Origin of the sequence: Nocardia sp. NPDC046473 (genome assembly GCF_040645995.1) — a bacterium.
Lineage (GTDB): Bacteria > Actinomycetota > Actinomycetes > Mycobacteriales > Mycobacteriaceae > Nocardia.
The window spans coordinates 456,582-514,252 of record NZ_JBEYZJ010000010.1 but is presented as its reverse complement, the minus strand read 5'-3'; the positions used below and the strand labels follow the sequence as shown (position 1 = coordinate 514,252).

The following is a 57,671-nucleotide window of genomic DNA, read 5'->3' as shown; positions in this document are numbered from 1 at the left end:
AGGATTCAGGTCCATCCCGAGCGTTTGTTCGTCGCCGACGGCGCGCTCTTCACCTCCGGTGGTGGCACAGCGGCAATCGACCTGCTCCTGCATCTGATCGAGCGCGATCACGGCTCGGCCCTCGCGACCGAGGTCGCCCGGTTCCTGGTCGCGCCGATCCGACGCGACGGTGACCAAGCCCAACGCGCGGGCTTGGACGTTCCCGAACAGACCCGATCCCTGGTCGACACGTTGTATTGGGCCGAAGACCATCTCGCCGAGGCACTCACCGTGACCAAGCTCGCCCAGCACGCCGGGATGAGCGTGCGCACCTTCGCCCGGCACTGCCGCGACGCGCTGGGTATCCCCCCGATCGAATGGCTACAACGAGCCCGCCTACGGCGTGCCCAAGAGCTGCTGCAACGCACCACCTGGACCGTGCAACGCATCGCCGAAGCCAGCGGGTTCGGCTCCGAATCAGCGTTGCGCTACCACTTCACCAGACTCGTCGAACTGACCCCGGGTGAGTACCGCAGCCAGTTCGGCGCAGCGCGGGGCAAACGGCTTGCGACAGAACGCGTGGCTTGAACATCTGTGGCCGATAACTAATCACGGTGTGCCGCAGGTTTCGCGGAAATAGCCCTGATCGCCGCGGGGCACGAGGTTCCGATCCCGACGGACGATACTTACTTTGTCGGCCCAGCCCTGGCAGGCCCTTTCCATCCCCTGGGCGGTGTACTCGATCACGATCATGTGGCTGCCGAAGGCGGCGGCATAGTCTCCACATTCGTTGTACTGGCCGCATTCCTCGACGACAGCAAAGTCGACGCCGACCTCTGTGCGCGCAGCAGCCAGCTGCGGGGCGTTCTTCTGGCCGATGGCCAAGCCCCTCTCATGCGCGCGGGCGGCGAGCAGAGCGAGGAACGCCTTCGCGTCATCCGCGGTCAGCAGGCCCTCGGGCACGCGGGTGTAGCTGTCGTAGTTGTCCGGATCGATGGCCTTGTAGCCCTTGGCCGCGCAGTCGTCGATCCAGGTGGTGACCTTTTGCGCAATCCGCCGACGCTTGGCGTCGGTGTGGACGTCCAGCATCGCCTCCCCCCATTCCTTGTCCATGACCACCGCTCCCGTCCGGTCGCGCAGCAGCAGATCGGCGTCCCATTCGTGCTCCGCGCCAGGCTGGGCTTGGAAGACGTTGATGTAGCAGATGTTGTAGCTTCCCGAGGCGGGTGGCGCGGTGTGGTCACGGACAACGACGGACACCCCGGCCGGCGGCGGGTACGGGGTGTTGAGCTGGTAGTCGAAGCCCGCCCGCACGGGAGGCGCCGCCACCGTGGGCGCCCCCTCGCCGGGCGTCGCCGACGCCCCGTCGGACACCCCGACCGAGGTCGACGAGGGTGGTGCATCCTCAGGTTCGCCGCCCGAACAAGCGGTGGTGAGCAGCGAGGTCACGGCGGCCGAAGCGGCGAGCGCCGCAACGCACCGACGGCGGAATTCAGGGGTGATCATGGTCGATAAGCTCCCCCGTGGTCAATCGCCGAAGCAGTCGCGGTACGCGGTGATAATCGCGCGCAGTTCGACCGAGATGCGGCATCAGTCGATCATGGCGATTGTCGAGATTGCAACCCGGTGATCTCTTCGACCGCAGCTAGTGGGGTTCGGCAGGTCGCGGCTGCACCACGTACACAGCGACGCCTATGTCCACGAAGCGGCAACAATTTGCTCCTACAACTGCGGAATCGTCAGAGTTCAGGGCACCAATGTGCCGCGCAACGAGGGTTGCAGCAGACGGGAGTGAGCCTGGACCATGTCATCGCACAGGGCCCAGATCTGCTCCACCGTCAACGTCGCCGCGGTGGCTGGATCCATCATCGCCGCGTGCCGGATGTGGCGAGGTTCGTTGTCAACCGCGGCGGAAACGACCAGTCCCGTCACGCTCAGGTAGGCCCGGTTCAAGGCAGCCAATTGCGGCGGAAGTGCGCCTATCGGTTGGGGGTGAACGCCTGACCCGTCGACGACGCAGGGAACTTCGACGATGCCGTCGGGCAGGTTGGTGATCAGGCCGCTGTTCGGGACATTGCCGTACACGGTTCGAGGTGTGTCGCTGACGATACTGTGGATGATCTGAGGTGCGTATTCCATCGTGTTCTGCACCTCCAGCGGTTTTCCTTCGGCCAGCAAACGCCGGGTGAGTTCGTATACCGCGACGTTCTCGGCCACGATGCCGAGGTACTCACCGACAGGTATCCGCAGCCGCTGCACTTCACTGTCATGGTGCAGGTACCAGGGCACATATTCAGCCGAGTGCTCGCTGGTCTCGGTCGGGTAGTAACCCAGCCGCCGGTACATGTCGACGCGCACGCGGCGACGCAGTTCTGGATCATTCGCGATCAATGCGTCGAGGCGGTCGTACAGGTCCTCGCCCGCATGAGTGAATTCCAGCACCCAAGCCTGAAGATGTAGGCGATGTCCGGGAAGGATCCGGAAGCCAAGGCCGCCAGCACCTTTTGCAGCATTTCGTCGGCGACCACGCCGCCGCCGCCCAGGTCGATCCGGATGTTCGGATATGCCCGTTCGAAATCGGCGACCAGTTCTTCGACCACCACACGGTTTCGTTCGTTCTGCCCGTGCCAGAGCTGGATTGTCACCCGACCGTCCGGCCCGACACCGCCTTTGGATCCGCCACTACACGCCACCGAAACCATGCCCAGCGCCACCGCGGCGCCGCCGCGAAGTGCAGTGCGACGAGTCAGCGTGGTCACCGAATTCACTTACGGCAGGTTTCGCGGACATATTCGCCACTATTGGGCGCGGTCACCTTCTTGTCGCGCCGCACAATACTCAGCCGGTCCTTGAAATCCGCGCACGCATTCGCTAGACCTTGGGCAGTATATTCGATGACGACCACATGATCATTGAAAGCCGCCGCATATTTGTCGCATTCACCGTGCTGCCCACATTCTTCGGCGACGGCGAAGTCGAGGCCGTTCCTTCGGGCGGCGCCGAGGAGATCGGAGGTGTTCTTCTGTGCGATCGCCAGACCCTTATCGTGTGCGTGCGCCGACAGCAGCTGAATGAACAGCTGCGCCTCGTTCGCGGAGAACAGGCCTTGCGACCGTTCATAGCTGTCGTAATTATCGGGTTCGACACCCTGGAAACCCTTCGCGGCGCAGATGTCGATCCAGCCGTTGACCTTCGCGGCGATGCGCTTACGCTTGCCGTCCTCGCGCAAATCCAGGATCGCCTCACCCGGCCATCCCTCATCCTCGACAACCTCACCGTCCTCGTTGCGCAGCAGGAGATCTGGATCCCACTGCCCCTGGGCGCCTTCTTGGGTTTGGAATGCGTTCACATAGCAGATGTTGTAAACGCCGGGCACCGCGTCCTTGGTGTAGTCACGCGAAATCACGCCGACTCCGGCAGGCGGGGTGTACGGCGCGCCGATTTGGTAATCGAATTCCGCATGCGGCGTCGGAAGCAGCACGGGCGGCGCAGCGGATGCCGGCCCGGCCGAAGCGAGGAGGACGATCGATACGCAAGCGATAGCCAAGGCAGTTGTGGCAGCCACCCGAACACGATTGATGCTCATCTTGATTCCCATTGACTACTGCGGGTGGCGACCCCGCCTCGGACGGAATCAGAATCCGTCCTGGCGACTGGGGCCGGGCTCAGGTTGTTCACCAATTACCGGCTGGGCGCACCTCGGGCGTCGAATACGGCTCGACGCCCCTGGAGTCAAACAAAGATTTCCGCGTGCGTCAAGAAGCTGCAGAATCACATTCGAAAATTGATCGAATCCAATCAACCAACCACCGTGCACGATCAGGACAGCACACCGTCCTCGGTGTCGATCAGGCCAGCCGCGCGGCAGAGACCAGCGCACGCAGCAGTCGCAGATGGTCGGCGTCGGCCACAGCGCGCTCTACCGGTGGGTCAAGAACCGCGAAGAGCTCGTCGATCTCCTCAGCGAGGTCGTCGTCGAGCGAATCCTGCTGCGAGCCAACGCCGGAGACCTCGAATGGCGAGCCTGGCTCACCCGGCTCGCGTGGGCGATGCACGTACGACCGTGAACCGTTGGGTCCGCACGGTTATCACCGGGCGTCCATGTCGTCCATTTTGGCCGCGGCGTCACTCATGCCCTTGCTGAACCTGCCCGCCGAATCGACCATGTTGTCGCCGCCGGCGAGCAGGTTCTCTTCGGACTTCGCATAACCCTTGTCGCCCTTGACGAACTTGTCGCCATAGTCGTCATGGCCCCACGGATTGCCCTGCGCCTGGATCGCGTTCTTCAGCGTGGTGACGATGTCCTTCGCCTTGTCACCGAGCTCGTCCATCCCGCCCGCGGCCTGCCGCAATCGAGTGGTATCTACGCGGACCCTGTTGTTTCCCACCATGACGGTCTCCTAGTTCTGCTCTGAATTCAATACCGGTCTTCGGGACGCCCTGGTTCCCAATGGGTTTCCAGACGCTGCATCAAAATGTCGATATCCTGCTGAATCCGCTCGACCAGCATCCGGCGATTCGTGCCCACCGCGAACGGCGGCTCGTCCAGCGACATCACATACCGGCCGTCATCAATCACATCACGCCACATCATCGTCGTCTTCCGAATCCCGCGCGGCCCGTACTTCGACCGCCCCTGCGCAACCACGATCGAGCCCGTGCAATCGGCTGGACGCTGAAAGAACTGCTGTGTCCGATAGACCAACTTGTCTTCCCGATCGTCACGGATATAGCTGCCGCCCCAACTCGGTGCGACATCCTCGGCGGAGTCCGTGACGATCGGAATACCCGGCAGACGACCGGCCTCGACCCGTGGCAGCAACTCCTCCACGGCGACGGCCAGCCTGCGTGGATCACACTCGGTCACCGTGAACGCGACGGTGTCGTAGGTGAGCGGCCCGGGCGCCTGCTCGAAGACGAACGCGATAGCGCCTGCGCGAGCGGCATATACGCGCAGCGCCCGCGCCGAGTTGCGCATATTTCGTTCGTCCCAACTCGACACCTCCACATACAGCTCGGGGGCGCGCAGCACCTCGATCGCGCCGTCGAACCAGCCGTCCAGCCGCCGGCACAGATCCTCCCACGCCGCACGTTTGCGGCGCTCCAACTCGTCTGCGAAGACCACCTCGTCGCTCTCGAGCCAAAACGGTTTGGGCAGCAGGCCTTGACGATGCCGCTCACATAGCACGACAAATTCGAGCACCGTGAATTTCCACTGGTGCGTCACGGCTCGATCACCGGTTTCGACTGCTCGAGGCCCTCACCGAGCAGACCATCCAGATAGACTGCCGCATCCAGATACTTGGGGCGCTTGTACTCATTGCCGGCACCACCCTGTGCTCCGGGGCCGGGCCCAGGGCCCATCGGCATTCCCGAACCGGCGGGACCGGTACCTCCCGCCTGCATGGCCTGAATCTGTGCATTGTCGAACCCGCCCGGCGCCGACGCCCGCGGGAACAACTTCGACCCCACGTTGGCATGGGCGCTGAGCGGCGTATGCGGTGCACCACCGCCATCCCCAGGAATTCCGGCATGCCCAGGGCCAGGGCCACCGAGGGCAGCCGCGATATCTTTCGGAATCGCACTGCTGTCGAAACCGGGGATATCGAGACTCTGCAGATCCCCCAGTCCCGGAATACCGACCATGCCATTGGGCGCCAGACCGGCGAGTACCTGGGTGCCGGTCTTCACCACATCGGTGAGCGCCGAGGTCACCCCCTTGAAACCGTCGACCAACGTCTTCACAAGGTCGGTGCCGCCCGGAGTCTGGGCCAGCGTTTGCCCCAGATTGCTCAACGTCTCCGGGCTCAGCTTGCGCAGCATCTCCGGATCCAGCTTGCTCAGCGTGTCCGGATCCAGCCCCTTCAGTCCATCCGGGCCGAGACCGCCGAGGAGGTCGTTACCGAACTTCTTCAGATCCTCGGGACTCATGTGCTGCAACAGATCCGAGCCCAGCTTCTGCAACGCCTCCGGGCTCATGTTCTTCAACAGATCTGGGTTCAGGCCACCGAGCAGATCCTTACCGATCTTCTGCAGTGCGTCCGGACTCAGATCCTTGAACGGATTCTCGCCGTGCATCAGCTTGTTGATCAAATCCTGGGGCGATTTCGGCGGCGTCTGCTGCCCCGGTTTGTTGCCGGGCAGCGGCGTGGGTTTGAGCGGCTGATAGCTCGCCGGATTGGTCTGCGGATAGTTGGAGTTGTTGGAGCCGTCGCCGCCATTGTTGCCGCCACCGCTGTTGTCCCCACCGCCCTGGTCTCCGCCACCCGGGGAATTGACTTTGGGGGAGTTGGGCGGATTCGAGCCGCCGGTACCCTTCGAACCGTCGCCCCCCTGGGAACCGCCATTGTTCGAGCCGTCGCCGGAGGCCCCGGACTTACCCTGGTTGTAGCCGTCCTGAAATCCTCCCTTGTAATTGGGGCTGTTCTTGTCGATGTTGCCATTACCGCTGTTACTGCCACCGCCGTTGTTACCGCCAGCGTTGTTGCCGCCACCAGCGTCCTTCTTGCGCTGGTTTAAGCCGTCCTGATATCCGACCTTGTATTCAGGACTGTTCTTGTCGACGTTGTTGTTCCCCCCGTTGTTGCTGCCGTCGTTCCCCCCGTTGTTGCTGCCGCTGTTGTTGTTCCCGCTGTTGTTGTTCCCGCTGTTGTTGTTCCCGCTGTTGTTGTTCCCGCCGTTGTTGTTCCCGCCGTTGTTGTTCCCGCCGTTGTTGTTCCCACCGTTGTTGTTGCCACCCGGCGGCGGGGTCGGCGCGGCACCGGTGACGGCCACCATGGGCATGGCCTTGACTGCGTTCTCGATACCGGGCATATACGCGCTCTTGTACCGCTCACGCCAATCGCCTAGTTTCTTCATCTTGTAGCAATATTCGGACCGGTCGTTGTCCCAAGGAAGCGACGGTATGTCCTGACGCATGTAGTTCAACCACTGGGCGCAGTAGAGGAGATCGCTACCCAGGTTCTGCAGCGCTTTGGCGAAGGAGTCCGAATTGTCGGTGAATCGCCCGATAGCCTTGACGGCCTGGTCCGCGCCTTCACCGGTCCACATCTCGGAGTTCACCCGCTTCAGTGCCGCGTTCAGGTCCGCGAGATCACGCGAGAGGTTTCCGCTCATCCACGTGTACCGGGTGCCGACATCGTATGCCAGCTGATCATGTTTTTTCAGGGATTCACCGAAATAATAGTATTTGTCGTACGTCCACAGGTCGGCATTCTCGACGTCAATCCCCTTTTCGTTGCCCGCCCCGGCCGCGGGCTTCAACGGGTTGGGCTTGTCGGAGAGTGACGACATCGTCGTAATCTTCGCCGGATCGCCCTTCGGCGGCGTCTTGTTCGTCAGCGCGGCCTGCAGATCGCCGACCTGGTTGAGCTTGGCGAGATCGTCGGAATTCTTCTTATCGGTCCGGAGATAGCCGCCGCCGGCGCTACGGAACGTATCGCCCATGTCCTCGAGGATCCGCTTCATCGTATCCATAGTCGCGATGATGTCATTGCCCTTGGTATTGAACCGGCGAGTCAGCGCCATGCCGCCGTTCTCATTGGACCATACTTCCATGTCGTTCATATGATTTTCTTTGATGAAGTCCTGGTACCACGTCAGGTTTTCGATCATGTCGTGGCACCGCGATACGCATTCGACCGTCGCCTTGATATCGAACTTCAGCCCGTTGATCCCCAACCTGCCGTTGTTCGCGTTGTCGCGGTTCTTTTCCCAGTCGTCGTACGTCGCCTTGGTCGTGTCGTCGATCTTCGGGGGATCGTCAGCCATCTGCGTTACTCCTCATGGTCTTCGTGGTGGGCCGCTTCTCAACGACCGGTTCGGTTGCGGATATCGAAGCCCCCAGAAGGAATCCGACATCGGTCGAGTCGCTCGTTCCGGCGCGCTGCTCGGACTCCTCGTCCGGCGGGGGCATCAGCACCGATCGGGGCTTCTTTCGCGGCTTGTCGTCCCTCTTGCGATTCCGAGGCGGCTGTTTTTTCGGCGGCCCGGCAGTATTGCCGGGCGCTGCTCCCGGTTGCGCTGCTCCCGGCGGCGCGGCTGCGGGGGCAGTGGGCGGCGCGGCGGGCGCGTGCCCGTCCGGCATAGTGGGTGCTCTTCCCGGCGTGGACGGAGACGCGTGCGCATTTGGTCCGGAATTCTCTTGCTGCCCAGGGGTTCCCGCATGCAGCGGGTCCGCCGGATGGCTTCCGGATCCCGGTGCGCTCCGCTGGTCGCCGGAACCCGCGACACCTGAATCGCTCCCAGCGCCGGTCCCGTCGGGGGCGTGCTCGGAGCCCGGCGCATCCGAATCGCCCCCGACACCAGTACCGTCCGACGCGTCTGCGGAACCGTGCACGCCCGAATCGCTCCCGACACCAGTACCGTCCGGCGTGCGCTCGGAACCCGGCGCACCCGAGTGGTTCTTGGCGCCCGACGGATCCGTGAGCGAGCTCGAATCGTTCTCGTCACCAGCGGTATTCGAGACCCCAGGCCGGACTGGCGGCCGATGGCCGTCCAAGTCCCGCGATGCGCCTGAAGCAGCCGAGTCCTCCGCTGCCCCCGGCCGATCCGGCGAACCAAGGTCACTCGGCGCAAGCGGAGATCTCGGCGGTTTCAGCAGATCTCGAGTATTGAGAGCGGTGGGTTGATCGAGGCTGTTCCGCCCCGCCCGTCCCAATCGATCCCCGCGCCGGGCGTCCGGGTCCGATCCTCCGGTGTCGTTCGGGCCGCCCGGCGGGTTCGCCCCAACCGATCCCGGTCCGCCGAGCGGTGTCAGCAGGCCGCCGCCCAGGTTCCAGAAGTCCGGCGACGGCTCGCCCTCGTGTCGCTCGCCCCCACCGCCCTCACCCGGTGACCGGAACGAATCATCCGCGTCCGGCGGAGGTGCCAGATTCTCCGCGGCATGCAGATTCTGGAGCATCCGCGCCAGCATCGCTGGATCCGGTCGAGGTGGTGGCGGCCGGTGTGCGGGCGGCGGCTGCTGCCGATCATTGCCCGGGGAGTCGTGCCCGCCGGCATGGCCGCCGCTCTCACCGGAGCCACCCGATCCATTGAGGTTGCTACCGAGGCCGCGATCGCCGAACCGTTGGTCACGGCCCGGACCGCCGGAGTTGTCCCCCTCACCGGAATCGCCAGGGCGGCCGCCAGCGCCGGAACTGTTGGAGTTGCCACCGTGACCAGGACCGCCGGCGTGCCAGCCGCCGGAACTCCGATCATCGTCGTCCGGACCGGGATTCGGTGGTCCCTCGTCGTAGAAATCATGATGATCCGGCGGCGGCCAGTAATCCGCATGCGGAGACCCCGAGCCGTACCTGGGATCCCAATACCCCTCCGGCACAATTCGTTTCGACGCATTCTGGACGTCATACCCTGGCGGAATCCAGTCGTCAGCAATCGGCGCGATCGGCGCCTGATATCCACCAAGGGGTCCATCGTCTCGCTTCGGCAGATGCGGCTTGATCTTGGCGGTCAGCTGGTCGCCGGCGACGTAGCGACTTCTCGGGTCGACCGGCGGCGCTACCGTCCCATCCGGCGCGGAGATGTGTACCTTGTTGTCCTCGTCGACCTTCCACGTGGTGCCGTCTCCCCTGCTGCCCCAGGCCGTCTCGTCCTCCGCGGTAACCCGAACGGCTCCGTCACCGCGAACCTCTCGCACCGGCTCGCCCTCGAGGTTCTCGACGAAAGCCGTTCCGTCCGTGCGGGTCCCACGCACCACCCCATCGCCGTCGGTGAAACGCGCACCGTGCGGACCGATCTCCGACACCGACTCGTCGCCGTGCACGACCCGGAACCCCTTCGGCGTCGTCTCCAGTTGCGCACCGTTGGACAACGCGATCGGCTCGTTGATCGGCCGCGATTCGGTGTGCCCGTTGGGCGTGGTCACCCGTACCGACTGGCCCGAGCCCCGCTCGTAGGTGGTGCCGTCCTCGTCGAACACCTTGATGCCTTTGGGCGAGGACTCGAAGCCGATCCCGTCCGGCCGATCCATCTGGACGACACCGGGTTTGCGCGGACCGTCGCTCAGGTCATGGTGGATCACCGTATGGTCGGGGTGCTCGGTCCGCCCGCCACCCCGCGGATCCGCGGCATCGAACACCACGTGCTTGGTGCCGTCGGGATGCTCGACGGTGACCGCGCGGTTGGGCTCGACGGTCTGCCTGGTCTGGTCGGGCCCGGTGATCACGGTGGGTTTACCCGGCCCGGACTCGATTACGGTGCCGTCGGCCTTGTGCACGGTCGTGTCGCGGGTAGGTGAGGTGAATTCCGTTGCCCCGTCCGGTCTTACGGTTAGGGTCCAATCGTCCCGCGACTTCGTCCGCACTGAACCGTCGCCCAATACCGCGTGGGAGACGCCGTCGGGCCGGGTGAACGTCGGCGACTGCACCCCGGTGCCCTTGCCGGGGGTCGCCGCCGGGCCGCTGCCGTCCGGTCCGACGAACACGATCGCGTGATCGGCATCGATCTTCATCAACTGCGGATCATCGGGACGCCCCACCAGGATGGTCCGGTCGTCGCCGACGACGTGTCTGGTGCCGTCCGGAGAGGTGACGACCAGGTTGCCGTCCGCATCCCGTTCACGCCCGATCGTAACGATGTGCTCGGTGTCGTCGTGTGTGGTGATCGTGGCCGAGTCCTCGAACCGGGTGTGGGTGGCCGTTCCATCCGGCTCGAATACCGTGCGGTCGTTCCACGGCGAACGGAGTTCCGCTGCGCCGCTGCCCTTGACGATCGTCGTCGACCCGTCCGGGGACTTCGTCCGTACCGATCCATCGTCGAGCACCGCGTGCTCGGTGCCGTCATTACGGCCGAAGCCGAACTCGCCATCCCTGCCCGGTCTACTCGGCGCGTCGGCCCGCGAATTCGGTGCTGCACCAGGTTCATTGCCACTCTTGGGCACGAATTCGACCGAGCGATCCGGACCGACCTTGACCCATGCCGAATCCTCGGGGCGCCCGAAGAAAATGTTCCCGTGCTCGTCCACCCGGTGCTGGGTGCCGTCGGGCGAGGTGACCACCACATCGCCGAATTCACTGCGCGACCAGTTGGGATGCTCCTGATCACCCCCGAACGTCTGGACGCCGGGTTCGGCGCCGTCGTGCCCACGCTTCCCGTCCGGACCCGAAGGCCGGTCCGGCGCAACCGATCCCCGTGGCGGTACCGCATCGGACTCCGGTGGCCGCTGCCGCGCCGGCGAGCTACCACCCGAATCCGGTACCGGCGTGTGCCGTGGCGGCGGCTGGTCCCCGGAACCAGAACCCGACCCGGAGGGCCGCGAAACCTGCGGCGGCCCATCGGGGTCCAGCCGCACCGGGCGACGCTGCGGCGACTCCAGTTCGCTCGAACTCGACGACGACCCCGGCCCCGAACGACTCGGCGGCGGCTGCGAGTCGTTCGAACCCAACGGCGACACCGGGCGACTCGGCAGTGGCTGCGAGTCATTCGAACCCAACGACGACACCGACCCTGAACGACTCGGCGGCGGCGATTCGCTCGAACTCAGCGACGACACCGAACCCGAACGACCCGGCGGCAGCTGCGAACCAGCAGACCCCGTGGCCGACACTGGCGTCGATGGACGCTGCGATTGTCCCGCAACGATATTCGAGTCGGGTACCTGACGCGACGGCGACTCGAGGCCGCTCTTGGGCGGTTGCGAGACTGAACCGTCGCTCCCGGGGAACGGGCGTGTGCCGGGCGGACCGCCCGCAGGCCGATCGCTCCCCCCACCGGTCACCGACGAGCCGCGTCCGTTCTCGGACAGGTTCGAGGACGGCGCTTTCGGCGAGGACGATGGGTTCGCGCCGGACGAACTTCCGTTGTTGCCGGAATGACTCGCGGCCGCCGAGGACTCGGTTCGGCCACCCGTCGAACCATTCGACGACCCCGAGCTGCCGTTCGACGAGTGTGAGCCACCTGTCGAACCATTCGACGAACCCGAGCTGCCGTTCGACGGGTGTGAGCCACCGTTCGAGACCGGTTCGTACCGACCGGAATTGGACGAGACGTCCGCCCCATTACTGGTGCGGCCGTGCTCCGTGGCTGGAGACACCTGCGGTCTGGTATTCGAGCTATCCGAATGCGAGCCGCCCGCGCTGTCGTGGCCGAACCGCGAGTTACCCTGCGTCACCGGCCCTTCCGAAGTACGGCCCCCAGTAGACGAGGCCGGGTGCGTGGCCCGCGGACTCTGCCCGCCCTCGGACGATCCGGACCTGTCACCGGACGAATGGGAACCATCGAAGACGCCCCGATCACCGCCCCGCGAACCGTTCGATCCGTTCGATCCGTTCGATCCGTTCGATCCGACCGGCCGATCCTGACTTGTGGCATGCTCGCCACCGAATCCTTTGCCGTCGAATCCGTTCCGGGAACCGTGGGATTCGGCCCCGCCCGGATCGAAGGAGAACCCGTCCCGCCCCGGATTGCGCACCGACGCATCCCCGGACAGCTTCCACTCGACCTCGAAGCTCTTGTTACCGAACGTGTTGTGGCCGAAGTAGCCCTTGGCCCCGCCCACGAGCCCACCTTGTGCCAGACCGCCGACCCAGGCGTGCGGGTTGCCGAGGGTCTCGGACCAGTCACCGCTGACAACGCCTGCGCCGATCCCACCGAAGAGGCCGAACACCGGGCTGGAACCCATACCGACGATCGCGCCGTTGCCGAGCCGGACCCACGGATTCGCCAGCTTGTCGCCGAGGAATTTCGTCGTGTACTTGTTGATCCAGTTGCCGGCCGCCCCGCCGAACGGTGCGCCGAGGCCGCCCGCGGCCACCGAGGTACCGAATTCCTTCCAGTTGAAATTCTTCCGATGCCCTCCGGGTCCCATCTGGCTGACCTGGACCACCGCGTCCAGCCCACCGGAGATGAGCGCTCCCTCCAGGATCTTCATCACCCACCCCTTGCTGAGGTTGGCGAACTTCTCCCCGAAAACCGACAGCACCTTGGCCACGATTCGTTCCTGGATCTGCAATTCCAGGCGGCGCACCACGATTTGGGTGGCCGCTTCCTCGGCCGCCTGCTGGGCCGGCGCGGTCGGCGGGAATGCCCACGCCCAGGCGATTTCGATGGCCAGCGCCGCCAGCGAAACAATGGTCATCAGTTTCGCGGCCTGAACCGAAGTGCCGAAATCCTCGGTCGCGTCGAACATCTGGTCCATGAAATGCGCCAGCGAATCCATCGACTGGCCACCGGTCAGCAGCTGATCGAACATCGTGCCGATCTTGTCCCCGCCGGCGCCCTCGGGATATGCGGAGACCGAGGCGCGTTTCACGTCCGCGATTTCCGGAGTCAGTTTCCGCAGCGCCGCACCGGCGTGCTTGTAAGCATCCGAAACCGCCCAGACCTTGTCCTCGTCACCCTCGGGCCACGCACCGCCCGCGATCCATCCCAGCCAGCTCAGTTCCGGCGGCAGATACAGACTCATCCCGCAGCGACCTCACTCGTCGTGGTCTCTGACCATCGACCGGCGTCCGTAGGGCTCGGCATCGCCGAAACCCGCGTCCTCGTCGTCGTATCGGCGCTCCGGCGAGTTCGGGGGCGCGATCGACACCGGCGGCGGCACCGGAATCACGGACCGGAAATCCGGCATGTCCTCGATGAGTTCCGGCAGGGGCGGCAATCGGTCCTTGCGGGCCCGCAGCGGCGCCATCAACCGACGGCCCCGCTCGCCGACCTGCGCGGCCGCTGCCTGGACGGCCTCGGTGATAGCCGCGGCGATCTCGTCGTAGGACAGGTCGCTCACATCGTCGGCGAACCGGGTCTCGATGAGGATGCCGTCGGCATTGACGGTCACACTGATTCGCTTGTCGCATGCGGTGACCGTCGCGGTGAGCCGCGCCCGATCACGCTGGATCTTCGCGATACCCAGCATTTGTTCGGACAGCGCTTCCATCATCATCGCCGCGTCGGCCTGCAGCCGCTCATTCACCACCGGAGGTCTCCGCATCGTCGGTCGAGTCGCATTTCGTACATCACCGCGACTGCGCCCTCTCGTTCTCCTCGAAAACCGTCGCGCCGTCTCGCAGATTCTTCGCATTCTGCGCCAACACATCGACGAGCTTGGACAGGGAACCGAAGTTATTGTCTCTATTGGCTTTGTAACCCTCGGCCCCGTCGGCGAACTTGTCCCCGGCTTTGTCGTGCCCCCAGGGTTCGCCCAGGTGACCAGTGGAATTCATGAGACTTTCCCTGATCTTCCCGACCCGGTCGGCAACCTCCTCGAACCCCGCGGCCGCATCCCGCAGTCCGCCAGGATTCAATTCGATGCGTCGATCCATTACTCTTCCTATTCACAGAATAGAGATCAGGCCGTAAGCGACGGGCTCCGGACATCATTACCGGGACGTTATGAGAGGTTCGCTTTCCTGCTGATATGCTGATCGTCAATGGGAACAATTCCGGCAGGCATCCGCCGGGGCCGGCAGGAGAGGACATCGCACGAGGCCGACATCAGCTACGCCCGCCGAGGGCACCGCACCCAGGCGCCGACCCGACCGGCAGGGGCCGAGGCAACCGGCCTCACAACTTGGGTTGATCGCTAATCAAATGACATGACTGAGAGTAAACCAGAGCATATGGCAGACGTCAATCGAGCGCAGCGTGTCTACCGTTCCCCCGTGCGCGAGGAGGCCGCGCGCCGCACTCGCGACATCGTGGTGCGGGCCGCGGCGGAGGTGTTCGCGGAGCGCGGATACGCAGGCGCCACCATCGATCAGATCGCAACCTGCGCCAGTGTCTCCCGCCCCACCGTCTTCGCCGCAGGCAACAAGGCCCAACTGTTCGCCCTCGCCCATCAGTTCGTTGCCGACGACAGCGGCGCGACGGAGGCCGGGTCCACGATCGCGGAGATCCTCACGATCGCCGACCCTCGACTCCTCCTCGAACAGTTCGCGGCCAACACGGCGGCCGTCATGCGGCGTGTGCGCCCACTGCAGGTCGTGCTCGAGCAGGCCGCGGGCACAGATCCCGATCTGGCGGACCTGTTGCAATCCACGCAGCGGAACCTGCTGGAGACGGCCGGCTGCGTCGTCGCCGCCATCGAGGCGACGGGCTCGTTGCGGCAAAGCATCCAAGCCGAAGCCGCAACCGATGTGCTGTGGTTACAACTGCAGCACACGAACTATCAGCGCCTGGTCGACGAACGCGGCTGGCGCCACCAGGATTTCGAACACTGGCACGCCACCGCGATGATCACCACCCTGCTCGAACCGAAACATGAATGACCGCAGCACCTTACGCGGGCGAGGAAGACCATCGGCAACACGCGGCCGCGAGTTCGCCTTCATTCATGGTCAATACAGCGCCCTGGATGGAGGCCGCTCGCGGTGAGGCCAGGAATCGGATGGCCTCGGCCACCGCGACGGGCCCACTGAGTTGCGCGGCGAGCGCGCCGCCGGGATCCACGGAATTGACCCGTACGCCCCTCGGTCCGTACTCGGCTGTCCACAACCTGGTCAACATGACCAACGCCGAGGTCGCCGCCTGCACCACGCTCCGCCCCGCGGCCCCGGTCACCGGGCCTGAACTACCCACGTTGACGATCGCGCCCCGGCCGTGCTCGGCCATGCCCGGGGCAAACGCACCGGTCAACAGCAGCGGCACCTTCACATTCAGCGCGAAGACCGTATCGAACACATCCTCGACCGGCCCGCAGCCCGCCTCACCGGCGTTGTTGACCAGTACCTCGACCGGAGCACCCTCGAGTAGTGCGACGGTTTCGGTGATCAACCGGCGCACGGCCGCGGAGTCACCGAGATCGGCCACCACCTCCACCGCCCGCCCGCCGGCCCACTCGATCAGCTTGCGCGTCTCCTCCGCACCGGCGCCATCGCGACCGCACACCACCACCGAATAGCCGTCCTCGGCCAGCCGCAACGCGGCCTCGCGCCCGACCGCACCCGCCGAACCGGCGACCACCGCCCACGCTCTGCGCCCTCGGACATCCTCATCATGGATACCGATCATTGCTGCTACCTCGGCCCCCAGGTTGGGATTTACTAATAATCAACTGATTTGCCTTGGAGTAAATCAGAATGTGACGCAGCCGTCAAAGCGTGCTTGTCATCGGTACTCCGATCACCGACTCGTATGGGGTCCGGTATGCACTGCGGCGCGTACGACGTAGCCGTACAGGACAACGACATTGGGGTCGGACCGGTCGTAGCCGTATCCGGTGATGACATAGCGGGTGTCGCGCGCCAGAAGCAGTTCATTCTGGTGTGCGAACTCTTCGCCGCCGTCTTGGCCGATGTAGACCCCGCGCGTCCCCGGATACAGCACAAGCTCCAGACGATAGTTGGTGGCGTGGTGGAGATCTACGGTCCTGGCGCTCACCGAGGTGGACATGAAACCCGGTTCCTGCTGGGTGACGTTGAGCAGCACGGACAGATCGGACTGTCCGCTCATGGTGTTGCCGTGCCAGTCGACCAGGAAGTTGATGTCCTGGAGGGAGCGAACAACGCGGATCGGCTCAGTCAGTGGCAGCTCTCGGTCGGTTGCCCGATCGAGCAGCTCGATCTGCCGACGGATGATATTCGAGCTGAACGGGACACCGAAATACCGTTGACAATAATCGTCCATCGAACGAAGAATCTCCGGAGCGGCAAGCAATTGATCCCTGTACATGTGCGGGTAGGGATGTGCCAGAATCTCATCCAGCGCTTCCAGCTCCAGCGCTTCGCTTCTGCTGCGACGAGCCGCAGCATTCAGATCATAGCAGCGATTCTGCACTGCCGTGAGGTCCGGAATAGTCCCATGCACTCGAATTATTCGATTCGCAATATCAGCGTCCCGCCGGAACCCGTTGCAGAATCTGTCGAAACCCCGATCGTCGTTCTGGTAGAGCCGCAATCTGCTGTTCACCAGCTGCCGCTCCTGATATGCGCGCAGCGCGACCTTTTGCTCGCGCGGCAGGTCGCGCCATATGCGCAGTCGGCGGCGACCGTAGGCGGCTCCGGCATTATCGCTGTCGAATACACGTACGCCGTCGAACAGATCGCGATGCGGCCGGTGAAGCACCGTGCGGGTGACCGCATGAGTATTGTATCGCCCGCGTATCAATTCCAATGTACTGGCACTGTCGAGAACAGGACCGGGCAGCACACCACCGGGGCCACCCACTTGGTGGTACTGCACCGTGAACCCGCCCTCGACCGCGGTCAATCGCAGCATCCCACCGGCATCGAACAGATCGATGAAAGAGGCAATCGGCAGATCATAAAACCCGGCACCATTACCCGACCAGAAGAACTCCGGTGACAACTCCAACGTTTCGAAATCCACCTGATAATCGGTCGGTGGTGCGCCGATGAGAGCATCGCCGAGAACGGCGGCGCCGTCATAGGGATAACCCGCGATGGTCTGCGGGCTCCCATCTGGGCCATAGATGATCACGAGCCATGCTCGAACCTCCGGGAATGAATGGTGTTCCAAAGGATGATCGACGCCGGTTTCAGGATCGTAAATCCGTAGCATCCCGTCCCAGCTGTACATCACGCCGGAATGGGCGCCGAAACCCCGGGCATCGACGCTGGCGTGCTTGCCGACCACGAGACTCAACGAGCGATGACCGAACGTACGAAGCAGCCCGATGACCGGACCGAGGGTATCGACGTGTTGCAGTCGCGCCCTGGCATCGAACTCGAACTGCGGACCGGTCATACCGGACAACCCACCGGACGCCCCCGACAACCGAATCCGAGCACCCGGATTCAGACGAGCGGCAAATTCGAGAGCCAGCGGTCCACAGTCCCCCCGCGACATTCTGACCGGACTACCGTCACGCGGACCCGAACCGGAAATCACCGGACCGACCGGCCCCGAGCCCGGAATACCTCCCGGGTGAACGCTACTGCCGTCGCCTGGCCCTTCGTCCACCACGCGCATGCGGGACGGCAGAGGCGACGCCCTCCACTGCCGGGCGCCACCGGAGCTCCGGAACTCGGCGAGAGCCTCGGGATCGATCCGCCCCTCGAGACTGCTTGCGAGCGCTATGAAGGTCTGCCCCAAGTTCTTCCGCCGACGCTCGTCGCGTATCCACTTGTCACTGGAAATCCCGACCCGCGCCAATATCGACATCATGGAACGCCGCACTGTTTTACTCGATACCGCGAGAGCGGTGCCAACCTCTTGGTAGAAGTCAACATTGCTTACACGGCGACCCGGGTTACGGAAAACATATTCGAAAACGTCTGTATCCAGCTTGCTCAACCGCAATGGGAGCCCATCGAGTGTTTCTTGGTTGATCGACTCCCGGTAGCTCTCGATAAACGCCTCGCGTAGCCGCATCTCCCCGTCTCGGGCCTGGCTTGTGATTCCTGCCGAAGCGTAGAGAGACTTGACACGGGAGGAGACTCCCGCAGCAGACAGATGAGGGAACCCATTGTGGCCGAGGAGTTCCTGAATTTCCCCATTCGTGTAGCCTTTGGCGATACCGTGAATTACCCAATACTCCTCGTCGAGAACGCCGTCGGGCCGGCCGACGGCACCGGTCGACGGCAGCGCGCTGAAGCCCCGTGCGCCGACCGGATTCGTGACCGCAGTGTCGCGGCTGGCGCGCTGTGAATGTTGTTGTGCCGTGCTGGCGTCGGACGCTCGCGGTTCGGGACGGCGGAGTTCGCGGTCGAATTCCTCGAGTGCGTCCGGGGTCAGGATCTCGGAGGTCTCGATGGTCACCGTCGTCGGCGTGCCGGACTGCCCGCGCGGCGGAGCCCTCGACGCGTTCAAGGCGATGCGAACCTCCTGCTCGCGCAACGGGGTTCGGCCCAGCGCCGGATCGAATACCTGCCAGCCGGGGGTACCTCCTTGGACGGTGTAGACGAGGTTGGCGACATACCGTTGCACGGGCACCTCATGACGCGAGCCGTCCGGCAGGGTGCGGGTTATCCGCATGCCCTCGCCGCTGACGGTGATCCGGCGCGGGTGAGCGCCCCACCGAACCAGTGCCAACGCCATCAGGTGCGCTCGCTCGGCGGACCCGGCGTCGAGATGAGCTTGGGAGCCCGTCCGATTCTCGAATGGCATGTCGCCGAGGGCCCGGATCCAGTCCAGCGCCGTGTCCTCCTGGACCGGGGTCGGTACCGCATCCGGCTCCCCCGCCGCGAGCTTCGCCGACGGTTCGGCAAAGACGTGGTCGATGTATTCGCGCTCGCCGGGAAACGCGCGGCGCAGGTCCGCGATCAGCTCACGCCGCCCTGGTTGCTGCCGGTAGGCGTCCCGCACGGCCCACAGCGTCGGCAGGTCCCGATCCAGCCGCGCCGTCAGCGCGAGCGCAGCCTCGGCCCGGGTCTCGTTCCACACCGCCCGCGCGTACTGCTCCACCTGCGGCAATTGCTCCGGCGTCGCACCCGGTAGAACGGCGACGGAGGGTGGAGCCGGTACGTCGGCAGGCAATTCCTCCGCCGGTTCCCAGCCAAGCAGGCGCGCCATCCGCAACGCTTGCGTTTCGGGAAAACGCTTCTGCGCCAAGGCTTCTCGGACGATGTCCCGCAGGGTCCCACCGAACGCCGCTTCCAGTGGGCGCGCATCCTGTGCGGCGTTGGTGTGCCGCAGGATGGTCAGCACCTGGGCGAAGTCGACCGGACCGGGCCCACCCAGCACGGCGCTCAGGGCGCGCGCGTACGGACTGATGATGTCGGCGACCGACCGGGCCGCCGCCGCAGGACCGCTGAGCGATCGACGTTCGGGGCCGTACGGGCCGTGGGTTCCGCGCGGGGTCGCGGTCGGCCCGGTCTTCGTTCGGACGACGTCGTCCGGGCCGTAGAGTCCGTGCGCGCCCGGGCCGCTCACCGCGAGGGTGGCGAATTTCGGGATGTGCTGGAGATCGATGGCGACGATGCCGCCGCGGCGCGGGATGGTGATGTCGGGTGGGTCGATGCGGCCGGGGTCGCGAGACCAGTCCGGGTCGCCGGGACGCAGGATCAGGGCGGTGCCGTCCGCGGTGGTCAGGTATTGGGTCTGGTCGGCCGAAACACGGTAGTGGCTGCCGTCGGCCAGTACGGCGGCTCGTGAGTTGTCCGGGTTGATGACGTATCGGGTCATGTCCGGGTTGATGCCGTACTCGGTGCCGTCGGGATCGATCCGGTATTGGATGTCCTTGCGGATCTGAGGTGCGAAATCTGCCAGTTTGTCCGGTGCGACGGGGGTGAGGCCGTATTCGGTGCCGTCGGGATCGATGCGGTATCGAGTGCCGTCGGATTTGATCCCGTGCTCGGTCCGGTCGGGATCGATGCGGTATCGGGTGTAATCCGGTTTGACGCTGTACTCAGGTCCGCTCGTATCGGTCGTGTAGTCCAATCCCTTGGGGTCGAGGCGGTATTCGACACCCTCAATCGGAAGTGGATATCGACCGTTATCGTCCCATGGATTGTCCGCCAGAACCCACGGCCTGCCATTCTTGTCGACATAGATTCCCAGAAGGTCGTATTCGTGGCCGCCGATCAGGCCCGGCACCATGGTCCGGTTTTCGGAGCCCTGCCCGAATGGGTGCGTGCCGAGTGTCACGGTGGTGCCCGGTTTTCCGAGCGCGTAACGGATTCGGTCGACGAATGCCGGAGCGGTGATCGTGTAGTGGTGATCGGTGAGGGTTCGGTCTGCGGCCTCGCCGCCATACATTTCGACGAAGTAGTCGGTGAACGCTGCCTTCTCGTTCTTCCAGCGGCCGGGGAACCGTTTATCGAGGTCCTCGAGGAAACTGCGGTGTATGTTGAACTGCACGGTGAGGTGGAATTGTGCCCATGCGGCGTTCGCGGCGGCCGCGTCGTTCTTGTGAACGGCATTGATGCGGTTCCGCTCGGTCTGGAGGATGGGCCGGCGTCCCTGCTCCCAGCGATCGTAGGTGTCGGCGACCTCTCGAGAGAATTCGAGGTCGCCGCCGAACAGTTCGTGCAGTTCATCGATGTCGAGTCGCATCGGGCTGAGGAAACCGCCGTCGGTAACGCTGCTGACCGGCTGCTGTCGCCAGCCTTTCTCGTCGCGATAGAAGCCCTTACCCAACCGTTCGGCGATCTCGCTGCCGTAACCGCCGCTGGCGTAACTGTGGTATCCGTCGTCACCGCCGAATGCGCGTGTATGTGCCTTTTCGATCAGCGCGGCCCACAATGGTTCGCCGGGGCGATGAGCGGCGAAGCAGGCGAGGTCGCTGCCCTCGGGGACATACAGTCTGGTATCGACGGTTACCCAGCGGCGTTTGCCCATGGTGTAGAACCGGACGCTGACGAAGTTCTTGTCCTCCTTGTGGATATGGACCATATCGACGATTGCCGACGGATTGCGTTCGGCGATGTGTCTCAGGGAGGCAAGGAACGCGCAATCGGCGGCCTGACCCTGGCGTGCGTCCTGTGCTCGTAGCCCCCGCGGCCCATACATCGGGGAGTCCTTGCGGTCAACAAGTCTGGGAATCGCGATCACGGTGCGCAGGCCGTTGACGCGATACCACCCCGGGACCCGTGGCTTCTTGATCAGGTGCTGCGAGGAGTTCTCGGGTTTCACCACCACGGTCTCCCCGTCGCGCACGGCCAGATATTCGACGGCGTTGTTCTCGTCGCGTCCGAGCACCCGGACGGCGTCGTCTTGTCGCGTCCAGCGCAACGTGCCGGTAGGGCGCACCCAACTCTGTGTGGCGCCGGGGACGGGTTCATCGCGCGCGAAGTCGAAGCCCTTCGTCAGTGCGAGGTCGACGTCGGTGTGTGTGCCGTCGGGTTCCTCGACCCGGAAGTACGGCCGCGCGCCGGGATCGTTGAACAGTGTCGCTCGTCGCGAGCCCGCCGCCGGCAGGCGGGTGACCGTGCCTCGGTGGTCGATGAGGACGAAGGCGTCGCTACCGTCGGCAAATGTGCTGCGACGCACTGTGACCGGGGCGCCGATGGCGGCCCTGGCCTGTCTTTTGACCTCCGGGGTGAGGACGGGGGGTTCGTCCTCGGTATCGTCGACATGGGTTCGTAGCGGATCGGTCGGACCCTCGAGATGGTGTTCGAGATCCTTCAGCAGGGCGGCACCGAAGTAGGTGTCCTCGCCCTCGGGTTCGAACGGCTGAGTGGGACGGCGGTCCATGCCACGAACCGGCTCGGCTGGGCTCTCGCCTTCGAGTTGTGTCCGCAGACGGTCGTCGACGGAGGTCGCGGCGTCGGCGGGTTCCGGCACATCGGTGTATCTCGGGCTGGATACGGCGGTGTAAGGGAGGCCGCTCCGGACGTGGGTGGTGAGCGATCCCGAGCCGGATGCGCGCGGAGCCGGACCGCTGCTGCCGGTGTGCTCACCCGGGGCGGAGTTCATGATGCTGTCGGGTCGATCGGCGAAGGCGTCGTTCCGGTTGTTCGCGCCGATCCGCACGTTGCCGAGAACCGCCGATCGAGCGGACGCACCGGGCGGATTCTGGTGCGCGGACGAGAATCCTCGCTGCTGTGTGAAACCGCTGTCGTCAGGTGCGCCGATGCGGATGTCGCGGGGGAAGTCGGAGATCGTGCCGTTGAGCAGGCGAAGTGGGCGGGTTGGTTTGCCGGTTGGGGTGTAGAGGACGGCATGGAAACCCTTCGCTCGAGTGTCCCCGGGATATCTGTGGGCCGGGTTGGTGGCGTCTCGGATGAAGATGACGCCGCGGTCGTTGACCATCCGATACGCGTGCGCGCCGATGCGGTTCGCGGTGCGGGTAGCGTGCTCGCTGACGACCAGGGCCTGTGCTCCGGGACCAAGGATTTGCAGCTCCTTGGCGATTTGGTGTTCGTCGGCGTAGCCGCGAAGTTTGGCGCCGGCGGCCTTCTCGGCTTCTCGGCGTGAGCGGCCGGGCAGTCCTCGGCCGAAGCGGCCGAACAGCCCCTTCGACCGGTAGTGCGGGCGGATCGCGGTGCTGTTGGTGTCGTGCTGGATGTCGGCGAGTGTGTCGGGGAGGCATTCGTCGCTGGGCTCGAGGCTGTGCGTGGTGACAGGTGTGTGGGTGGTGGTGCCGTCGCCGTGGGCAGGGACTGCGGTCCGGCGTGCTGCGGGAAGTGTTGTGCTGCCGACTGTTTCGGGCATGATCCGCTGGAGGGCAGCACGGATACCGCGCCGTGGAGTGGGTGTGGTTGACGAAGTGTGCGGTGGCGCGGGTGTTGTCGTCGCGTTGTCGGTGGCGTGGCTGATGCGAGATATGAAGCCCCGCAGGCGTTCCCGCGTGCGCTGTCGCCGTGCGGGTTGCTCGTGCGGAGTATCGCTGGTACGGACAGGCGCGCTGCTGTCGATGCCTGAAGTGCTGAGGTCCCGGTGCTCGGTCGTGGATGTTGTGCCGTCGCGAGGTTGGGGAAGTGGTGCGAGGTCGTCGCCGGTGTGCGGCGTGCTGCCGATCTGGTCGTCGGATGCGGCGGGTACGGGGTCGCGCCGGTTCAGCTCATCGGTTCCGGAAGTCCGCTCGTCTCTGGGCGCTGCGGAATCATCCGGGGTTGTTTTGATGTGCTGCAGTGGTTCCTGGTCGTCGCTGCCGTCCTCCGAGTCGTCGTCGAGCCGCAGTTGGGACCGCGTGTCCGCCAGCCGGAACGGGATCGCCGGGGCGGTCTGGTCGGTGCCGAGCAGTGGTGTGTCGTGGGTCCGGTCCGGATCGCTGTACACCGACCCGTCGTCGGAGCGTGGTGGTGACGAGAATCGGTCCGACAACGAGGCAGGGCCGCGGGTCTCCCGGCGATCGAGCGGGCCGACGAGGTCGGTGAGCTGCTCGACCTCGCGCTGACGCCGGACGAGGTCCGCGTCCTCGATCGGTGTCCGTGGCGACGCGGGCGGTTCGCGATGCTCGGTGTCGGTCGATTCGTGTTCAGGCAGCGGTGCGTGCTGAACGGTGCCGCTCGACTCGACAGTGCCTGTGGGAGAGGAAGATCGGACGACATCGGTGGGCGGGGCACGAGGTTGGTCAAGATCGGGCTCGTGGACCGCGTCGTCGCGCGATGTCTCGCCAAGCCGCTCCCCCGCCGACAGTACATCGAGCATGCCTCGTTGCCATTCCTCCACCCGCGCGAGGTTTTCGGACTCGTCGACCTGGTCGACAGCGCCCGGTTCCGCCGAGTTGTCCAGCGCACCATCATGTTGGGTTCCGGAGTGGGTGTCGACCTCGGTGATCTGTGTCAGCTGATGTTCGGATTCCGGGGCGGGGACGACAGTTTCGGTTCCGGCCGGATCGGTACCGAGGTCCGGCGAATCGGTAGTGCCTGTCGGTTCGGATTCAGGTACGGGCTCCGAATGTTGTTGTTGCGCCTCGGCATCGGGCTGATTGTCGAGTGCGCCGACCCCTTGCGCCGGAATCGTGGTGTCGCCCGAGGGCGGCAAGGCTTGAACCGGCACTGCCGCAGCAGGTTTCGCGCTCGAACCGTCCGCGCTGACCGATGGTCTCGAATGCGGGAGTGCCACAACGGAGCCCATCCGACCCATTCCATAGGTGGACGGCCGCCGTGTCCCGGCCAGCACCGCCGGCGCGGGCAGCGCGGGCGGCCGCGGCGGGCCGATCTGCTCGCCCAGAGCGTGCGCCTCCAGCAGGGCGGTGGTGTACCCGCGGACAATGCCGGGAACCCAGAGTCTGCCTCTCCTGCCGACGATTTCGGCGACTCCGACGCCGACGAACAAGTTGCTGTCCCGTCCTTCGCCGGTGGCCGTCTCGGCGGTCGTGCCCTGGCGGAGCAGATCGTCGTCCTGTCGGACCGTATCGCTGACCTGTTCCACAATCTCGAGGTAGCCGCCGATCGGCACATTGGACGGGTTGCCCTGGTTGGTGGAGTCCGCCGTGAAGGCGTTGGTGAGGCCGATGGTCGGGCGGAAGCCGAATCCGTGTCCGGCCGTGCTCTTTTCGCCGGTCTTCCTGGTTCTCTTGTGGTGGACGGCGATATCTCGGCTGGTCGAGTCGATCTGCGGCGCATAAATAGTGAACTTCACGAAGGTGCCGGTGACCGACTCGCCCTCGGCGTGCGGCTGGGGGCGCGGCACCTGATCGCTCCGGCCCGAGGTGCCGAGAAAAGCCGCGGTGGCCGCGGGTCCGAGCCGGGTGAGCTGATTCGTGGCGGCCAACTGTTTCAGCAGGTTGAATACGCCTACCGAGGAATAGGTTTGCTGGCCGGTGCTGCGAGTGGGATCCGTGCGGCGCAGGGACGGGTCGACTTGCCGGAGTGCATCGGCGATTTGCCGTGCGCCCGAGAAGTAATTGAGCGAAATCTCGTTGGTCGGCACCCAGGGCGCGGTGGAGACCAGGGCACGCAGCTCGGCCGGGATCTCCATATCGAGGGCGATGGTGCCCGGTGGGGCGGCCTGGCGGGGCACGGTGGGATCGGAACCATAGATGCTGGGCGGGATGCGGGGCGTGAGTGCACCGTTTCCGGTTTCGGAGGTGTGGAACCAGAGCAGCGTGTCGAGCCCCACGGAGCCGCGGACGGTATTGGCCGGCGGCGGGAGTTCGGCCTCGTTCAGCGCGAAAATCCCGTTCTCCCGCCCGAAGAATGCTTCGATATCGGCACCCGTGGACAGCAGGGTCTTCTTCAGGTTCGCAGTCAGCAGACGCCGGCTGACCTCGACCTCGAGCTGATACCGGACGGGGAATTGCCTAAGGCGCCCGCTACTCTGCGTCCACGACGCGACACCGGTGTCCGAGGTTCGCTCGTTGCTCTGGATGGCTTGTTGCTCGCCGGTGAAGCTGAATGAGGTCTTCACCTCGTTGTTCAGGCTGGGATTGAAAGTTGCCTGGTGGCTCTTGACCCGCTTCTTGCCGATTCCGGTGGCACCCGCGATGGGCAGGGCGCTGCTGTCGGCGCCGGTGGTGCCGAGCATGGTGTCCAGGGCGGAGGGGTGGGTGACCTCTCTGCCGAGCACGGCGCCGAGGTCGACATCAGGATCGAGGCGAGCGCTGAGCGTGAACGTCACCAAGGATGGGAGGGCCGAATAAGGCCAATCGCGGCTGATGAAGCCGAAGGTGATGCGGCTGTCGGGCCCGTCGTAGACGAGGGTGCGCAGGCCGAAGGTGGTGCCGAGCATGTTCATCACGGACTCGAGGAATGGGAGGTAGTTGCTCGAATTGATCTGGCCGGCGCCCGCGGCTAGTTGCGTAACATGTTCCATCACAAGGTTTTTGAGGACATCGCGGCTGCTGGCGGTGTCATCATCGGGTCTGATGGTGGCCTTGACGACGGCGCCGTAACCGAGATGGCCGCCGGTCTCGAGGAAGCTGAGGGGCAGGGTTCGGTCGGGTTCCGGGGCAGGGGGGATTCGGTAGTCGCTGCTCGCATGAACAATCGCGGCCAGTTCGGGGATGTCCTGCAAGTCGTGGTTGTCGAGGAAGAACTCCACCCCGTCGGGTACATCGAAGACGCGAGTAACGGTGCGAGGCCCGCCCGGAAGCATATTGACGAGGGGATTGCGCGTACCCGACTCGAACTCGAGGACCACCGTCAGGTCGCCACCCCACAGGTGCACAAGTTCGTTGGAGTTGCGGACCCGGCTGGAGTACATGCTGTCAGAGGCCGTGATGTGGTCTTCGTCGGTCCAGCCGTACTGATAGCTGCCGGCCGGCACGACACTGCCGTCGGCGGATCCGTCCGGCCGGCCGGACGGGGTGACGCCGAAGCGGTGGCCACGTTGGCGGGCTTGCGAGCGCTGGAATTTACTCTCGCGCTTGGCCCAGGACTCCAGGTTCTTCTTACGCCGCCCCAGATACCTGGGTTCGGTCAGAATAGCCCGCACTCTCCACCGGTAACTGGTTCCGGCCAGGACACCGTCAGAAAAGAGGCCCTCGCCGGTGAGGCTGTCCTGCAAGATCGGCAGCGCATTGGCCATCATCTGCTCCGTCGAGAAGGCGGCATGGGTGGCCTCGGCGACCTTCGACCAGGGATCCGTGGCGGGCTCGCCGAGGGCGTGTCGCCAGACCCACTGTCCGACACCGGTGACTCGATCCACCACCCACTCCGCCTTGCCGAGCAGAGCCTGTCCCACCGCCGGCCAGTTCACCTGTGGAGCAGGTTCCGCTTCGATCTCGAGGTGATCGGCCGGAAACGCGCCCGGCATCGAAGGTTCGGTCCGGGTGTCCCGGGCAATATCGTGCTGCTCCTGCTGCGTGGGGGTATCGCCCGGCTCCGGCTGCGGCTCGTGTTCCTGGGGTTGTGCAGGCCGAGGCTGCTGCTCCAGGACGTCCTCCGGCGCAGAGCTGAGAACCTCGATCTCCGCTCCCACAAACGGCTCCGGCGGTGGTTGCTCATCCATCGGATCGGCAAGGTAGGCGCCCGGCATCGTCTGGTCAGGCCCTTCGGCCTGCTGGAAGTGGTCGCGGAGATCGCTGAGGGCGGCAGCGGAGGCCGTCCGCACGTAGTTCAGGTAGTAGTTGCGGAGATCGCTGATGGCGCCGGTGGCGGCCTTCCGGAGTTCCTTACTGACGATGAAATGCTGCACAACGGCGCCGTCGGGAACTCGCAGGACCCCGTCTTCAAGGGTGCGGCCGCCGGTTGGCATCGCGAGCCGCCGAGTGTCGGCTGCGGCGAGCTCGCGGATCGTGGCCGGCGGGCGCGGCGCGGCGGCAGGCCGTTCGGTCAGCATGTCGTCGGAGGGGATGGCCACGCGGACGTTACCGATCGCGGTGATCGTCTCGTCGGGGACGGCTCTCTCGATGAACCGCACCTTGTGGACAGCGGACAGGGTGACGACTTCGAGACCAGGCGAGCTGAGCGTGAATTTCTGCTCGCCGAAACCCGAGCCGGAACCCCGGATCCGCTTGTTCTTGCGGGAATGGTCATAAACGCCGGTGACGCCCACGATCGGAGTGTTCACCGCGACGTTGAAGCCGCCATGGTAATTCTCCCACGGCGACGCCGCCGAGAATTCCTCGCCGCCCGACATCGCGGAACCGGTGACGTTATATGTCTGGGCCTCGTCGTAGGTCCAGTCGTGGGAGGCGCCATCGTACGGGTCATCCGAGGGATAGTGCCGTTCGGTGACGAACTCGATCCCGAAGCGCCGGACCCCGGTCGGAGTCTTCAGCGTGAACCATTCGATGACCCCGCCTTCGATCGCCCCCGGCTGAGCTGATTTCAGGCCTGTCGGGCCGAACATGTCGTCGAACTTGCGACGATTATCGAGCTGCTGTTCGACGGTGGCATTGTGGGTGAGCCAACTCAGCGGGCCCGCGGTGTTGTTAGCGGACGGGATGAAGCCGCGGTCGGCGAGACGCTGCCTGGCCTGCGCGATCAACCCCGCAGCGCCGTCGACGCCCAGCGGTGTCGTGTTCATGCCGTACTGCCGCAAATGCACGACATTCGATGTCGGGTACAAAGTCTTGGTGGGAGCGTGACCGAGGTCTTGCAGTGACGGCACCAGCATTCGGACCGAATAGTCGTTCCCCCCGTGCAACGGAGTTCCGATAGCGGGCGCCACCGGAGGACCGAACGGACGAACCAGTGTGACGTGGAAGGTGAACATGGTCATCACGTTGTGGAAATCATTTCCCGCAAGACGCAGCGAATGCTGCTTCTGGGCGTCGTTCTGGTGGCTCAGGCCGTGACTGAACTCGCGGGATGCCCCGCCTCGGAAGGTGATTCGACCGCTCGGAGGCGCGTGGCCGGTGTCCTCGGCGATCGCGTCAGCGCCGAATTCGAGCGTCCACGCCAGGGAGGCACCGAGCATCTCGGTGATCGTCGAACTACCGTGCAGACCCACCTGCCGCACCAAATAGGATTCGAGTCGGCTCTGCTTCGCGGTCGGGCCGGCGATCTCCGTACCACCGTTCGCCTCGACGACGATATGCAGATACCCCGGTTCACCGGAGTTTGTCCGTAGGATCGGTGAGGAAAACCCGAAACCAGGGTCCTGGGCGTCGGTATGCGGGGCCGAATCACCCCACATCTTCGGGAAATTGTCACAGAATTGTTCCTCTTCGAAGAACTTCAACAGTACTTCACGGGAATCGGTGTCCAGATCGCTGAAATAGGACCCGAACGAGGCGAACGTATCGGCGCGGAGCTGATCGATGTGTGGAATGCCGAGGACACCGTGTAGCGGGAATTCGCGCTGCAGCCGTTCGATCGGCGCGGGAATCGTGGCGGCATCGGCCGGATTTATCGCAGGCAGCTCTCCACTCCTGGTCATGTACAGCGGGAATTGGGCTTGCAGGGGCGCGGTGAGGACCGTCGCCCAGTCGTCTGTCCGCACCCGGAACACGTCGTGCCACCCGTGACCGAGGCGGATCTGCCACTCCCCGAGCAGGTCGTAGAGCTCGGACGGCCCCAGACTGCGCAGCTTCGCAGTGACCTGCAGCGTCGTATCGACGGTCATGTTGGTGGACAACCGGTGGTACTCGGCGGCCAGCTGCCCGGTCAGCCCCACCCGCCGGAGCACACCGAGACGGACCGGCCAACCATGAGCGTAGGAATACGCGCCGGAGCGCAGGTTGGCAGTGCTGTGCTTATTACCGTGTTCGGTCGAACCGGAATCATATCTCTGATTACCCACCGGAGGACCATCACCGACCGGCGCCATCTGATCGTCCGACCGGCGCACGACGCGAGGCGAAAGACGTAGGAACGCCGGATAACGATTGCCCAGGTGCGGCGCACTCAACGGCTCTCCCGACTCGCTCAGCAGTTGAGAGAATTTCTTGACAGCCGTCTCCAGCGCCGGCATGACGGTTGCCGCGAATGCCGGGTCCGGGCCGAAGTGCTCCTCGACCATTCTGATGACGTGATCCTGCAGCATCTCCATCTGGTCATGGGGAACCGGCAGCATGTGCACCAAGTTCTGGAGGCCTTCGCGCCGGGAACCGAAATTCTGCAGCGCCGGACTCAGACCGCCCAGGAACGTGACCTCTCCGGCTTCGATCGTCTCGCGCAGCGCTCCGAAATAGGTTTCGCCCTCCGCCGGCTCGAATACATGCCGGGGCTCGTCGAACAGGCCGGGCAGCACATAGTCTTCCGGACCGTCGAAGATCGAGGCCTCGGACCCGCCGAAACGGGCACCACCCAGCACCTCGGTCAGGAACTCCCCGAAATAAAGCTCCTCTCCCGATAGAACACCCGCCCCGTGCAACGGGGTGACACCGTTGGCAGCGTCCTCCGCAGGTGGCGTGACGACGATCGACGGAATATCGGGCATCATCACCGGCTGCTCCGACGCACCGTCAGCGCTGCGCTCGCGGTTGTTGTCGTTGAGTCCGATGCGGCGTGGTGTGTGTGGGGTGAGGGTGTGGTGTTCGATGTCATGGTGGGTGACACCGGCAGGGCCGCGGGGAAGGCTGTCGTGGTCGATGCGAGCCGAGTCGGGGGCATGAGTATCGAGATGGGTGAGCAGGGCTGGGCCGCAGTCGTTCTCGTGTTCGCTGGCGCCGATCTGGGTGGGGCGGGCGTGTGCGGCGCTGCCGTCAGAGTCAGCACTCAAACCATACGAACCCTCCCCGGAAGAACCAGGCCAGAGCAGATCGCGGGAGGCCTCGCTCTGCCGAACATGAGTTATGATTGTGGCTTTTCGATCCAGCCTGTCATTCTTGTAAACCCAATGCTCCCGTGGAATATCGAGGTCCATGATCGCTCCAAAGAGTATGTCTCTTATACGACCACTGATATCTAGACCAACTTCTGAACGATCGGCCCTGATCGCTTGGTACATCTTTCGATCTGTCACTCTTCCGCCATGTCCGGCTCGGTCCTGTTCGACAAGGTAGCGGACCGCTTCAGCCCGGATTTCGGAGGGGTCGGGTCGAGGTTCTGGATGCTTGTTGGGGATTAGGCCGCTCGTTGCGGCCAGGTGGAACGCCGTGGCTAGATGGGACAATTTTCGATTGGAGTCGAGAATACAGTCCTCATCTCCAATGTGGGGATACCGTTTAAATATGTGCCTTGATGCATAAGCTAACTCTTTTTCACTGACGTCCATTCCTTGCCTCTTGAGGTTTTCGACAACCACCTTGAAACTTTCATCTGCCATCTGTCGGAGATTGTTATCCGAATATACTTTACCGAGAGCGAAGAGTGTTCTATTCACTGCATGTGGAAAGGCGACGCCGGTTGCCGATGGGCCAGGTCGGCCGGTGGAAGGGCCGGCTACGGTGTCGGTGTCTTTGCTGGCGGGAGTGTGGGCGGGCGATGCCACGACGAGGGGAACTGGATGTGGTGGGGCGTGCTGGGGTGGGGTGATTTTGACCGCGCCGATGCGTTCAAGATGGTGGGAGAGAGTTTCCGCGGCGATGGTGACGACGGGATCGAAGATGCCGTCATCACTGCCACCACGGAGCCCGAAAACGCCGTCGGCGAGTACTTCCGCTGTGGTGATTCTTTCTTGATCGGACCGCCAGGTGAGGGTGGTGCCGGTGGGTAGATCGTGGCGTGCGACCGCGTCGAGGATCTTGTCGGTTGTCTCGACGTATGATGCGAAATCCTCGCGGTGGGCCGATTCAAGTGTCGAGACCGTCCAATTGTTCCGAGACATATTCCTCAATTGACTCCAGAACACCGCGGTTCTCAGCGTGTGGGTCTTGTCGTTGTCGTTGGTCATTTCCACGTAAGGGCCCGTGAATCGAGCAGCGAAACCTCGATGATTGTTACCGGGTTCCTGGAAGCGGACTCCTATGTGGAGAGGCCAATCGACAGCGGAGTACGTCTCGACGAACTCTTCCATCCCGTACTCGATGAAGGTGACCGGTTCTGTGTCCAGATAGTCGTCGAGTCCGAGGTAATGTGACGGGTCGTCCGGCAGCGTCTGGTCTTCCCACGGTTGAGGTGTCAGGTAGCTGCCGTCGGTGACTGGGAGGGCGTTGGTGATTTCCGCTGCGCCCGATCCCCGCGATCGTTGGTCGGGGCCGAGGGCGAGGAGTACTTCCTCGTGGTCCGGGCTGGTGGCGCGGGAGGGTGATTCGCTACTCGACGAGCCGGTGTCGAGGGTGAACTGGATAGGGTGGCCGCCGTCGAGAGTGACGAGGGAGATATAGACGGTGTCCAGTTCGTGCGGAGGTTCCGGCAGGGCGCGGTAAGTCTTCCCGCGCTCGTGGTCTGTGACGGTGAAAACCCCGTCTTCGTCGACGGCGGCGTAGAACAGGTGACCGCCGATGTTGTACTTGCCGATCGGCGTCTTGTAGATGTCGATGATGACAGCGGCGGCCGGCTTATGGACGCGGAGCAGGTCGGTGACACGGGCATAGTTACCGACCTTGTGGACGGGGGTGCCGATGAAGACCTTGGCGGCCTGGAAGGAGTGCCCACTGGGGCCGGTGAATGCGGGGATTGTGGTGTAAGTGCTGCCGGTGAGGTCAGTGAAACCGGTGAGATTACGCGGGATACATTGATTGATGGTGATCGGCTCCTGATACGACACGAGCGCGGTGGTGCCACCTGCATGCTCGCCGACACCGATGCTGGTGGAGCCCTGGTGTGCGGTGCTGCCATCGGTCGCTGGTGCCAGGTTCAGGTGCACGCGCTCGGGGTCGATGCCCCGGGCGCGGTACTGATTTCGGACTTCGGCAGCGAAGTCGTCGAATGTCGCGTTGCGGTGCAGGTCGAGCGCCGTGAACAGCGCTTTGGCCCGCGTCCTGCCGAAGCTGTCGTTGCGAGGTTCGGCACCGAGGCCAACACCGGAGAGTACCTGCTCAGACCCGGTCGGCGCACCCCAGTGGAACTGGTCGGGGAAGTGGTTCTGATACTCCCGCAACCATCCGATCACCCGGTCTGCCGCGGCCTGGTCGCCGACGTAGACCACGATGCCGTCCACCCGCAGTTCCTGCGGGCCGAATGCTTTCACTTCATAGACCCCGGGGAAATCACGGGGGTTGTCGAGGACATAGTGGACGAGGTGGCCGGTCACGGTGGAGCGCGCGCGACCGGTCGCATTCACATAGATCTTGAATTTGATATCGTGGCTGTGTACGTTGCGGGAGCTGTTTCGGGCGAAATGCACGACCGGGATGTCTTCGGGCGTCCAGTTGCCTGCGTTGTGCGGCGTGAGCACACCCACTTCCTCCATGTCGCCGCGTTGTGCCCGTCCGGGTGGGCGTTGGGCCAGGATCTGCACCATGTCGTTTTTGAAGGCGCCCGCGTCCGCGGGTGGGTCTCCTGCCCCGAGGGTCAAATATGCCTCGTAGATCTTGTTCTCGTTCACGACGAACTCGCGGCCGTCCCAAAGGATCTGCAGAAAGTTGTCCAGATTCTCCCGTGACACCGTGGGGGGTCGCAGCCCATTGTTCCGGTAAGTGTGTGACCGCAATTCCTGCAGGTCGTCGAACGACAGGTCGGGCCACATCGTGCGCAGCTCGGTGTACAACTGATTCAGCTGCAGGGGCTGGTCGAAGATATCGTCGAATTGCGCGGCGGCGCGCGCCACCGCCCAAACGCGCCCAGGCGTCGTTGGCGGTATCGCCGGCTGTCCGTTCGAGAGCGACGATTGTGCGGGTGGTGGCCCCGTGACATCCGTCGGCTCGGGGCCGAGGCCGATACGTGGCCCGTCGTCGTCGAATATCTCGGTCAGGTTCTGGGCCCCGTCGCGACCGTTACCGAAGTTCTGGTGCGCCAGGCCTTTCGGGCGTGCGGCCGAATAGGCGTCGGCTGCGTCGAAGAACTTGTCCAGGTGCGGACCGAGATCAGTTTTGCCAACCGGCGGCTCGGACACCGATTGTCCGGACAGCCCGGATCGCCCAAACGTACCGGATCCGTTGCGCGACAAAGAATCTGCTGAACCGTCGAACGGCGACGTATGCGGCGGCGAACGTCGAGCGGTTACTGCGGAGTTGCCATCATTGCGGGTGTCGGCGAACTCCTGCACCAGGCGCGGCGCCACCTCGGTTGGCGGCACCTTCCGAGCATCACCGGGAGCGTCGTCGTGAGTGTCGCTGTGCACGTCGGTGGTGAAGTCGCTGTCGTAATGACTGCTGGTGTCGCTGTGCGTATCGCTGTTGTTGGTGCTGCTGTCGTAGTGAGTGTTGTTGTCGCCGTGGGTATTCGCGCCATCGTCAGTATCGGTGTCGTGGTGCATACCAGCATCGCCCGGAGTATCGACGGAGCCATCGTTACGATCCGGCTCCGGTGTAACGGTCTGCTGTTCCGGCAGCTGCACCGCGGGCGGCGGCGTGGTGAAGTCCATCCCCGGCGGGGCCAGTCCGAGACCGTCGAGCGCCGAAAGACCAGCCAGCGGTGGGGCATTGGCGTGGTAAGCCGCGCCATGCTTAGGCAACAGCATGTGTTCGTCGACCGACTTCTGCAGTGCGGGTGCCACATTCTCGCGCAGGTTCTGTTCGGCTTGTTGCAGGGCATGCTCGGTACTGTCCATCCGAGCCTGCGTCTCGGGGGTGTTGTGAGTCTCGTGTGCTGCGAACGCTTCTCGATGTTCCTTGGCCGAGTTCTGGTAACGGATGACTTGCTCGCGCACACCGTGGTCGGCCACCGGACCGTCGTAGTCCCCCGGTGAGATGAAGCGCTCGAAGGTACCCGGGAAGCCTCCGTTTTTCCGGTCGGGCCCGGAGCCGCCGCGCGAAGCCCGACCCCGAATCTGGACGTAGTTGATCTCGCCTAGTCCCGGTCCGCCGCTGGACAGCACGAGCGTCCCATCCAGCTCGACCGACTCCGGCGTGGGTATCGGACTCTTGCCGCGTGCGTCGTCCTTGTTCCCGATGTGCGCGCTGCCCGGTGCGCCCCATTCCTTGGTCTGCTGGTTCGCGAGCTGTTCTGCCTCGACCCCGTTGCCGTGCTTCTCATACCATCTCGCGTCGCGCACGGTGTAGTCGAGTTTGATCTTCTCCGCTACCGGTAACCCGGCGGCTTTCGCCTCGGCGTGCACTAGCTCCTCGGTGATCTTGTCGATCCAGTCGACAACCCCGTATTCCTTCAGTTCCTTGTCTTTCCAGGTGTGCAACGCGATCTCCTCGACGACGCGGCCGTCGTCGCCGCGCACGATACGCACGTCGTCGCCGGCGATGTCGCGGTTGTCGGTCTGCACCATCCAGACCGGGCGACCGCGCTGCTTCGCGCCGGTGACGGTGCCATTGTTATCGGTGATCAGCTCGATCTTGCCGTCCGGCGCAATCAGATTCGTGACGAACCGCTCGCCCTCTGCCTCGAGTTTCAGTTCCCTGGTGTCGAAGTTCCGGTCCCTGGACTCGGTCCTGTCCCGGTAGAAGCTCTCGACTTGCGGGACCGGCCCGACCCCGTGCTGGTCGTAGAGCGCGTTTTCCACGTGCTTCAAGGTGGCGGAGACCCCGGAGGGTGAATGCAGGTAGCTGCTGCCGACGAGCTGGCCGAATCCCAGATACAGCGTGCCTTCGGGATGGTTGGCGCGTACCGGCACGCCGGCGAGGATATCGAGGAACTGGCCGACCCCCTGCAGCCGGTTCTCCCGGACCTCGCCGGTGCCCTTGGTCCGATCCACCATCAGCTTGTCGTTCGTATCGGAGGCCAGCAGCCCGGTCCGACCCGGATCCTTCGGGTTGTTCGGGTCGAACGATTTGATCCAATCGGTGTTGCGCCGCCTGCCCCAAACCGCCAGTGCGGCATTCTGATACAGCTCGGCATCCCCTAGGTGCACCGGATCACCGCCCACCCGGTTCAGCTTCTCGAGCGCGGTCTCGGTCAACGTCGCCCGCCACATTCCCCTGGTGCCGTCCGGCTTGCCGAAGTCCGCGGCTGTCAGGTCGTGGAGTTTCGCCGACGCCAGCACCTGGTACAGCACCTTTTCCAGATGTTGCACCACCGCGGGGTTCTCGTCTTCCGCGCCGCCGGGTGTCAGCACGGCCTCCTGCCCGTCGAACAGCACATCGAACTCGTCGCCGGTGTATTTCCCCTTCGGGAACGGCTCGAACTTCTCGTTGATCTTGTACTTCTCCAGGACCGAGTCCAGCTTGTGCTTCATCTCGTCGAGTTTGGGCCGCTCATTGTTGAGCCAATCCCGCAGCTCGTTCACCTCTTTCGGCGGCGCCCCCGCCGCGGTGATCTGATCGAGCACTCCCTGCGTTTTGCGCAATGCCGCGAACTCGAAGTCTGCCTTCGTCCCGATGATCACCCCACCGGTGGGCATCGGCCCGTCCTCGGTCATCCGCGAGACCGATACCCCAAGATCCCCGAGTGGGGAGTTGGTGAACGCCTTGACCAGATCGACCATCCCCGACGCCAGGTTGTCGGTGCTGGTGGTCGCGTACGCCGTCTTGTGTTCGATCGCGTCGGTGACCAGCCGCATCGCCATCAACAACTCCTTGCCCGTGCCGGTGCCCATATTGGCGACCTGAAGCAGAAACCCCTCCATCTGATTCTTCCGGGGAATCCAGCCTTCCGGATGTGCCATCCGTACGAACGTCCGCATATGGGCAAGTCGCTCGTGCGGCTCACCGTCCGCGATCACCTCCCGTAACCGTTCTCCGGATGGCGGTACCGCCACCGGATCATCCGGCCGGTTCGGCGACAACACCTCGTGCTCATAGCTCGACACCGCTGCCAGCAAATCCGCCGTCGCCGCCACCCGCTTCTGCGCGATCGCGTCCAACGCCGGACGACGTTTGGCGAATCCCGCGTCGAACGCCGCCCTGTCTGCCGCGCCGGCGTTGTCCAGTATCTCCTTGCGTTCGCGGATCACCTCCTTCCCGACCGTGGCAAGCTGGTCACGCGCCGCGCGGTAGGCGGCGGTGTCGATGTCGAGCTGATGTTTCAGCTCCGCCAACGACGCACCAGCCCGCGCGGTCGAGTCCCGCTCACCGAACTCTTCCCGCAGCGATCGCACTCGTTGCGCGACATCAGCCTCGAAGCGCCGCGGATCACCCACGACCCGCCCGGTCGCGCCGTTCCCGGTCGAATCGGACTGCAACCAGCGAATCAATCGGCTTGCCGCGCTTGGCTTCTCGTTCGGGTCGATAGCGAACCGCTCGGCCCTTGCCGCGTTCAATTCGGCAGTGTGCTTCGCGGCGGCCTGCAGCAAGGCCTCACGCTCGACCAGTTCCGTGCGCAGCTGGTGCGCACGAGCGTCGATATCGCGGCGCAGCCCCTCGAGGTGGTCCGCGCGCGGCTCGGACCCGCGAACCTCGGCGTTGTACTCCCGCCTGGCCTGCACCAGACCCTGGTTTGTTTCCATGACCCGGCCGTGCGCCTTCTGGATGCTGCCGACCAGCTCCTTGTTCGCCCGCGCCTCGTGGTTGGCCGCCGCCACGTTGAGAGCATCCTGGCTCTTCTCCCACCGCTGCTGCGTCTCGCGAAAACTCTCGATCTCTCGCGTCAAACGTTCTTCGGTGCGGGTATAGACAGCGGCATTGTGCGCATCGTCCACCACGATGTCGTCGCGGGCCTTGCCCTCCAATTCGTGGTACCGCTCGTCGACGGCCCGATCCAGCGCCGCGTCGTGCTCAGTGCGCGCCGCCTCCAGCCGCGACTCGGCCTCCTCGCGCATCTCCCGGAACGTGGCGGCGGGCGCGCCCTCCTTCGGCGTCTCCCCGTGATCGACCAGTCGGCGGCTGTCCTCGAACTCCGCCTCCGCCACCTTCACCTTGTCCCGAGCCGCGATCACCTCCGGGTTGTTGCGGATATCGTCGGACTCCCGCAGGCCACGTCGCGCGTCCACTTCACGCCGGTCCATCGGCTCCTCGGCCGCCTGGCGAACGGGCGGGCTGAGATCGTCGCCTGCCTCCGTGGCGCGCGGCCGCTCGTTGGCCTCGGCGAGGGAATCCGTCGGCAGCTCGGCTGCGCGTCGATGGGGCTGCTCGGAAAGAGCCGGGCCGTCTTTTGTTTCGGACAGGTGCACCCGAGGCCGTCGAATCGAGCGGTCGTCGGGCTCGTCGGTACCGTGTTTGCGTTCCGGCACAACGGTTTCCGAATGCGCGCGGGCATCGTCGCCCGAGCTGCGGTTCGTGTGGATCGACCCGGCTTCCGAGCCGGACCCGCTGTGCCCGGCCGGGCTTTCCGGCCGCGGCGGCCCAGCCGCGGGGCCGACGGCGCGCTCTGGAGACACCGCCCGCGACGAGACCGGTGACTGGTCTTCCCTAGCGACGACCGGCCGCTGCCCGACCGGGCCGGACTCGTTGTGCGCCGCGGTGATCCGCGCCTGCGATCCGCCGTCGGATGCCGAGGTGATCGGCGCCCCCGACCGGCCCCGTACCGGCTCCACCTCCGGTGTGCTTGGCCGAGTGGAGATTTCGGAGCCGACCCGGCTGCCGTTCCCCGACACCCCATCGGTGCTCCGGCCCCGGCTCTGTGAGTCCGACCCGCTATCGATCGATGAAGCCTTGGACGACGGCCGCGACTCCGCCTGACTGGGCGGCGGCTCGTGCTGGGTCGACCCGTGCGACTCGGAGCCGTTGGACACCGGTCCGCGCGAGTCGAACTCACCGGCAGGCCGGGTGTGCGATTCGGCCGGGGTGAACTCGCCCGGATGCCGGGACACCGACCCGCCCGACGAATGTGTATCCGGCCCAACCGAACCCCCATTCCGCGATACCCCGTCGGAGTGGTTGACCGTGGCCTGCGAACCCTGTGGCCCCGGCGAACTGATCGCCGGTTCCGGCTTGACCTCGACCCCTCGGGTGACCGGCGGCGGCGCACTGGACGACTGTTGCGCGCCATTGCCGTTCGGCGTCGACGTGCCGTTCAGTGTCGACGTGCCGTTCGGCCTCGACGTGCCATTCGGTGTCGATGACGCCGAGATAGTGGACGCGGATCCGTCCCCGTAGCGGCCGTCGACGGAGCCCGAGCGCCCCGGCAGCAGGCTCTTCGCCGAAATGCTGCCGACACCAGTGGACCCCGGCCGATCCGCCGCGCCTCGGCTGTTCGTGGCCTCGGAGCCTCCCCCACCGGCCCCGTCGCTCCGGTCCGATCCCGAAGTGATGGAGCTGCCGTCGGAAAACTTCGCATCGTTGGAGTAGAGGGAGATCGGCTTCTGTTCTCCGGCAGCGCCGTGCGTCTTGTTCAGCGCCGCGGCGTTCAGGTGACCGACAGCGCCGTGCATCGCGCCGAGCGCGCCGCCTGCCGCCCCGCCGGCGAGCATGACCGGATCGAAATCCCACTCCCCGGTCAGCGCGCCACCGGCCACGAAGCCTGCACCCACACCCGCCAGCCCACCGCCGACGCCCGAGACGAAGGCGATGCCGGTCGCCTTCAACGTCGTCATCGATTCCTGCCCGACCCAATTGCCGAAGCGCTTGCCGATGATGCTGCCGACCGGAGCGCCCACCGCGCCACCCGCGGCGCCCGTCGCACCCGCGACGAAAATCTGCTTCAGGTCGAAGCTGCTGATATGCCCCTTGTCCTTCTGAATGCCCTCCACCGCGACCTCGGTCAGCAAGCCCAGGCCGCCCTGCACCAGGCCGCTGATACCGGCCAGTTTCCACATCGGCAGCTTCGCCATCCACGCGGCATGCTGGGACAGTCGAGCCAGCATCGCCCGCCCGAATCCGGCGATGGCGATCTGGGCCTCCGCCTCGGCCACGGGAACCATCGCGGCCCCGAACCACGTCGTCAGCAGGTAGGCGATCTCGGCGGCCAGCAATGCCAGCGTGATGATGATCTGCAGTTTGGCGTGCTCGATCGAGACACCCATCTCGTGGGCCGCGGTCCCGAGCTTGCGCAGCGACTTCACCTGGTTCGCCACCGCCGTATCGCCGGTGAAGAACAGGTCGAACTGGCGCTTCATCTGATCTGAAGCCGGACCGGAATAGTTCGCCAGCGCCTTGTCGCACGCCGCGCGCAACTGTGCGATCTCGGCTTCTAGTTCCTCGGCCGCAGTGTGGTAGGAGCCGTCGAGCGAGAACATGGCGTCCTCGTCGCCCTTCGGCCAGTTGGAACCGGCGAATATGGTCAGCCACTGCAGACCGGCGGGCATCTCGATACTCACCGGCACACCGCCCGGTGAGTCCGGCCGACGCCCGATCCTCGATAGCCCCGCAAGCGCCGAGACTGCCGCAAACCAGCCTCCCGACGCGATTTACTGCCAATAAAGTCACTTGATTGGGAGTCAAGCAGATGGCGAGTGCGACGTCAATTCACTCGCCGTCGAGGTCCGTTCGAAACCGCACGGCCCGTGAGTCGAGCGAGGCCCGTTGCAGCTCAGGCACTTTCGTGCGCAGGTCGGGCATCCCCTCGACCATCGAGGACAAACTCGGCAGCCGGGAGCGCACTTCACGCACCGGAGCAAGCAGTTCCTCGGCCTGCTCTGCGACCTTGGCGGCGGCGTCCTGTGCGGCCTCGAGCACCGCCGCCGCGATCTCGTCGTAATCGAGCTCGTCGACGTCGTCGGCGAAGATGACGTCGATCGGCACGCCATCGGCATTGCAGGCGACCGTGACCCGCCCGTCCCGCGCATCCGCGGAAGCCACGAGCTCACTGCGCTTGCGTTGCATATCCGCGATCGATCGAATGTGCGTGCCGACCGTGTCCATGATGTTCGCGATCTCGACCTCGGGCCGAAGACTCTGGGTTCTGCGGCTGTCCACCATGGCGAAATCTCCCGTCTGTCAACAATGGAACTCCCGTTGCGAGGGCAAGTATCACAGCGATTGACGTCCACCGCAGCGCTCTGGTTGACTTTAAGTCAAATGAATTTGTTCACAGTCAATGTACGGGCTGGAAGCCATCCGGAGGACTGGTTCTGATGAGCGAGACGCACGACGCCACTCCCGATGTCGGCTTCACTTTGAGCACGCCCGCTGCGCCGAACAGCACCCCGGTGCCGGCCGAGACGAATGCGGCCCTGGGCGACACCGAGACCGAGACCGAGACAACCGTTGACGAGTCGGCGACCGGACCGCGGGTGCCGGAATCGGCGACCACCGAACAGCCGACGACCGAAGAGCAGGCAACCGAACTCGCCCACAGCATCGCCCGCGAACTCGGCGCCACCGGCCCCGAGGGCTGGCGGCATCTGGAAGCGGTCTTCGCGCTCACCGTCGCCGGCGGCGTGGCCTACATCCTGTACTACGACGACGACGATCAGATCTCGCAGGCCGAACCGCCGGACGAGGTCAGCGAACTCGTCCGGTTGCACCGCGAGATCTCCGCGCAGTTCGGCGACGGTCCCTGGTGGCGGCTGCTCCTCGACCTGGAGAGCACCGGTGAGGTCGAGGTCGACTACGACTACGGCGACGAGCCGTTCCCTGACGATCACCTCTTGCCACCGGAGGCCTATCGCGCCGACCTGGAAGCCTTTCCGCGCCAACAGGTCCCGGTGTGGCTGGCCGCATACGTATTTCACGACGAGCGGCAGTGGCGTTCGCCCCGCGACGCCGCCGAGCAGGCCCGCGACGACCGCGATGCCGGCATCATCTCGACGATTTCACATGCGGACTTCCCCCCGCTGCCGGAGCTGTGGGCGCGTTGGGCCACGATCGCGGCGGCCTTCGTCGCCATCGGATCCGGGCTGGGGCCGCGAATCCGGCCCGCGCTCGGCATCTTCGAAGGCGCGGCGCGCAGCGGCTGCACGCTGTTCATCCTGCCCGGCGGCCGCGCGGTGCTCTCGGGCGGCTTGTGGAACGATCCCGACCTCGACGCCGCCTACAACGACGGCGGCGAACTACCGGACCTCTACGCCGGAGCCCCCGACTGGGTAGCCAATCAGGTGCTCAATCCCCGTGCGGCCCAAGGACTGCTGTCGTTCTGCTACTGGTGGGAACGCGGCAGCTGGCATCGCGGCGAATCGCCGACCGCCGACCGGTTCGCTGCGGCCGTGCCCGGTGTGTGGTCGGAACAGACGGTCGTCGACATCGTGTGCACCGTGGCCGGCGGCGAGCCGACCGAACAGCAGCGCCAAGCCGCCGCCACCCTGGTCGCTGCCGCGGAAACCGGTGTGGTCACCCGGGATACGTTTACCGCGGTATTCGACAATCCCGCCGATGATATCGACGCTGCCATGTATCAGCTATCGCTGGCCGGTCTCACGGCCACCGCCCCCGAGCCGCTGCCGCAGGATCTGGCAATCGCCCTGGTAAGCGAGCACATTCGCGGCCTCGGTGTCGACACCACCGGCTACCCCCTCGACCAACTCGTCGCCGAACGCCTCGACGTGGGCTGGATGGTCTTCGTCCCCACCGAACCCGGCGAGATCGCCATCGGCCGCGCCATCTTCTACATCGCCGACGACGGAGTGATCGAGCAATCCTCCTCGTCCACAGCACCATCGCTGTATGCCGAAGGATTCGGACAACGTTTCCGGGAGCGCGGTTCGGTGCCGATCTCGTGATCGCCGGTCGGTGGTCGTCGGCCGCCCTGACTCCCGCTCCGGCGACTCGGCTTACCCGGGTGCCAACGGGCGCCCATGAATATCCACCGCAGCCGCTCCCGCACCCAGGGGCAATATCGACCCGCAGACCGAGGCGGCCTGCGGTGATACCAGAAACCGCACGGCCTCCGCGGTCGCAACGGGTTCACCGCCACCGGGTAGCTGCACGGAATTGATCCGCACTCCCCTGGGGCCGTACTCCGCGGTCCACAGTCCGTTCAACGACATCAACGCCGCCATCGCGGCCCGCACCGCATTCGCATCCCTCGCCCCGGTCGCGCCGTCGAACACAGTGACGATCGCGCCACGGCCGCGCTCCGCCATCGCGGGCGCGAACGCCCCCGTCAGCAGGAACGGCATCTTCACATACAGATCGAACGCCATGTCCAACCCGTCTGCGGCCGAGTCGAAATCCGCCGCACCGGCGTTGGTGACCAGCACCTCCGCCGGTGCACCGGCCAGCAATCGGCGTATTTCGGTGACCAGGCGATGCACCGCGGCGGAATCAGCGAGATCGACGACCACCTCCACCGCGCGGCCTCCGGCCCACTCGATCAACTGACGAGTCTCCCGCACATCTGCGCTGTCACGCCCACAGACCACCACCGAATACCCGTCCTCGGCCAACCGCACTGCGATCTCTCGTCCGGCTCCCCCGGCCGAACCGGCGACCACCGCCCACGGACCGCGCCGCCGACCGCCGCCCACTATGTCTCGATTCATCTGACGCCCACTTCTTCGCGCTGCTGCGGGATAGTTTCGTGGCCGCGGTTCTCCAACGCGGCATAGCGAGATACGGACTGGACGCCCCACAGTCTTCGCGCGCGCAGTCAGTAACTGGTCAGCAGCGACTGAGTGCGGCGGCGATACGACCGGCGAAGATCAACTCTGCTCGCTCGGAAGTCGTTGTGCGGCCGGCGCCGAACCGAGTGGACATGCGCTCGCGCCGCTGACTGAGCTTCGTGGCCTCGCGTCGGTATGCCGGACCGACGACTGCGTACTCCGCTGATGAGAGCTGTTCATTCGCACCCGCCGGCGTCGAGACCCGGACGAGCAGGTTCGCAGCGGGCTGCCGACGGCGGAATCAGTGGAACGCGGCGAGATACTTCGTGACGGCGCCGAGGTCACCGGCATCGGAGATCAGCCCGATATAGCCGTCGGGGCGGATCAGGACGAGCGTTGTGTCGGTGGGCTGGTAGGCGGTCGCGAGATGGCCTGCGGTGTCGGCGATCTCGTCGTCGCTGCCCGGCTCTTCGACGAGGTGGAGTATCCGCGGCTGGGGTCCGGAAAATGTCGTGGCCGACCGTGGGCCGAAATTGAGGAGGGTGAACCGCCGCCGACCGATCAGATCGAACAGGCGATGGATTCCGTCGGTCGCGGCCAAGTCGGTCGCGTCGGGTGCGCGGTCGCCGGCGCGCAGGCTCGCCTGCTCGTCGCGGTCGTCGCTCGCCAGGGTGGATCCGCGGTATCCCACGTCGAGTTCGATCGTGCTCGCGTCCCGCTTGATCGGGATTGCCTTGGTCCGAACGGTTTCGGCCAGGCGGGCGTTCGAGAGCGCGAGGACGTGCGCGGCCACGGGGCGACGCTCGGCCTCGTACGAATCGAGCAAGGTGCGCGGGGCGCCGTCGTTCACCACGGCGGCGAATTTCCAGGCGAGATTGTGTGCGTCCTGGATTCCGGTGTTCATGCCCTGCCCTCCGGCAGGCGAGTGGATATGCGCCGCATCGCCGGCGAGGAACGCGTTCCCGACGCGGTAGTGGTCGACCAGCCGGATGTTGGCGCGCCACACCGAGCTCCACTCGGGGTCATGCAGGCGGATGTCGGTGCGACCCGTTCGTTGCTCGAGGGTCGCCTGAAGGTCGGCGAGGTGCAGCCGGGGCTCCGCGCCCGGGGCGAGGCTGGCGACGTACTGGAACAGATCCGTCGAGGGTAGCGGGCACAGGCTCAGGAAGCCGGTCGCGTGAATCCAGCTCTGCCATGAATCACGATTCAGGCCGGAGACCGGAAGATCCGCCAGCACAACGCGGACGTCCTCGCGCGTCTCGCCGACGAAGGCGACCCCGGCCTGTTTGCGGACGACGCTGTGCCCGCCGTCGGAGCCGACGATCCAGCGCGCGGCGACGGTCGTTGCCGTGTCACCGGTGACGACCTCGGCGGTGATACCGTCGCCGGCCTGCGTGTAGTCGACCAGCGTGGTGTCGAATTCGACTGCGCCCCCGAGCTTTTCGAGCAAGAGCCGCAGTGCCTCCTCGACTCGCCACTGCGGCGTGATCAGGCTCGCCGCGTACGGGATGTCCGGCCGGTTCGCCAGCGACTCCGGGATCACACCACCGTGTGCCACCCGGCCTTGGGGATCGATGGAGTCCATCGGCATGGCCATCCGGCCGTTGGCGATCACCCGCTCGGCGATGCCGAGGTCTTCGAAGATCTCGAGGGTGCGCGGTTGCACGCCCTTGCCGCGCGAACCCGGATGCGGACCGGGCTCCGCGTCGATCAGCCGGAACGCGACGCCGCTGCGTGCCAACTCGACAGCCAGTGTCAACCCCGTCGGCCCGGCGCCGACGATCAACACCGTGGTGGAATCCGCTCCGGCGGAAGCGGCACGCTGCGGTTCATTCATGACATCTCCCAAGAAAGTAAAACCTTTCTTGAAGGCTAGCTCTCGTTGCTGAGAAAGACAAACCTTTCTAAGGTGGGACGGTGGCCACATCGGAAACGAATCCCGTGCCGTCGGTGAACCGGCGGCACGGAGCGGCGCTCGAGGCGGCGATCCTCGACGCCGGGTGGGATGAGCTGGCCGAGATCGGCTATGCGCGCCTGACCATGGGATCGGTCGCCAGGCGCGCCCAGACCAGCGAGCCCGTCCTCTACCGGCGCTGGGCGAACAAGGATGAACTCGTGCTTGCCATTTTCGACCGCTACCGAGACACCCATCCGGTCGCCGTGCCCGACACCGGCGATCTCCGCGCCGACCTGATCCACTACCTCACGGCGCTCAGCGACTCCCTCGCCGGATTCTTCGCTATCGCCGCCGGCGCCGCCTTCTCCGGGCTGCTCGCCAACACCGGCCAATCGCCCGCGCAGATCCGCGAACAAGCCATGGGTGAACAAGCACCGCCACAGGCGCGAACCATCTACCGCCAGGCCGCAGCGCGGGGCGAACTCGACCTCGACAACATTGCGCCCGCGATACTGGCCCTGCCCTTCGACCTCGTACGCCACGACCTGCTCATGGACCTCGAACCCCTGCGCATCGAACGCATCCACTCGATCGTCGATCAGATTTTCCTACCACTCATCCGAGTCCACCGCACGAACTGACGCCTCGGCACCGGTCACTTCCTGGTCCCTTGTAGCGCATGTGCCACAACACCCGATTCCGCAGCAGCGCATCCGATCCGAGGATCTCGGCAACCCGGCCCCGGGGCAGGGCCTTTCACACCGGTGCCGACGAATACTTGTGGCTTTCCACCATGCCTGTCTGCTCGCCCATGGTCAGTACGGCGCCTTGAACCGACGCGGCTCGCGGCGAAACGAGAAATCGTATGGCCTCCGCCACGGCGCCGGGTTGATTGCCACAGTGCGGGTCCACGGCATTGACCCGAACCCCCTTCGGCCCGTACTCCGCTGTCCATAGCCTGGTCAATGCGTTCAACGCCGCCGTCGCGGCGCGCATCGCCGTCCGGTCCCCTGGTCTCATCGCGGTGTCGAGGCCGCCCACATCGACGATCGCGCCGCGGCCACGGGCGGCCATGGCAGGCGCGAACGCCTCCGTCAACAGGAAAGGCGTCTTCACGTTCAGGTCGAACGCCATGTCGAACTCGTCCTCGACCGAGCCGTAGTCTGCCTCACCGGCATTGTTGACCAGCACCTCTACCGGCGACCCCGCCAGCAACCGGGTTATGTCGTCGATCAGACGATGTACCGCGGTGCAATCACCGAGATCGGCGACCACCTCCGCCGCACGACCCCCTGCCCATTCGATCAATTGACGAGTCTCCCGCACACCGGCACCGTCACGACCACACACCACCACCGAATACCCGTCCTCGGCCAACCGCAACGCGATCTCCCGCCCGACTCTCCCCGCAGAGCCGGCGACCACCGCCCACGAACTCCGACTTCGACCGCGGCCCACTGCATCTCGAGTCATCTGATGTCCACTCCTTGCCTTCTGCGGTGAGATCGGTTCGTTGCGACAGTCGTGTCCGGCGAGGAACGCGGGGTGAAGTTGTTCGACGGTGGCCAGTCGTTGCGCCTAGCGGGAGTCGGCATCGTTCCGGCTCACAGGACCACCTCGGCGAGGCGTTCGATGTCGTCGAGGTCGTCGGTGCCGGTATTGAAGATGATGTCGGTGGCTCCGATATCAGCGAACGACGACAGCGCCTGCTCGAGCTTGGCCGGTGAGTCGCATACCGTGCCGGTGACCAAGGCGGCGGTTTCCTCGCCCTTGGCGATGTAGTAGTCATAGATGTTCCGCTTGCCCGCGTCACCGTCTCCGAGGGCGAAGTACACGAGCGCAACCAGTCGCGGTTCGCCCTCGCGGCCGGCCCGCTGCCAGGCGTCGCGGGCCGCGTCGAAGCTCGGACGCACCGACGACACCGGTAGCGAAAAGCCGATGTATCCCTCGCCCCAGCGCGCCATCCGGTTCAGCGCGGCCGGTGCGGAGCCGCCGAACAACAAAGGCACCTGACGGGTGCCCGCCGGCACCGCCGGGTTCGGGCCACCGCCGACCGGTTCGCCGTGCCAGACCGAGCGGAACGTCTCGAGGTCCCGATCGAGCCGTGCGCCTCGACCGCGGGGGCCGTACCCGTCGGCAATGAAATCGTCCTCGCGCGCGCCGCCGACACCCAGTCCGGCGGTCAGTCGGCCGCCGGACACACCATCGATGCCGGCGAGTTCCTTGGCCAGCAAGGTCGAAGGCCAGGTGGGAGCGACCAATACGTTACTGATCAGCTCGACCCGGCTGGTCACGGCGGCGGCCGCGCTGAGAGCGACGGTGTCGGCAACTCCCGGGTAGGCGTTGCGGCCGACCGTGCCCAGGCTGCGGAAGCCCGCCTGCTCGGCCCGTTGCGCCCAAGCCGGAATAACCCGCGGGCGCACGTCGCGAACTTGGTTCGGCAGTCCGATACCAATTCTCATGGTGTCACTCACTTTGGATAGCGTTGCGGTTGAATGTTTTTCGGTGTTGCGGCGACCGGTCAGCAGTTGGGCAGGACCACCGCGCGGCCGGTGACCTTTCCGGCGCGCAGCCGTTCGTACGCGAGCGGGGCCCCGTCGAGGGTGTAGGTCTCGGTGCGAACCGACAGCGCACCCGCTCGGGCGAGGGCGATCACCTCGATGAGCTCACCACGGGTGCCCCAATACGGGGCGTAGGCACTCATGCCGGGTGGGACCAGCATGAAACCCATCCGCATCGCGCCTCCGCCGAGTCCGACATTGAGCACCCGTGCCTGCGCGGCGGCGGATGCGACCGCGATGCGGCCGGTCGCTTCCACCCCGACGAAGTCGAACACGGCCTCGGCGCCGAGGCCACCGGTGAGCGCGCGGATCGCTGCGGGCGCGGACTCGTCCGACACCAGCGCCTCGTGCGCGCCGACCGCCCCGGCCAGGGCCAGCTTGTCCTCGCTCACGTCGAGTGCGACGACCCGCGCCGGGGTGAGCGCGCGCAGCAGCTGGATCGCCACATGCCCCAGGCCGCCGACCCCGATCACCATCGCGGTCGAGCCCGGTACCAGCGCCGGCGATGCCCACTTGACGGCGTGGTACGGCGTCAGGCCGGCGTCGGTGAGCGACACGGCAGCCACCGGGTCGAGCCCGTCGCAGGGGACCAGGTGGCGCACGTCGTCGACGAGCAGGTACTGCGCGAGAGCTCCCGCAGCGCCCAGCCCTGGAGAACGGATGCCCAGCCGTCGGGTGTGCGGGCAGTAGTTCTCCCGGCCCGCCGCGCACGCGGCGCAGAGACCGCAGCCCCACGGCCCGTAGACGGCGACGCTGTCGCCGATCCGCACCCCGGTCGTGCCCTCGCCGAGCGCCGCCACCGTGCCAACGCCCTCGTGGCCGAGGGTCAGCGGAAGCGGGAACATCACGCGCTCCGCGGTCAGGTTCATCAGGGTGAGGTCGGAGTGACACAGGCCGGCCGCGGTGACCTGCACCACGACCTGGCCGGGACCCGGCTCGGGATCGGGGATCTCGACGACTTCGGGCGCCGCGCCGACGCTGCGGTACTGAACTGCTTTCATGAGAATCTCGCCTTCGTCTTGCGGAGCCGCCGGTCACCTGGTGCTGAGGACGAACCCGTCGTAGCCCGCCGCGGCAACGGCGTCGCACCGCTTGCGGTACGCGCCGAGGCCCCCGGCGTAGGGCATGAACACGCGCGGTTTGCCCGGCACATTGGCACCCAGGTACCAGGTACTGGCCTGGGAGTAGAGCAGTGCATTGCTCACGTCGTTGACGTGGTGCACCCAGTCCTGCTCGGCCCGCTCGCTCGCCTCGACCGCGACCACGCCACGCTCGCGGGCATAACCGATGCAGTCGGCGATCCACTCCACGTGCTGCTCGATCGACATCACCATGTTGGTCAGGACCGACGGGCTGCCGGGTCCGGCGACCAAGAACAGGTTGGGGAAACCGGCGCTCTGCAGGCCCAGGTAGGTGATCGGCCCCGCCGACCACTTGTCGCGCAGGGTGCGTCCGCTCCGGCCGCGGATGTCGATGGCGGCCAGGCTGCCGGTCATCGCGTCGAACCCGGTGGCGAAGACGATCGCGTCGACCTCGTGCTCGGTGCCGCCGACGACCACGCCGCGCTCGCTGAGCCGCTCGATCGGATTCTCGCTCACGTCGACCAGGCGGACGTTGTCGCGGTTGTAGGTGGCGTAGTAGCCGGTGTCCAGACAGGGGCGTTTGGCCCCGAACGGGTAGCCGCGCGGGCACAGTCGCTCGGCGGTATCCGGGTCGTCGACGATCTCGCGGATCTTGCCACGGACGAAGTCGGCGACCTGGTCGTTGACCGTCCGGTCGGTCATCACGTCGCGGTAGCTGGTGGTCAGGCCGGAAAGGGTGCCCGCCGCCCAGATCTCGTCGAACACCCGCTGCCGCTGGTCAGCGGTCGCGTCCAGCGCGCTGATGCTGCCCTCGGCGATCCTGGACATGCCGACGATGCCGTGGCGGGCCCGGTCGCGCAGCTCGGGGTAATGCGCCTTGAGCTCGTCGAGCTCACCGGGCTCGAGGTTGCGGTTGCGGGCGGGAATCGAGAAGGCGGCGGTGCGCTGGAAGACGGAGAGCCGGGCGGCCTGCTCGGCGATGACCGGGATGGACTGGATACCGGAGGAGCCCGTGCCGATCACGGCGACCCGCTTGCCGGTGAAGTCCACTCCACCGACCGGCCAGTGCGCGGTGTGGAACCACTCGCCGGCGAAGTCATCGATGCCGTCGATGGCGGGCAACTGAGACGACGACAGACAGCCGGTGGCCATCACACACCAGGTGGCCCGGTACTCCTCGCCCCGCTCGGTGCACACCGTCCACAACATCGCCGCCTCGTCGTAGTGCGCGCTGATAACGCGGGTGTTCAGCCGAATGTCGCGGCGTAGGCCGAAGCGGTCTGCGACGTGGTTGAGGTAGCGCAGCAGCTCGGGCTGCGCCGGGTAGCGTTCGCTCCATTCCCACTCCTGCTGCAGGTCCGCACTGAAAGAGTAGGAATAGTCGAAGCCCTCGACGTCGACCCGTGCGCCGGGGTAGCGGTTCCAGTACCAGGTGCCCCCGACTCCGTCGCCGGCTTCCAGGACCACCGCGTTCAGGCCGGTTTCGCGCAGCTTGTGCAGCATGTACAGCCCGGAGAATCCGGCACCGACGATGACGGCGTCGACCCGGGCCCGCACCGGACTCGAATGGACCCGCCTCGAACTCCTCATCTCGACCGACGCCGCGTCATCGGCCGCGGCTCGAAGGCCATCCGGAACACATTCTTATCGCCGGGTTCGACCTCACCCGCGATACCGATCGTGGTCAGTGCGTCAGTCATGATCGAATTCTCGAGCACAGCGCCACGAACGCGCTGCCCGGTAATCGGCCACAGATGTTCAACATCAGGCCACCACCTGCGCCGTCGCAGGCCGCCGACCCCGCGTGCCGATTCGGAGCCGAAACCGCTGGCTTCGGCGATGCGCACGTCGCGGCCATCGAAACTCAGGACCGCGACCCGATGCGCGGTCGCGGCCGGTGGCAGAACAACCTCACCCATGTCGCCTTTCTGTCATGAGGAGAGTGGTGCCCGGCGCCGCGGTGCCGTCACGTTCGCCGGTGAACAGCGGTCCGGCCGGCGGGGCAGTGTAGAACTCGCGCAGTCGGCGCAGGGCCTGCGGCAATTCACGGCGCTGTGCGGGATCGGCCACCTTGCGGGCGAACAGCCGCATCAGGTCGTGCTGCCGATAGTGGCCGAGCTTCGGTGTCTGCAACATGCCGTGATCGACGAGGGCCTCGCAGAACTGCTCGGCCTCGGCCCGCTCCCGGTCGAGTAGCGCCGCAACGGCCGCGACCGACAACTCGAGTGCTTCGGCGAACGCGAGGAGGACGAAGGCGCGCGCGAGCTCGGGCACGAGCAGCCGATAGCTTCCCCGGAACACCGATTCCACGCTGGTGTTGCCGAGGGTGAGTTCAGTCAGTCGCTGGTGCTCGTCGGCCAGGCGCTCGGCGACCGTGGTGAGTCGCCAGTGGGGCCGGGTCGCGAGTCGTGCACCGACGATATGCAAGGCGACAGGCACGTTTCCGCACGCGCGCAGGATCTCGCGGGCCGCGCCGGGTTCATCCGATAACCGTCGGGTGGTCACCAGCCGCTGCAGCAGCGTCCGTGCTTCGTCGGTGGTGAGGACGCCGAGTGGGACCAGTCGCGCACCGAACAGTTCCGCCAGGCTCGACCGGCTGGTGACCAGCACCGCCGCCGCGCCGACGCCCGGTAGCAGCGGGGTGAGCTGGTCGACGTCGCGCGCATTGTCCAGAATCAGCAGTATGCGCTTATCTGTTACGGTGTTGCGCCACAACACCATTCGCCCGGTCGCGTCCGACGGCAGCTCGCCGGGCCCGACACCGATCTTTCGCAACGCGACCGTCAGCAACATATCGGCTGATGGCGGGCGCTCTTCCGTACCACCGAGATCGAGATACAACGACCCGTCCGGATAGTGGGTGCGCACCTGATGAGCGAGATGCATGGCGAATGCGGTTTTTCCGATGCCGCCCATGCCGGTGATCGCGATCGCCCGCCGATGCTCGGTGTCGGCGCCGAGCATTTCGGTGAGCTCGTGCACTAGATTCGCGCGTCCGACGAAATCGGCCAGGTCGGGAGGCAGTTTCGTCGCGGCGTATCGCGGCGGCTCGGCCGCCAGCAGCTGCTGATGCAGCCTGACCATCTCCGGGCCGGGGCTGAGGCCGAATTCGTCGGCGAGCACGCGGTGTGCGTTGCGATACGTGTTGAGCGCTTCGACCCGCCGCCCGCCGCGGGAGAGGGCGACCATGAGCAGTTCGTGCCAACGCTCGCGGTGTGGTTCGGCCGCGACGAGCGTCTGTGCTTCCATGATTGCCACCGAATACCGGCCGCGATCCAGTGCGACGCAGATCGTCGCCTCACCTAGCTCCGAACGCAGCCTGGCCAGGCGATTCCGCTCCTGGTCGGCCCACGGTCCGGGCAGACCGACCAAGGGGTCTCCCCGCCACAGACTCCGCGCTGTCCCCAGTTTGGTTTCCGCTCGATCCGCCGCTCCCGATCGACGGTCGGCTTCTGCGGCGGCGATGAGTGCCTCGACCTGCACGACATCGAACCGCACCGGCAGGCACAGTCGATACCCGCCCTGAGTCGAATCGAGCCACTCGAACCCGGCACCCGCGCCGCCGTACGCATCGAACTCTCTGCGCAGGGCGGATATATGGTTGCGCAGCACACTGATTGCCGATGTCGGCGGGTTGTCGGACCATATTCGCCCGATCAGCTCCGGCGCCGTCAGTGTGCACCCGTGTTCGGTCGCGAGTATCGCCAGCACGGCCAGCATCTGCGGCGCGGCGATATCCAGGCGATGGTTGTCCAACCACGCCGTTACCGGTCCCAGTACCGATAACCGAAGTTCCGTAGGCCTCGTCGGACGAGTACCCGGGTTCCGCCGTGCTGACAACTGGTCCCTCACATTCGAACATCGAGGCTGTCCGGTGGACTCTGCGATGCCGACTCCGTCCGTGTCGACTAAGACAAATTGATTTGACCGTAAGTCAACCAGAATGTCGCGGGTGACGTCAATCGCCACGAAGCGAGCCCGAGAGCTCAGCAGCGTCCACCAGGGCCAGGCCCGAAGCGGAGCAGTGACGGACAGCGAGTCCCGCGCCGAACGTTCGAGTGCCGTTCACGGCGAAGAGGTGAACCATACGAAAGCCTCCCCGACCATCGCGCGAGAGCCGATTTCGCGGACGCCCCGCACTGGCAAGCACGGACCGGATGTCGATGACGGAGAACGCCTTCCGGGCAAGCCCGTCGTCCAATACCCGGGCCGGGCCAGAGTCTTGCATAGTTAATATTAACTGTGCAAGACTGAAGGCATGAGCAACACGTCTTACCTCGCACAGACCTCAGTCCCTCTGATCTGGCCGCTGATCGCGGTCGTCGGCGCACTTGTTGCTACCCGGCACAGTCCTTCTCGCGCGGCCGCATTGGAGACATGGCAGCGGTGGTGGGCTGTAGTCGCGCTCGGCTTCGGCAGTTTGTGGATGACGTTCGCGTTCTTCACGGTGCCGAAGGTGATGGCGACCGCGATCGGGTTCGACTCGACTCCGTTCCAGTTCGAGATCGCCTTTGCCAACCTCGGGCTCGCGGTGATGGGTTTTCGTGCCGTCTCGGCCTCGGCTCGTGAGCGGATCACCATCGGCCTGGGTGCGGGAATGTTCTTGTGGGGCGCGCTGATCGGGCACGTCTACCAGTGGTTCGCGCACGGCGATCACGCTCCTGGCAACACTGGTGGGGTCCTGGTCTGCGACCTGCTTCTCCCCGCGGTCATGATCGCCCTCGCCTACCGCGCACAACGACTGTCCACACCGCAGCCTGGGACTTCGAAACTGTTGTCCAGCAACATGAGTGACTCGTCGCACGCAGCCGGGAGCAGGCAGGCATGAACACGGCGATCGTGATCGGCGGCGGAATCGGCGGGTTGAGCGCGGCACTCGGCCTCGAGCGCGCCGGCCGGCGGGTGACGGTACTGGAACGGGCGGAGCAGTTTCGCCCAGTCGGCGCCGGGTTGATGCTGGCACCCAACGCAGTGCGAGCGCTGAACTGGCTGGGACTGGCGGAGGAGCTGCGTTCGCTGGATGCCGCGCAGGGCGCCACAGGGATTCGGACCGCATCGGGCAGGTGGCTGTTGCGCGGCGATGTCACCGAAGTCGTCCGTCGGTTCGGTGTCCCCGGGTACATGCTGCACCGGGCCGACGCACACGCCGTGCCGATCGGGGCACTGCGGCATACCAACCTGCGGACCGGCCACCAGGTCACCGAGGTGGATCCCGACACGGGCACCGTGACGTTCCACCGTGACGTTCCAGCGTCCCACCGGCGAAACCGCAACGCTCAGCGCGGAACTCGTCGTCGCTGCGGACGGCATCGCCAGTACCACACGGGCACAACTGTTTCCAGACCATCCAGGACCGGTCTACGCCGGGTACCTCACCTGGCGCGGCGTGGTACCGGCCGAGGCCGCCGCCGACATCGAAGTGGGCCGCTCGTTGGTCGAGAGCTGGGGGCGCGGTCAGCGATTCGGCATCATGCCGCTTACCGGAGGCTCGATCTACTGGTACGCCACACTGTCGGCCCCGCCGAACTCCCACGCCCACGCGAACATCGAGACGGTCGCGCGACTCTTCCGCGACTGGCACGACCCGATCCCCCGCCTGATCGCCGCCACTCCACTGAATTCGCTACTGCGACACGACATTCAGTCCTTGGAAACACCGCTGCCCACCTACGCCTCCGGCCGGGTCATCCTGCTCGGTGACGCCGCGCACGCGATCACCCCTGACCTCGGGCAAGGCGCGGCACAGGCGCTCGAGGACGCCGCGACACTGAACGCGCTCGCCACCACAGCGTCCACCGTGCAATCCCTGACAGCCGACTACGACCAGGCACGGCGCGAACGAACCCAGCAACTGGCGCGAGCCTCGGCTGCGGCCGGGCGGGTCGCGCAATGGCGCAATCCGCTGAAGGTCGCGTTCCGGAACAGCCTCGTCTGGCTGACACCGCGGTCGTCGTACCTGAATTCATTGAACGACACCTTCTCCTGGACGCCCGAAACCGCCTCCGCGAGAGAAACAGTGGCGGCCACCGCACGATCCGAGGCGGGCAACTGATGCGCACGGTCCTGATGCTGTTCGACAGTCTCAACCGCCGGTTCCTGCCGCCCTACGGCGCCGATTGGGTACACGCCCCGAACTTCACCCGCCTCGCCGCGCACACGGTGCGGTTCGACAACTGCTACGGCGGCTCGATGCCGTGCATGCCCGCCCGCCGCGAGATGCACACCGGCCGCCACAACTTTCTGCACCGTTCCTGGGGTCCCTTGGAACCTTTCGACGACTCGGTGCCGGAGCTGCTGTCCGCGGCGGGAGTCTACTCGCACCTGGTCACCGACCATCCGCACTACTGGGAGGACGGCGGAGCGACGTACCACAGCCGATTCCGCACCTTCGAGTTCTTCCGCGGGCAGGAGGGCGACGCGTGGAAGGGACAGGTCGCCGATCCGCCGCAACCGCAGAGCCCGCGCCGGGTCCGAAACCAGCTGTGGCGCCAGGATCTCGTCAACCGGCAGTACCTCACCGAACCGGCCGATCACCCACAGATCCGAACGGTGCACGCCGGCCTCGAGTTCATCCGCACCAATCACGCCGAGGACGCGTGGTTCCTGCAGATCGAGTGCTTCGACCCGCACGAACCGTACTTCTCGCACCGCGAATTCCAGCGCCACTATCCCGCATTGGACGCGACAGGCCCGTCCCCGGCGTGGCCCGACTACAAGCGGGTGGCCGAAGATCCGGAAACCGTGGACCGTATGCGCGCCGAGTACGCCGCGCTGCTGACGATGTGCGACGCGTCGCTGGGTCGCGTCCTCGACGTCTTCGACGAGCTGGGCCTGTGGGACGACACGCTGCTGATCGTGTGCACCGACCACGGTTTCCTGCTCGGCGAGCACGGCTGGTGGGGCAAGAACGTGCAGCCCTGGTACGACGAGAACATCCACACACCACTGTTCGTCTGGGATCCGGTGGCCCGGACGAAAGCAGGCACTTGCCAGGAACTGGTTCAGACCATCGACTTCGGCCCCACTCTGCTGGACTTCTTCGGTATCCAGCCAACTGCGGATATGCAAGGCCGGTCCCTACTTTCGCTGCTGCGCGACCCGGCGCCGGGCAGGCATCGAGCGGGGGCGTTGTTCGGGATCTTCGGCGGGCACGTCAATGTCACCGACGGGCGTTACGTGTACCTGCGCGCCCCGGCCGCATCGGGCAACGCACCGCTTTTCGAGCACACCTTGATGCCCACCCACATGGCATCCCGTTTCACCCCAGGCGAATTGGAGAACGCGCAGCTGGTCGACCCGCTCCCGTTCACCAAGAACGTCCCGGTGCTGCGGCTACCCGGGTTCGCCGTCGGTGACCCGTTCGACTTCGGCACGGCCCTGTTCGATCTGGAAAGCGATCCCCGCCAAAAGAACCCGATGATCGATGACGACCTCGAACTGCGGATGATCAACCTCCTGCTGGAACTCATGCACGCGAACGACGCGCCGGAATCCCAGTTCACCCGCCTCGGACTTCCCCTCGAGGGGCCCGCCGATTCCCGGCACCTACTGGCCCGGACTCAACTGCGCGCCTACCAGGAAGCCGTTGCCCCACTGCCGATTCCGGCGGACTTCCGCACCGGACGGCCGGGGGTGAACACACCGATCACCGATCTGCTCGCCACCGCAGGCACCCGCGCGATCGTCGAGGCGGCGCTTGGGCCCGCGATCGCCCGCATCGCCGAGCAGACCGGATCGGTCACCCTTCTCGACCTCACCGATTTCACCCCGGTGCTGACCAGGCGAACCCTGCACCAGCTCGATCGGGCACTGGCCGAAAGCTGACCGGTCCCCCACCACTCTCAGTGAGGTATTCCGTTGACAGACACCGTCATACCGGCGTCCCCGACAACCACCGGCGCCCCGGTGATCGTCCCCGGCCGCTGGCGCAGACTCGCCCTCGTCGTCGCTCCGCTGTGGGCCGACAACAACGAATCGAGTGTGCTCAGCACCCTCGCCCCGGTCATCGTCGCGGCGGTCGCGGCGCCTGCGGCCGCGGTCGGCTACCTGACCTCCATCGGAAAGTTCATCAGCATCGTCTGCGGGCCGCTGTGGGCGTGGGTGGCACGCAGGACCAACCGCAAGGTCGCCTTCGCCGTGGCCTCCGGCCTCGCCGGAATCGCCACCGCCGCAACCGGTCTCGCGCAGAGCTACACCCAGCTCATTGTCCTGTACGGAGTGTCGGCCGTATTCATCGCCGCGGCACTGCCGATCGCCAGCGAAATCACCGCCGACCTGTTCGACGATGCTGCGCGCGGCCGCGCCAATGGTTACACCTGGGGCGCGATCTCACTCCTCGGCTCGGTGCTCGGGCCACTGATCGGGCAGTTGTCCCGCGTGCCCGACGGCTGGCGCTACGGATTCTTCGCCTGGGGTGCTGTCACCGTGCTCACCGCCGTGCTGCTGGCCGTGTTCTTCACCGATCCCGCCGTCGGCGCCAGCGACATCGCCCCGCAGCAGGCCGAAGACAGCCGGATCACCTGGACCAAGGTGCGGCAGATGCTCCGGATCCCCACCTTCGTCCTCATGCTGATCCAGCGGCTCATCTCCGGTCACCTGCTGATCATGAGCTTCGGCATCGTCTTCCTCGTACACACTTACGGCTTCACCACCGCGGTCGCGTCCATCGTCACCCTCCCCTTCGGCATCGGCTATCTCCTCGGTACCTTCGGCGGCAGCCTGGCCACCGACTTCCTGCAGAGCAGGCTGCCCAGGATCGGACGCGTCATCGTCCTGCAGTTCGCCCAACTCGGCTTCGGTGTAGTCGCCGTGGTGGGCACCCAGCACGACTGGGGTGGCATCGGGGTCTTCGCCGGATTCTGGGCGGTGCTCGGCTTCATGCAGGGTCTGAATCCGGGGGTGAACCGGCCCATCGTGGCGGCGGTCGTACCGCCCGAAATGCGCGGCGCTGCATTCGCGCTGCTGCTGTCGGTGTTCGAAGCCCTCGCCTACGCATTGTTCAACCTCGTCGCCGGTCTACTCACCGATGTGATCGGCCTGCGTGGCGTAATGCTGTGGATCCCAGGCATTCTCATGCTCGTCAACGCCGCCTTCTGCACCATTCTGTATCGCACCTATCCCCGCGACGTCGAACGGCAACGCGCCCTCCTGGTCGAGCGAACCCGACTCGCGGCGGCCGGATGAACCGCGCCCGGCACCCGATCGAACAGGCACACCTGCCCGGCGGGACCTTCGCACTGGGCGACCCGCACCGCG

Annotated in this window: 30 protein-coding genes and 2 pseudogenes (2 of these 32 cut by a window edge); 11 read left to right on the top strand and 21 right to left on the bottom strand. The window is 65.5% G+C overall.

Features of this window, described 5'->3' with window-relative positions; genetic code table 11:
- A protein-coding gene (locus tag ABZ942_RS35370) for a helix-turn-helix domain-containing protein (protein WP_357389848.1) crosses the window boundary here: on the top strand, window positions 1-567 show its 3' portion. Its footprint begins 450 nt before the window's first position; only the last 567 of its 1,017 coding nucleotides appear in the window; its start codon lies beyond the left edge, outside the window; its stop codon occupies window positions 565-567.
- Between the two features lie 21 nt (window positions 568-588).
- Here the strand turns inward: ABZ942_RS35370 and ABZ942_RS35365 are convergent, their stop codons facing one another.
- The 4 genes from ABZ942_RS35365 to ABZ942_RS35350 form a co-directional block, all read right to left on the bottom strand.
- A complete protein-coding gene (locus ABZ942_RS35365) occupies window positions 589-1,485 on the bottom strand; it encodes an endo alpha-1,4 polygalactosaminidase (RefSeq protein ID WP_357389846.1) in 897 nt (298 codons plus the stop codon).
- 240 nt (window positions 1,486-1,725) lie between these two features.
- Window positions 1,726-2,421, bottom strand: a complete 696-nt coding sequence (locus tag ABZ942_RS35360) for a hypothetical protein (protein ID WP_357389844.1) — start codon at window positions 2,419-2,421, stop codon at window positions 1,726-1,728.
- Complete coding sequence (locus tag ABZ942_RS35355; RefSeq protein WP_357389842.1) at window positions 2,367-2,747, bottom strand: hypothetical protein; 381 nt, start codon at window positions 2,745-2,747, stop codon at window positions 2,367-2,369. The genes ABZ942_RS35360 and ABZ942_RS35355 overlap by 55 nt, the downstream gene beginning before the upstream one ends.
- Window positions 2,744-3,565: an endo alpha-1,4 polygalactosaminidase gene (locus ABZ942_RS35350; protein WP_357389840.1), complete on the bottom strand. Its 822-nt coding sequence runs from the start codon at window positions 3,563-3,565 to the stop codon at window positions 2,744-2,746. The genes ABZ942_RS35355 and ABZ942_RS35350 overlap by 4 nt, the downstream gene beginning before the upstream one ends.
- A 307-nt stretch (window positions 3,566-3,872) precedes the next feature.
- Here ABZ942_RS35350 and ABZ942_RS35345 point away from each other — a divergent pair, with 307 nt between their 5' ends.
- Window positions 3,873-4,046 carry a hypothetical protein gene (locus tag ABZ942_RS35345; protein ID WP_357389838.1) on the top strand — a complete coding sequence of 58 codons (174 nt, stop codon included), beginning with the start codon at window positions 3,873-3,875 and terminating at the stop codon, window positions 4,044-4,046.
- Between the two features lie 21 nt (window positions 4,047-4,067).
- Here ABZ942_RS35345 and ABZ942_RS35340 read toward each other — a convergent pair whose 3' ends face one another.
- The 6 genes from ABZ942_RS35340 to ABZ942_RS35315 are packed head-to-tail and all read right to left on the bottom strand — an operon-like array spanning window position 4,068 to window position 14,234.
- On the bottom strand, window positions 4,068-4,370 hold the full coding sequence (locus ABZ942_RS35340) for a hypothetical protein (protein WP_357389836.1): 303 nt from the start codon (window positions 4,368-4,370) through the stop codon (window positions 4,068-4,070).
- Window positions 4,371-4,396: 26 nt separating this feature from the next.
- Complete coding sequence (locus ABZ942_RS35335; RefSeq protein WP_357389834.1) at window positions 4,397-5,182, bottom strand: ESX secretion-associated protein EspG; 786 nt, start codon at window positions 5,180-5,182, stop codon at window positions 4,397-4,399.
- Window positions 5,183-5,202: 20 nt separating this feature from the next.
- Complete coding sequence (locus tag ABZ942_RS35330) at window positions 5,203-7,749, bottom strand: hypothetical protein (protein WP_357389832.1); 2,547 nt, start codon at window positions 7,747-7,749, stop codon at window positions 5,203-5,205.
- Window positions 7,742-13,381: a hypothetical protein gene (locus ABZ942_RS35325; RefSeq protein ID WP_357389830.1), complete on the bottom strand. Its 5,640-nt coding sequence runs from the start codon at window positions 13,379-13,381 to the stop codon at window positions 7,742-7,744. The genes ABZ942_RS35330 and ABZ942_RS35325 overlap by 8 nt, the downstream gene beginning before the upstream one ends.
- A 12-nt stretch (window positions 13,382-13,393) precedes the next feature.
- Window positions 13,394-13,888 carry a YbaB/EbfC family nucleoid-associated protein gene (locus ABZ942_RS35320; protein ID WP_357389828.1) on the bottom strand — a complete coding sequence of 165 codons (495 nt, stop codon included), beginning with the start codon at window positions 13,886-13,888 and terminating at the stop codon, window positions 13,394-13,396.
- A 40-nt stretch (window positions 13,889-13,928) separates the two neighbouring features.
- Window positions 13,929-14,234: a hypothetical protein gene (locus tag ABZ942_RS35315; protein ID WP_357389826.1), complete on the bottom strand. Its 306-nt coding sequence runs from the start codon at window positions 14,232-14,234 to the stop codon at window positions 13,929-13,931.
- Between the two features lie 339 nt (window positions 14,235-14,573).
- Here ABZ942_RS35315 and ABZ942_RS35310 point away from each other — a divergent pair, with 339 nt between their 5' ends.
- Window positions 14,574-15,179, top strand: a complete 606-nt coding sequence (locus ABZ942_RS35310; protein ID WP_357389824.1) for a helix-turn-helix domain-containing protein — start codon at window positions 14,574-14,576, stop codon at window positions 15,177-15,179.
- Between the two features lie 10 nt (window positions 15,180-15,189).
- On the opposite strand, the gene ABZ942_RS35305 is transcribed toward ABZ942_RS35310, so the two are convergent.
- The 3 genes from ABZ942_RS35305 to ABZ942_RS35295 form a co-directional block, all read right to left on the bottom strand.
- A complete protein-coding gene (locus tag ABZ942_RS35305) occupies window positions 15,190-15,921 on the bottom strand; it encodes an SDR family oxidoreductase (RefSeq protein WP_357389822.1) in 732 nt (243 codons plus the stop codon).
- 111 nt (window positions 15,922-16,032) lie between these two features.
- Window positions 16,033-39,714, bottom strand: coding sequence for an ADP-ribosyltransferase (locus ABZ942_RS35300; RefSeq protein ID WP_357389820.1), 23,682 nt, complete (start codon window positions 39,712-39,714; stop codon window positions 16,033-16,035).
- Window positions 39,715-39,862: 148 nt separating this feature from the next.
- Window positions 39,863-40,315 carry a YbaB/EbfC family nucleoid-associated protein gene (locus ABZ942_RS35295; RefSeq protein ID WP_357389818.1) on the bottom strand — a complete coding sequence of 151 codons (453 nt, stop codon included), beginning with the start codon at window positions 40,313-40,315 and terminating at the stop codon, window positions 39,863-39,865.
- 155 nt (window positions 40,316-40,470) lie between these two features.
- Between ABZ942_RS35295 and ABZ942_RS35290 the strand changes: the two genes are divergently transcribed.
- Complete coding sequence (locus ABZ942_RS35290) at window positions 40,471-42,054, top strand: hypothetical protein (RefSeq protein WP_357389816.1); 1,584 nt, start codon at window positions 40,471-40,473, stop codon at window positions 42,052-42,054.
- A gap of 51 nt (window positions 42,055-42,105) precedes the next feature.
- On the opposite strand, the gene ABZ942_RS35285 is transcribed toward ABZ942_RS35290, so the two are convergent.
- The gene (locus ABZ942_RS35285; protein WP_357389814.1) at window positions 42,106-42,816 is read right to left on the bottom strand and encodes an SDR family NAD(P)-dependent oxidoreductase; all 711 of its coding nucleotides are present in this window, start codon (window positions 42,814-42,816) and stop codon (window positions 42,106-42,108) included.
- A 361-nt stretch (window positions 42,817-43,177) separates the two neighbouring features.
- Window positions 43,178-44,713, bottom strand: a complete 1,536-nt coding sequence (locus ABZ942_RS35280) for an FAD-dependent monooxygenase (protein WP_357389812.1) — start codon at window positions 44,711-44,713, stop codon at window positions 43,178-43,180.
- An 80-nt stretch (window positions 44,714-44,793) separates the two neighbouring features.
- Here ABZ942_RS35280 and ABZ942_RS35275 point away from each other — a divergent pair, with 80 nt between their 5' ends.
- On the top strand, window positions 44,794-45,414 hold the full coding sequence (locus tag ABZ942_RS35275) for a TetR/AcrR family transcriptional regulator (RefSeq protein ID WP_357389810.1): 621 nt from the start codon (window positions 44,794-44,796) through the stop codon (window positions 45,412-45,414).
- 115 nt (window positions 45,415-45,529) lie between these two features.
- Here ABZ942_RS35275 and ABZ942_RS35270 read toward each other — a convergent pair whose 3' ends face one another.
- The 6 genes from ABZ942_RS35270 to ABZ942_RS35245 all read right to left on the bottom strand — a co-directional run bounded on the left by ABZ942_RS35270 (window position 45,530) and on the right by ABZ942_RS35245 (window position 52,172).
- Entirely contained in the window at window positions 45,530-46,246 is a 717-nt protein-coding gene (locus ABZ942_RS35270) for an SDR family oxidoreductase (protein WP_357389808.1), read from the bottom strand.
- A gap of 131 nt (window positions 46,247-46,377) precedes the next feature.
- Window positions 46,378-47,247 (bottom strand): LLM class flavin-dependent oxidoreductase, encoded by an 870-nt coding sequence (locus tag ABZ942_RS35265; protein ID WP_357389806.1) that lies wholly within the window; start codon window positions 47,245-47,247, stop codon window positions 46,378-46,380.
- A gap of 47 nt (window positions 47,248-47,294) precedes the next feature.
- The gene (locus ABZ942_RS35260) at window positions 47,295-48,335 is read right to left on the bottom strand and encodes an NAD(P)-dependent alcohol dehydrogenase (protein ID WP_357389804.1); all 1,041 of its coding nucleotides are present in this window, start codon (window positions 48,333-48,335) and stop codon (window positions 47,295-47,297) included.
- Between the two features lie 33 nt (window positions 48,336-48,368).
- Entirely contained in the window at window positions 48,369-50,006 is a 1,638-nt protein-coding gene (locus tag ABZ942_RS35255) for an NAD(P)/FAD-dependent oxidoreductase (protein ID WP_357389802.1), read from the bottom strand.
- Window positions 50,003-50,335, bottom strand: coding sequence for a hypothetical protein (locus ABZ942_RS35250; protein WP_357389800.1), 333 nt, complete (start codon window positions 50,333-50,335; stop codon window positions 50,003-50,005). The genes ABZ942_RS35255 and ABZ942_RS35250 overlap by 4 nt, the downstream gene beginning before the upstream one ends.
- On the bottom strand, window positions 50,328-52,172 hold the full coding sequence (locus ABZ942_RS35245) for a BTAD domain-containing putative transcriptional regulator (protein WP_357389798.1): 1,845 nt from the start codon (window positions 52,170-52,172) through the stop codon (window positions 50,328-50,330). The genes ABZ942_RS35250 and ABZ942_RS35245 overlap by 8 nt, the downstream gene beginning before the upstream one ends.
- Window positions 52,173-52,674: 502 nt before the next feature.
- Here ABZ942_RS35245 and ABZ942_RS35240 point away from each other — a divergent pair.
- The 6 genes and pseudogenes from ABZ942_RS35240 to ABZ942_RS35215 all read left to right on the top strand — a co-directional run.
- A complete protein-coding gene (locus tag ABZ942_RS35240) occupies window positions 52,675-53,244 on the top strand; it encodes a DUF6790 family protein (protein WP_357389796.1) in 570 nt (189 codons plus the stop codon).
- A pseudogene (locus ABZ942_RS35235) lies at window positions 53,241-53,465 on the top strand (FAD-dependent oxidoreductase); the annotation flags it as partial. The gene ABZ942_RS35240 and the pseudogene ABZ942_RS35235, both read left to right, overlap by 4 nt.
- A 190-nt stretch (window positions 53,466-53,655) precedes the next feature.
- Window positions 53,656-54,468: an FAD-dependent monooxygenase gene (locus ABZ942_RS35230; RefSeq protein WP_357389795.1), complete on the top strand. Its 813-nt coding sequence runs from the start codon at window positions 53,656-53,658 to the stop codon at window positions 54,466-54,468.
- Window positions 54,468-56,240 (top strand): sulfatase-like hydrolase/transferase, encoded by a 1,773-nt coding sequence (locus tag ABZ942_RS35225; protein ID WP_357389793.1) that lies wholly within the window; start codon window positions 54,468-54,470, stop codon window positions 56,238-56,240. Before ABZ942_RS35230 ends, ABZ942_RS35225 begins: the two co-directional genes overlap by 1 nt.
- 33 nt (window positions 56,241-56,273) lie before the next feature.
- Window positions 56,274-57,599: an MFS transporter gene (locus ABZ942_RS35220; RefSeq protein WP_357389791.1), complete on the top strand. Its 1,326-nt coding sequence runs from the start codon at window positions 56,274-56,276 to the stop codon at window positions 57,597-57,599.
- Window positions 57,596-57,671: pseudogene (locus tag ABZ942_RS35215) on the top strand (formylglycine-generating enzyme family protein) (it continues 815 nt past the right edge of the window). Before ABZ942_RS35220 ends, ABZ942_RS35215 begins: the two are co-directional and overlap by 4 nt.

What these genes read in the sequence shown, in the direction of transcription:
- ABZ942_RS35365 (WP_357389846.1), bottom strand. Translation starts at nt 1,485, where the DNA reads ATGATCACCCCTGAATTCCGCCGTCGGTGCGTTGCGGCGCTCGCCGCT.
- ABZ942_RS35350 (WP_357389840.1), bottom strand. Translation starts at nt 3,565, where the DNA reads ATGAGCATCAATCGTGTTCGGGTGGCTGCCACAACTGCCTTGGCTATC.
- ABZ942_RS35345 (WP_357389838.1), top strand. Translation starts at nt 3,873, where the DNA reads ATGGTCGGCGTCGGCCACAGCGCGCTCTACCGGTGGGTCAAGAACCGC.
- ABZ942_RS35340 (WP_357389836.1), bottom strand. Translation starts at nt 4,370, where the DNA reads ATGGTGGGAAACAACAGGGTCCGCGTAGATACCACTCGATTGCGGCAG.
- ABZ942_RS35330 (WP_357389832.1), bottom strand. Translation starts at nt 7,749, where the DNA reads ATGGCTGACGATCCCCCGAAGATCGACGACACGACCAAGGCGACGTAC.
- ABZ942_RS35325 (WP_357389830.1), bottom strand. Translation starts at nt 13,381, where the DNA reads ATGAGTCTGTATCTGCCGCCGGAACTGAGCTGGCTGGGATGGATCGCG.
- ABZ942_RS35315 (WP_357389826.1), bottom strand. Translation starts at nt 14,234, where the DNA reads ATGGATCGACGCATCGAATTGAATCCTGGCGGACTGCGGGATGCGGCC.
- ABZ942_RS35305 (WP_357389822.1), bottom strand. Translation starts at nt 15,921, where the DNA reads ATGATCGGTATCCATGATGAGGATGTCCGAGGGCGCAGAGCGTGGGCG.
- ABZ942_RS35295 (WP_357389818.1), bottom strand. Translation starts at nt 40,315, where the DNA reads ATGGTGGACAGCCGCAGAACCCAGAGTCTTCGGCCCGAGGTCGAGATC.
- ABZ942_RS35290 (WP_357389816.1), top strand. Translation starts at nt 40,471, where the DNA reads ATGAGCGAGACGCACGACGCCACTCCCGATGTCGGCTTCACTTTGAGC.
- ABZ942_RS35285 (WP_357389814.1), bottom strand. Translation starts at nt 42,816, where the DNA reads ATGAATCGAGACATAGTGGGCGGCGGTCGGCGGCGCGGTCCGTGGGCG.
- ABZ942_RS35280 (WP_357389812.1), bottom strand. Translation starts at nt 44,713, where the DNA reads ATGAATGAACCGCAGCGTGCCGCTTCCGCCGGAGCGGATTCCACCACG.
- ABZ942_RS35270 (WP_357389808.1), bottom strand. Translation starts at nt 46,246, where the DNA reads ATGACTCGAGATGCAGTGGGCCGCGGTCGAAGTCGGAGTTCGTGGGCG.
- ABZ942_RS35260 (WP_357389804.1), bottom strand. Translation starts at nt 48,335, where the DNA reads ATGAAAGCAGTTCAGTACCGCAGCGTCGGCGCGGCGCCCGAAGTCGTC.
- ABZ942_RS35255 (WP_357389802.1), bottom strand. Translation starts at nt 50,006, where the DNA reads ATGAGGAGTTCGAGGCGGGTCCATTCGAGTCCGGTGCGGGCCCGGGTC.
- ABZ942_RS35250 (WP_357389800.1), bottom strand. Translation starts at nt 50,335, where the DNA reads ATGGGTGAGGTTGTTCTGCCACCGGCCGCGACCGCGCATCGGGTCGCG.
- ABZ942_RS35240 (WP_357389796.1), top strand. Translation starts at nt 52,675, where the DNA reads ATGAGCAACACGTCTTACCTCGCACAGACCTCAGTCCCTCTGATCTGG.
- ABZ942_RS35225 (WP_357389793.1), top strand. Translation starts at nt 54,468, where the DNA reads ATGCGCACGGTCCTGATGCTGTTCGACAGTCTCAACCGCCGGTTCCTG.